Annotated in this window: 31 protein-coding genes (1 of these 31 only partly in view); 8 read left to right on the top strand and 23 right to left on the bottom strand. The window is 61.4% G+C overall.

Annotated elements, in window-relative coordinates; genetic code table 11:
* Positions 1-620 precede the first annotated feature (620 nt).
* Positions 621-1,529: a glycerophosphodiester phosphodiesterase family protein gene (locus tag PKE98_RS03810; protein ID WP_271193926.1), complete on the top strand. Its 909-nt coding sequence runs from the start codon at positions 621-623 to the stop codon at positions 1,527-1,529.
* A gap of 1,674 nt (positions 1,530-3,203) precedes the next feature.
* On the opposite strand, the gene lhpI is transcribed toward PKE98_RS03810, so the two are convergent.
* The 9 genes from lhpI to amaB form a co-directional block, all read right to left on the bottom strand.
* Entirely contained in the window at positions 3,204-4,142 is a 939-nt protein-coding gene (gene lhpI, locus PKE98_RS03805; RefSeq protein ID WP_271193925.1) for a bifunctional Delta(1)-pyrroline-2-carboxylate/Delta(1)-piperideine-2-carboxylate reductase, read from the bottom strand.
* A gap of 157 nt (positions 4,143-4,299) precedes the next feature.
* Positions 4,300-5,016: an ABC transporter ATP-binding protein gene (locus PKE98_RS03800; protein WP_271193924.1), complete on the bottom strand. Its 717-nt coding sequence runs from the start codon at positions 5,014-5,016 to the stop codon at positions 4,300-4,302.
* A complete protein-coding gene (locus PKE98_RS03795; protein WP_271193954.1) occupies positions 5,013-5,852 on the bottom strand; it encodes an ABC transporter ATP-binding protein in 840 nt (279 codons plus the stop codon). The genes PKE98_RS03800 and PKE98_RS03795 overlap by 4 nt, the downstream gene beginning before the upstream one ends.
* A gap of 32 nt (positions 5,853-5,884) precedes the next feature.
* Positions 5,885-7,165 (bottom strand): high-affinity branched-chain amino acid ABC transporter permease LivM, encoded by a 1,281-nt coding sequence (livM, locus tag PKE98_RS03790; protein WP_271193923.1) that lies wholly within the window; start codon positions 7,163-7,165, stop codon positions 5,885-5,887.
* A gap of 3 nt (positions 7,166-7,168) precedes the next feature.
* A complete protein-coding gene (locus PKE98_RS03785; RefSeq protein WP_271193922.1) occupies positions 7,169-8,083 on the bottom strand; it encodes an ABC transporter permease subunit in 915 nt (304 codons plus the stop codon).
* Between the two features lie 337 nt (positions 8,084-8,420).
* Positions 8,421-9,545: a branched-chain amino acid ABC transporter substrate-binding protein gene (locus tag PKE98_RS03780; protein WP_271193921.1), complete on the bottom strand. Its 1,125-nt coding sequence runs from the start codon at positions 9,543-9,545 to the stop codon at positions 8,421-8,423.
* Positions 9,523-10,002 (bottom strand): hypothetical protein, encoded by a 480-nt coding sequence (locus tag PKE98_RS03775; protein ID WP_271193955.1) that lies wholly within the window; start codon positions 10,000-10,002, stop codon positions 9,523-9,525. Before PKE98_RS03775 ends, PKE98_RS03780 begins: the two co-directional genes overlap by 23 nt.
* A gap of 77 nt (positions 10,003-10,079) precedes the next feature.
* Positions 10,080-11,363, bottom strand: a complete 1,284-nt coding sequence (gene amaA, locus PKE98_RS03770; protein ID WP_271193920.1) for an L-pipecolate oxidase — start codon at positions 11,361-11,363, stop codon at positions 10,080-10,082.
* Positions 11,364-11,537: 174 nt separating this feature from the next.
* On the bottom strand, positions 11,538-13,028 hold the full coding sequence (gene amaB, locus PKE98_RS03765; protein WP_309298740.1) for an L-piperidine-6-carboxylate dehydrogenase: 1,491 nt from the start codon (positions 13,026-13,028) through the stop codon (positions 11,538-11,540).
* A 138-nt stretch (positions 13,029-13,166) separates the two neighbouring features.
* Here amaB and PKE98_RS03760 point away from each other — a divergent pair, with 138 nt between their 5' ends.
* Together PKE98_RS03760 and PKE98_RS03755 are read left to right on the top strand one after the other, a co-directional pair.
* Entirely contained in the window at positions 13,167-14,054 is an 888-nt protein-coding gene (locus tag PKE98_RS03760; RefSeq protein WP_271193919.1) for a LysR family transcriptional regulator, read from the top strand.
* Between the two features lie 105 nt (positions 14,055-14,159).
* Positions 14,160-15,179: a 2-oxoadipate dioxygenase/decarboxylase family protein gene (locus PKE98_RS03755; protein ID WP_271193918.1), complete on the top strand. Its 1,020-nt coding sequence runs from the start codon at positions 14,160-14,162 to the stop codon at positions 15,177-15,179.
* 173 nt (positions 15,180-15,352) lie between these two features.
* Here PKE98_RS03755 and azu read toward each other — a convergent pair whose 3' ends face one another.
* The gene (gene azu, locus PKE98_RS03750) at positions 15,353-15,802 is read right to left on the bottom strand and encodes an azurin (protein WP_271193917.1); all 450 of its coding nucleotides are present in this window, start codon (positions 15,800-15,802) and stop codon (positions 15,353-15,355) included.
* Between the two features lie 402 nt (positions 15,803-16,204).
* On the opposite strand from azu, the gene PKE98_RS03745 reads away from it, so the two are divergent.
* Both PKE98_RS03745 and PKE98_RS03740 read left to right on the top strand, forming a co-directional pair.
* On the top strand, positions 16,205-16,783 hold the full coding sequence (locus PKE98_RS03745; protein ID WP_271193916.1) for a cytokinin riboside 5'-monophosphate phosphoribohydrolase: 579 nt from the start codon (positions 16,205-16,207) through the stop codon (positions 16,781-16,783).
* 189 nt (positions 16,784-16,972) lie between these two features.
* Positions 16,973-17,143, top strand: coding sequence for a hypothetical protein (locus tag PKE98_RS03740; protein WP_271193915.1), 171 nt, complete (start codon positions 16,973-16,975; stop codon positions 17,141-17,143).
* Positions 17,144-17,219: 76 nt separating this feature from the next.
* Here PKE98_RS03740 and PKE98_RS03735 read toward each other — a convergent pair whose 3' ends face one another.
* The 10 genes from PKE98_RS03735 to PKE98_RS03690 form a co-directional block, all read right to left on the bottom strand.
* Positions 17,220-18,335, bottom strand: a complete 1,116-nt coding sequence (locus PKE98_RS03735) for an SO2930 family diheme c-type cytochrome (protein WP_271193914.1) — start codon at positions 18,333-18,335, stop codon at positions 17,220-17,222.
* Positions 18,332-19,573, bottom strand: a complete 1,242-nt coding sequence (locus PKE98_RS03730) for a parallel beta-helix domain-containing protein (protein WP_271193913.1) — start codon at positions 19,571-19,573, stop codon at positions 18,332-18,334. The genes PKE98_RS03735 and PKE98_RS03730 overlap by 4 nt, the downstream gene beginning before the upstream one ends.
* A gap of 227 nt (positions 19,574-19,800) precedes the next feature.
* Positions 19,801-20,688: a transglutaminase family protein gene (locus PKE98_RS03725; RefSeq protein ID WP_271193912.1), complete on the bottom strand. Its 888-nt coding sequence runs from the start codon at positions 20,686-20,688 to the stop codon at positions 19,801-19,803.
* Complete coding sequence (locus PKE98_RS03720; protein WP_271193911.1) at positions 20,688-23,177, bottom strand: circularly permuted type 2 ATP-grasp protein; 2,490 nt, start codon at positions 23,175-23,177, stop codon at positions 20,688-20,690. The genes PKE98_RS03725 and PKE98_RS03720 overlap by 1 nt, the downstream gene beginning before the upstream one ends.
* 114 nt (positions 23,178-23,291) lie before the next feature.
* Complete coding sequence (locus tag PKE98_RS03715) at positions 23,292-26,588, bottom strand: transglutaminase family protein (RefSeq protein ID WP_271193910.1); 3,297 nt, start codon at positions 26,586-26,588, stop codon at positions 23,292-23,294.
* A 991-nt stretch (positions 26,589-27,579) separates the two neighbouring features.
* Complete coding sequence (locus PKE98_RS03710; RefSeq protein ID WP_271193909.1) at positions 27,580-28,908, bottom strand: LLM class flavin-dependent oxidoreductase; 1,329 nt, start codon at positions 28,906-28,908, stop codon at positions 27,580-27,582.
* A 7-nt stretch (positions 28,909-28,915) separates the two neighbouring features.
* Positions 28,916-31,243 carry a TonB-dependent receptor gene (locus PKE98_RS03705; protein ID WP_271193908.1) on the bottom strand — a complete coding sequence of 776 codons (2,328 nt, stop codon included), beginning with the start codon at positions 31,241-31,243 and terminating at the stop codon, positions 28,916-28,918.
* A 272-nt stretch (positions 31,244-31,515) separates the two neighbouring features.
* Positions 31,516-32,589 (bottom strand): AraC family transcriptional regulator, encoded by a 1,074-nt coding sequence (locus tag PKE98_RS03700; RefSeq protein ID WP_271193907.1) that lies wholly within the window; start codon positions 32,587-32,589, stop codon positions 31,516-31,518.
* Positions 32,590-32,614: 25 nt separating this feature from the next.
* Positions 32,615-33,667 (bottom strand): ABC transporter substrate-binding protein, encoded by a 1,053-nt coding sequence (locus PKE98_RS03695; RefSeq protein ID WP_271193906.1) that lies wholly within the window; start codon positions 33,665-33,667, stop codon positions 32,615-32,617.
* 268 nt (positions 33,668-33,935) lie between these two features.
* The gene (locus tag PKE98_RS03690; protein ID WP_271193905.1) at positions 33,936-36,260 is read right to left on the bottom strand and encodes a YgiQ family radical SAM protein; all 2,325 of its coding nucleotides are present in this window, start codon (positions 36,258-36,260) and stop codon (positions 33,936-33,938) included.
* A 228-nt stretch (positions 36,261-36,488) separates the two neighbouring features.
* Between PKE98_RS03690 and PKE98_RS03685 the strand changes: the two genes are divergently transcribed.
* A complete protein-coding gene (locus PKE98_RS03685; protein ID WP_271193953.1) occupies positions 36,489-38,402 on the top strand; it encodes a diguanylate cyclase in 1,914 nt (637 codons plus the stop codon).
* Between the two features lie 93 nt (positions 38,403-38,495).
* Here PKE98_RS03685 and alr read toward each other — a convergent pair whose 3' ends face one another.
* Entirely contained in the window at positions 38,496-39,572 is a 1,077-nt protein-coding gene (gene alr, locus PKE98_RS03680) for an alanine racemase (RefSeq protein WP_271193904.1), read from the bottom strand.
* A 178-nt stretch (positions 39,573-39,750) separates the two neighbouring features.
* On the opposite strand from alr, the gene PKE98_RS03675 reads away from it, so the two are divergent.
* Complete coding sequence (locus tag PKE98_RS03675) at positions 39,751-40,116, top strand: VOC family protein (RefSeq protein WP_271193903.1); 366 nt, start codon at positions 39,751-39,753, stop codon at positions 40,114-40,116.
* Between the two features lie 119 nt (positions 40,117-40,235).
* The gene (locus tag PKE98_RS03670) at positions 40,236-40,937 is read left to right on the top strand and encodes a helix-turn-helix transcriptional regulator (RefSeq protein ID WP_271193902.1); all 702 of its coding nucleotides are present in this window, start codon (positions 40,236-40,238) and stop codon (positions 40,935-40,937) included.
* A 150-nt stretch (positions 40,938-41,087) separates the two neighbouring features.
* On the opposite strand, the gene dnaB is transcribed toward PKE98_RS03670, so the two are convergent.
* Both dnaB and rplI read right to left on the bottom strand, forming a co-directional pair.
* Positions 41,088-42,485, bottom strand: coding sequence for a replicative DNA helicase (gene dnaB / locus PKE98_RS03665; RefSeq protein WP_271193901.1), 1,398 nt, complete (start codon positions 42,483-42,485; stop codon positions 41,088-41,090).
* A gap of 122 nt (positions 42,486-42,607) precedes the next feature.
* Positions 42,608-42,609: a 2-nt sliver of a 50S ribosomal protein L9 gene (rplI, locus tag PKE98_RS03660; RefSeq protein WP_108097884.1), read on the bottom strand. Its footprint extends 445 nt past the window's final position; just 2 of its 447 coding nucleotides fall inside the window; its start codon lies beyond the right edge, outside the window; the stop codon is cut by the window's right edge — 2 of its three bases fall inside, at positions 42,608-42,609.

The following is a 42,609-nucleotide window of genomic DNA, read 5'->3' as shown; positions in this document are numbered from 1 at the left end:
TCGGGGCGCATCATGGGCTGGCTCCAGAAAGAAAATCGGGAGCACAGCATCAGGTCGTACTTGGGTCATTTGAAGGTGGGGTTTATGGAGCGCTTACGCATTGGCAAGGGCTAGGTAGCGTTTAATCTCTTCGCCAGACGTCTGTTTCAGGTGCAAAAGGCGCTGAACGCTAAAACGGCGCAGCCCTGGGTACAAAACGTACAGTTTTCCACGGGCCCCGCCAGGATAGGTTCACGGCTACTAATCAACAGTTTATGCCTACCTTACCCACAGTTCCGTCCACAACTCTGTGGGATAACTTGTCCAGCGGCGTACACGAGCCTCAGCTAACCCATTGAAAAAGCTGGAAAGTTGATTGACACCCGCTGTGCGTAGGTGCGCTGCCGGAACAAGTGGCGCAATTGATCAAATGCTGTACGAATCGCGCCGGGCCCTGCTGCTCGGGGCTCTCGACCAGCCTTCCCGCCGTTATCCACAGCTCTGCCCACAGAGTTTGGGGGCAACTCTGGCAGTTGACCAACACACGCAGACTGGTCCGCAAGATTCGTCGACACTTCTCCTCTGGTCGGCATAGCTTTGGCATAGTCGCAGTACTCGACTGTTCGCTGTGGATTGCTGCCATGTTGCGTGTTGCTCGTTTTCTGTTGGCGCCTGTGTTGTTGCTTGCCATCGCGTTGGGTGTGCTGTTGCTGACCAGCAAGCCGGCGACTGCGCCCATCGCCCTTACCAGCCTGGGCAGTGCACCGCTGGTGATCGCCCACCGAGGCGGCAAGGGGCTATGGCCCGAGAACACGCTGTTTGCATTTCAGCGCGCTGCCGCGCTCGATGTGGATATGGTGGAGATGGATATACGCCGTACCCTGGATGGGCAGTTGGCGGTCATCCATGACGCCGATGTGGCCCGTACCACCAATGGCTCAGGGGCAGTGGCGCAACAGACGCTCGCGCAATTGCAGCAGTTGGACGCTGGCTATCAGTGGACGGCCGACGGTGGCGAAAGTTATCCGTATCGAAACCAGGGCATCCGTATCCCGGCGCTTGCCGAGGTATTGGCGCAGTACCCGCGTATCGCCAAATCGGTGGAGTTAAAAGACAGCAATCCGTTGGCCGCCGAGCAACTGTGCCAGATGCTCCAGGAAGCCAATCAGCTGCAGCGAGTGGTCGTGAGCAGTTTCCACGAACCCAGCTTGCAGGCCTTCCGCGAGCATTGCCCGGCGGTGGCCACCGGAGCGGGCCCAACTTCCGCCAAGTTGTGGGTGGTATTGCATTGGCTGGGGCTTGAGCGGCTGCTTTCGCCGTCCTATCAGGTGTTGGCCATTCCCGAGGAACGAGGGGCCATGAAGGTCGATGCCGCGCTTGTTCAGGATGCCCAGGCACGCGGCCTGGCCGTGCACCTGTGGACAATCAACGAGCAACCCGCCATGCGCCATCTGCTGGATATGGGCGCTCAAGGGCTGATCACCGATTACCCCGACCGCGCCCTGCAATTGCTGGGGCGCCCCACGGTTTTAGGCGCCAATCAGCCCTGATTGCTGCGACTGGCGCGGCTTTGGGCAGAAAACGTACGGTTTTTCCCAGGCCCCGCCAGTGTGGGTTCAAGCCTGGTCATCAACAGGTTATGCCGACCTTACCCACAGCTTGGTCCACAACCTTTTGGGATAACTTATCAACCGCCTCCCACGTTATCGCGCTAACCCGCTGAAAACGCTTGAATAACAGTTGACGCCGCTTGTGCATAAGTGCCCTCAAAGACGTTTTCCGACAATTGATCAATTGCTGTACGAATTGCGCCAGACCGCGCCCGGTGCGGTTCCCGGGTAGTACTCCAAGCGTTATCCACAACTCTGCCCACAGAGTTTGGGGGCAACCGCGTGCGTTCAAGTTGGCCCGCCCTGCTTCCTGGCGACCGAGGTCCCCCGCTGGCGAACATCCCTTGGCTCACACTCAATTGACGTGCCCTGCGCAGTGAAGGCGGACTCAATGCGGCGCCCTCTGCACCGAGAGCGAAAAGTTCGCGCTAACCATCCCCCAGCTTATGCCCACCTTATCCACAGATTGATGCACAGCACCTTTTGGATAACTTATAAGCCCCTAGAGAAATCGACTGCTAAGGCACTGAAAAACTTCGAATAGAGATTGACGCTAGCTGTGCATAAGTGCGGGCAAACGTATTTACTCCCAGCTGATCAATTCTTGTACGATTCTCTACACACTTAGTGCTGCGTAGCTCACGTAGAATACTCCCGCCCTTATCCACAACTATTCCCACAGACTTTGGGGGCAACTAGGCAAACTGCCTGGCAGGGTCTGCTTAACCTGAATAACTCACTGTTTTAACGCAATAAAGCTGACCTGATCAAAAAATGTGCTGTTGTCGCCAGGCCGTGTAAATAGGGGCTCCTTACTACCTTTACCCATGTTATCCACAGAACGCCCCACAGCAATTGGGGACAGTTGCAGGGTGCGCCGGTGAAAAACCTTTGATCTGCCCGCCAAAACCCTTGCTTTCGCGGACTGTTTTGCGCCGATATACACAGGCGGGAAAATACCACTGGATATATCCACAGGCCTGGTTTTTTTGCACCGGGCTACGACACATAAGCTCTGAAAGCCAGGTAAATCGCTGTTTTGCGGGTAAAAAAACAGTTGGTTAAAAAACCTACAGTTTTCCCCAGGCCTAGGTATTACGGGCTCAAAAGCACCTTTCCCCATTTTGCCCACAGAACTGTCCACAGGTTTTGGGGACAGTTTTTCCACAGCACCTGGATGTATGCAAATACGCGGCGGCGACACAAGGTTTTTCTGCACAAATCCACAGGAAAAACCGGTGCCTGGGGAAAACCCACACGGCGGTGGAAAACCCTTGTATAGCGGCCACGGATATGCCGCTGGCGCGGGTTTCCACTGATTGTTCGTTTAATGCTCAACGCGCTGCAAACCGCGTGTTTACTAGCGCTGCGCGATTCGTCCCGCGCTTATCCACAACACTACCCACAGTTGTTGGGGGCAACTTGCAGGTTTTCTCTCGCGTGCCGTTCTACAGGCCGACAACACGCGCTAAGGCGTTGTTTTACCGCTGAAATCGACGCCAATTCGGGCCCTGTACAAAAAACCGACAGAATTGCGCAGGGCCCGTGAATGGCGGCTCCTTCCTAGCTGTGCCCACGTTATCCACAGATTGCCCCACAGCTTTTGGGGACAGTTCAGTTGGTCGGCTGCTGTGCCAGCAAGGCCCTCGCGGCGATCAGGTCTTCGAGGGCGAAGCCAACCGATTTGAACAGGGTAATTTCCTGTTCATCGACGCGCTGACCGTGGCCATTGAGTAAATCTTTGAGCTCTGTGGTCAGGGCCTGCTGGTTGATAACCCCATCGGCGATGGCAAACAGCAGATCGCCGGCCTCGTGCAGCGCCCCTTCCCGGGTATCAACCACGATTCGCGCACGGCCTACGGCCGCGGAGTCGGTTTCACGCATGCTCGGCAGGAAGGCGCCGACCAGGTCCAGGTGGGTACCTGGCTGCAGCCAGGCACCCAGCACCAGCGGTTCGCGCGAAGTCGTAATGCAGGTGATGCTGTCGGCCTGCTGCACGCTCTCTTGCAAGTCGCTGCTCGCGCAGACCGGGAAGCCCTCGGCCTGCAGCTGGGCCAACAGGGGCGCGAGCTTGGCTGGGCTGCGGGCCCAGATCTCAATCTGTCGATACGGCCGCACACAACAGTGGGCTCGGACCATGTGCGCAGCCAAGGTGCCGCCCCCAACGATGAGCAAGCGCTCGGCGTCGTGGCGCACCAGATAGTCGGCCGCCAGGGCCGAAGTGCAGGCGGTGCGCCGCGCGGTCATCTCCGAGGCTTCCAGCAGCGCCAGCGGCTGACCGGTTTCGTCGTCGAACAAGGTGAAAACGGCCGCCACCGACGGCAGTTGGCGTGCGCTGTTATGGGGGAATACCGTGACGAGCTTGACGCCGATGCCCTGGCCTTTCTGCCACACGGGCATATGCAGCAGGCTGGCGTCGTGGGGCAGGTCGTGGCAACCGCGCACGGGGGATTCGCAGGCAACGGCAAGGCCAGTGCGTAACGCTTCGATGAGGGGGGCGTAGTCCAGCGCGCGAGCGACGTCGGCGTTGGTGAAAAAGCGCAGGGTGTTCATGGTGGTCGTGCTCCTGCTGCCCTCGCATGGGCGCTAAGAGCTCGAGGCTGAAGCCTCTCCTACAAAGCGTTGCAGGAGCGGCTTTAGCCGCGATGAACGCGACGCTGCATAAGGACAGTATCGAAATTCAAAGACGCGCCCCCGCAGGGGCGCGTGATCAGTGCCCGCCCAGATAGGCGTTACGCACTTCCTCGTTACCCAGCAGTTCCTGGCCGGTACCGGTCATGCGGATTTCGCCGTTGACCATCACATAACCACGGTCTGACAGGCGCAACGCGTGGTTGGCGTTCTGCTCCACCAGAAAGATGGTCATACCCGTTTTAGCAAGCTCCTTGAGGGTGGCGAAAATGTGTTTCACCACAATCGGCGCCAGCCCCAGGCTCGGCTCGTCCAGCAACAGCAGCTTGGGCCGGCTCATCAACGCCCGGGCGATGGCGAGCATTTGCTGCTCGCCGCCGGACATGGTCATGGCCCGCTGGTTACGCCGCTCCAGCAAACGCGGAAACAGCTCGAACATGCGCTGCATGTCTTCGTCCGCGTGCTTGGCGCCAATGGGGATGGTGCCCATCAGCAGGTTCTCTTCCACGCTCATGTCGGGGAACACCCGACGGCCTTCCGGCGACTGGGCGATGCCGTTGGAGGCAACGAAGTGCGAGCTCTTCTGGGTGATGTCGATGCCGTTGTAGACGATGCTGCCGCCACCGGCACGCGGCTGGCCGAAGATGGACATCAGCAGCGTGGATTTACCCGCGCCGTTGGCGCCGATCAGGCTCACCGTTTCACCTTCGTTGATGTGCAGGTTGACCTTTTTCAGGGCCTGGATCGGCCCGTAAAACACGTCGACGTCTTTGAATTCGAGGATCGGCTTGCTCATGCCACTTCCTCTTCGTCAGCGCCCAGGTAGGCGGCAATCACTTTCGGGTTGTTGCGGATTTCGTCCGGATTGCCCTCGGCGATCAGCGCGCCGTGGTCGAGCACGATAATGTGATCGGAAATGCTCATAACCATGCCCATGTCGTGTTCGATCAATAGAACGGTGATCTTGTGCTCTTCGCGCAGGCGCCGAATGATGCCGCTCAGGGCTTCGGTTTCGGCAGGGTTGAGGCCGGCGGCGGGCTCGTCGAGGCAGACGATTTCCGGGCGCGTGCACATGGCCCGGGCGATTTCCAGGCGGCGTTGCTGACCATAGGAAAGCTCACCGGCCAAGCGGTTGGCGCAGTCCACCAGATCGACCACTTCCAGCCAGTAGAAGGCAGTATCCAGGGCTTTCTCTTCAGCACGGCGGTAGCCGGGCAGATTGAGAATGCCGGCGAGCATGCTGCGGTTGACCCACATGTGTTGAGCCACCAGCAGGTTTTCCACCACCGACATTTCCTTGAACAGGCGAATGTTCTGGAAGGTACGGGCCAGGCCCGCGCGGTTAACCAGGTGGGTGCCGCCAAACATCTTGTAGAACAGGCGGCTGAAGAACTTGGGCGGTGACACGAAGTCGGTGACCTGGAAGGGTTCGCCCATGATCTTGCCCACGCTGGTGAGCTTGGCCTGGGCGTCCAGGGTGATATCGCCATCGGTGGCTTTGTAGAAACCGGTGAGGCAGTTGAACACCGTGGTCTTGCCGGCACCGTTAGGGCCGATCAGCGCCGAAATGGTGCCGCGTTGAATATTGAAGCTCACATCGTTCAGGGCCTTGATGCCGCCGAACTGCATCATCAGATGCTCAACCGAGAGAATGACGTCGTTGCTCACGGCTTCACTCCTTTGCGAATGGCGTAACCGTTGCGGCTGATACGCACCAGCCCGCGCGGACGCCAGATCATCATCAGCACCATAAGAATGCCGAACATCAATACCCGGTACTCGGCGAAGCTGCGCAGCAGCTCTGGTGCCACGGTGAGTACGAAGGCGGCGATCACCACACCCAGGGTCGACCCCAGGCCGCCGAGCACAATGATTGCGAGAATCAGCGCGGACTCGAAGAAGGTGAACGATGACGGGTCGATAAAGCCCTGCTTGGTGGCGAAGAACACACCTGCCAGGCCAGCGATGGAGGCACCGATCATAAAGGCCGAGAGTTTGACCAGCACATGGTTCAGGCCCATGGCGCGGCAGGCGATTTCGTCTTCACGCAGCGCTTCCCAGGCACGCCCGACGGGCATGTGGGTCAGGCGGTGTTTTACATAGAGCACGGCCATTACCACGATGAACAACACCACAAAGGTGAAGATCAGTTCGGCGTTGGGGTTGTAGCTCACGCCCAGCCATTCGTGAATCGGGATATGCCCTTCTTCCTTGGCGCGGCGGCCGAATTCCAGACCGAACAGGGTCGGGCCGGGAATGGGAATGCCATTGGGGCCATTGGTGAGCGACACCCAGTTGTTGAGCACCAGGCGAATGATTTCGCCAAAACCCAGGGTCACGATGGCCAGGTAGTCGCCGTGCATCCTGAGCACCGGAAAGCCCAGTAATGCCCCGGCAAACGCCGCCAGAATCATCGCCAGGGGAATCATCGCCCAGAAGCCCAGCCCCAGGTATTCAAAGCCCAGGCCCAGGCCGTAGGCGCCGATGGCGTAGAAACCGACAAAGCCCAGATCAAGCAGCCCCGCCAAGCCGACCACGATGTTCAGGCCCAGGCCCAGCAACACGTAGATCAGGCCGAGAATGACCACCGACAGCAGGTATTTGTTGGCAAAGAACGGAAAGCAGACCGCCAGCAGAATCAGCACCGGAATCACGAAGCGCAGGGCCGACTTGTGGCCGGCCGGCAGCACGTGCACGCCGCTGTCTTTGCTTTGCATGGAGTGGGCAAGTTTGCGCCCGTAGGCAGTTTGCAGGAAAAGGCTCAGGCAGAAACGCCCGGCCATCACAATGCCCACCAGAATGGCCAGGCGCTGCGGGTGAAGATCGAAGCTGTAGCCCTGCAGCACGATGCCGACGATGGGGCCGAAGACGATCAGGGAGATTAGGCCAGCGAGAACGGTGTCGATCAGGCAGCGCTTGATATCAATAGAGTTGCTTGCCGACATGGCTTACACCTTCGCCACATGGGGTTTGCCCATGAGCCCTTGCGGTCGAAAAATCAGGATCAATACCAGCAGCGAGAACGAGAACACGTCCTTGAAGTCCGAGTTCACCAAACCTGCAAACTGCGCTTCGGCCACGCCGAGAATCAGCCCGCCGAGCATGGCGCCAGGCAGCGAACCAATGCCGCCGAGCACGGCCGCGGTGAAGGCTTTGATGCCGATGATGAAGCCGGCATAGAAGTCGAAGGTGCCGTAGTTCATGGTGATCAGCATGCCGGCCAGGGCGGCCATGCAGGCGCCGATGACAAACACGTAGGAGATCACGCGGTCGGTGTTGATGCCCAGAATCGACGCCATCTTGCGGTCTTGCTGCGTGGCGCGGCACATACGGCCGAGCTTGGTGTTCTGGATGATGTAGGTAAGTACACCCATGCCCACCAGCGACACGATGATGATGAACAGCTTGGTGTAGGTCAGCTGTACGTAGCCGGTGCCCACATGAAACTTGATCACCCCTTCCAATAGGGTGGGTACGCCTTGCTGACGCGCGCCTTGGGAAACCTGCACATAGTTCTGCAGGATCAGCGACATGCCGATGGCGGAAATCAGCGGGGCCAACCGCGTGGAATTACGCAGTGGCTTGTAGGCGATACGTTCAATGGTCCAGCCGTACACACCCGTCACCACAATGGTGAAGATCAGCGTGCCGAGGATCAGGAACGGAAACGATTCGAGACCGAAAAAGGTCAGTACCGCGAGGCCGATGGCCGTGAGGTAGGCAGAGACCATATACACGTCGCCGTGGGCGAAGTTGATCATGCCGATGATGCCGTAAACCATGGTGTAACCGATGGCAATCAGCCCGTAGACCGATCCCAGGGTCAACCCGTTGATCAGTTGTTGCAGGAAAATACCGTCCATTGACGCAGTCTCGTCTGTTGGGGTCAGTGCCTTGGGGTTCGGCCTGCCGCCTCTAGTGATAGACGGGTACTGCTGAGCCAAACGTTACCCGAGGGTAACGCAGCTTTTACAACCAGCAGTCCCAGAAGCACTAATCGCCCAGGTACTGGTAAGTACATGGGCGGTTAGCCGAGCGGTGGTCTGTACGGCTGATTCGTGCGTTCAAGTTCGAGTGCCAGGCATTGCCAAACAAGGCGCCGCGACGCGTCGTAGCACCGCTACGGCAAGGAGCGGCAACCCAGTATGGCGATGCCTGGCGCCGAAATTGAATGCTCGAATCAGCCACACAGACCACGGATTACTGCTGGTGGTATTTACCTTTGTCATCCCACTCGTACATCACGTAGTCGGAGACTTTCAGGTCGCCTTTCTTGTCCCACTCTTTGGAGCCCATTACGGTTTTGACCGGGTTGGCTTTCAGCCACGCGCTGGCTTTGGCGCCGTCGGTGCCTTTGATGCCGGTGAAGGCGGCAGCGACTGCTTGCAGGGCAGCGTAGGAGTACAGGGTGTAGCCTTCTGGCTCATAGCCATTGGCGCGGAATTTCTCGATGACTGGCTTGCCGTCAGCGATGTTGCGTGGGTCGGCGCCGAAGGTCATCAGCACGCCTTTGGTGTATTGCGCACCACCGGCAGTGGTTACCAGCTCGTCGGTCACGATGCCGTCACCGGAGATGAACAGAGCAGTCGAGCCTTGTTCGCGCAGCTGACGAACCAGAGGACCGGCTTCAGCGTGCAGGCCACCGAAGTAGACCACTTCAGCACCGGCGGAACGGATTTTGGTGACCAGGGCGTTGAAGTCTTTCTCGCCACGGGTCAGGCCTTCGTACAGCACTTCCTTCACACCGCGCTTGTTGAGCTGGGCTTTGGTGGCGTCTGCCAGGCCTTGGCCGTAGGTGTCTTTGTCGTGAATGATCGCGACTTTGCTCAGCTTCAGTTTGTCGACGATGTAGTCGCCGGCCACCACGCCTTGCTGGTCGTCACGACCGCAGATACGGAACTCGCCAGACAGGCCGCGCTCGGTAACAGTCGGGTTGGTGGACGCTGGGGTAATGGAAATGATGCCGGCTTCGTCATACACCTCGGAAGCGGGAATGGTGGACGAGGAGCAGAAGTGGCCGATTACGGCGACTGCCTTGTCCGAGTCAACCAGACGGTTGGCAACGGCTACGGCCTGTTTCGGCTCGCAGGCGTCGTCGCCTTTGACCAGTTTGATTTGCTCACCGTTGATACCACCGGCAGCGTTGATATCCGCCGCGGCTTGCTCGGCGCCTTTCCACAGCTGCTCACCAAAAGCAGCGTTACCACCGGTCATTGGGCCGGCTACGCCGATAACCACGTCGGCAAAGGCTACGGAAGTCATGCTCATAGCACTGGCAACCGCGAACGCCAGAATACCTTTCTTAAAAGTTTTCTTGTGAGGCATGGAGTTTTGCTCCTGAGGGGTTATGTGAAGGCGCAGATGGTTGAGCAAGCGGCGTGCCACACATTTTTAAACCGCCAAAAAAACTTCCAATGAACCTACAGACGGTTTGGAAAGGCCCTACTTCGCAGAGGTGCAACCCAACAAAATCACAAGGTGCAACCTTTTGCGAAAATAAAGAGCAACCTAACGATCGGGCAATAGCAACCAGCCACCCCAATCGGAGCAACTCGTCGTAACTGTACTTGTCACCGAAGTGCACACCGCTGGTGCGCAAATCACTGGCACGCGCACCAATACAGGCTAGTGCAGGGATTGAGGATTGCGCGAAGGGGGTCGCATTTACGACGAAAAAGAGCCCATAGCTGTACTGGTTGGGTGCAAACCGATGGTGCGGCGGCGTAGGGCGAATATCGCCGCGGGCGATATCCGCCGATTCACGGGCTTGAATCGCGCGCACTTTGGGCGCGCACATTGGATAGAACGGCGGATATCCGCTGCGCGGATATTCGCCCTACATCCACGCGACATCGGCGTTTAGATCACGACACGTAGGCACTGCCCGGCGTGGTACAGCGAGAACCCCAACTCATACAGCCCGCTGCGCAGCCCCGGCGCGCTGATGCCGTCCATGGGCTGGAACGGCATCGGCAATGCCTCGCGCGAGCCGGTGAGCAGGTAGTTGGCAAACGCACGCCCCACGGCGGTGCCGGTGGTGACGCCCCGGCCGTTGTAACCGGTAACAGCCACCAGCCCCGGCGCCGGCTCGAACAGGCGCATCAGGTGGTCGGGGGTAAAGGCGATGGTGCCAGTCCAGGTGCTTTGCCATTGCACCTTGCCCAACTGCGGAAAGTAGAACTGCTGAATGCGATCAGCCCAGGCCCGCACGGCCCACAGCGGTTTGTTCGCCGCACTCCCCAGGCTGCCCAGTAACAGACGCCCTTCGGCATCACGACGAATGCTGCTGAGCACCTGACGGGTGTCCCACGAGCCTTCACCGCCCGGCAAAATGGCCTCGGCGGCTTCACCACTTAGCGGCACGGAGGCCACCTGGTAATAGCTGCCGGGGAAAAAGTTACGCCGCAACTCAGTCCATTCGCCTTCGGTATAGGCATTGGAGGCCAGCACCACCTTCTCTGCCGTGACCACGCCCATAGGCGTTGCCACCAGCCAATCGGTGCCCTGACGCTCCAGCCGGCTGACGGGCGAGTGGTGATAAAGCAAACCACCCAGCCCCACCACCGCCTTGGCCAACCCGCTGACATACGCCATGGGGTTGAGCGTGCCGGCGCGGCGATCAAGCAAGGCGGCATCGATACGCTTGGTGCCGGTGGCGGCATGGCAGGCGGCGCCAGTAATCATTTCCACTGGCGCACCACGGCGCACCCATTGGGCGCAGCGGCTTTGCAGGTCGGCCGTGCCGCTGGCGTTGTGGGCCATGTGCAAAGTGCCGTGGCGCTTGGCCTGGCAGTCGATTTCGTAGCGGTCGATAAGCGAAAACACCAAGGAGGGCGCATTGCCCATCTCGGCCACCAGCTTGCTGCCGACCGCCTGGCCAAGCCCGGCTTCGACGTCGTCCGGGGCAATCCACATGCCGGCATTCACCAGCCCGACATTGCGCCCGGAGCCACCGTGGCCGGTTTCATGGGCCTCAACAATCGCCACACGCTTGCCCTGCTCCAGCAAATGCAGGGCTGTGGATAAGCCGGTGAAGCCGGCGCCGATAACACAGACATCAACCTTTAGATCACCCGCCAACGCCTCGGCCTTCGGCCGCTGCGGCGTTAGCTCTTCCCACAAACACGATTGCTTCAACGGCATAACCAGACCCCACGCGAAGGAAACCCAAGCAACTGCGCAGCACCCCATTCGCCAGCAAGCTGGCTCCTACAAAAAAGCACGCCCGCCGTAGGAGCGAGCTTGCTCGCGAAGCGATCTACAACGCGTCGCGGCATTCGCCAGCAATCGGATGGCCGCCCCCTGGCTCCTACGGCATCAATCGAAGGTGATGCCCTGAGCGAGCGGCAACTCGCGCGAGTAATTGACGGTATTGGTCTGCCGACGCATATACGCGCGCCACGCATCCGAGCCCGACTCACGGCCGCCCCCGGTTTCCTTCTCGCCGCCAAAGGCGCCGCCAATTTCGGCACCGCTCGGGCCGATGTTTACGTTGGCAATGCCGCAGTCGCTGCCCACCGCCGACATAAACATCTCTGCCTCACGCACATCGGTGGTGAAGATGCAGGACGACAAGCCCTGCGGCACGTCGTTGTTAAGCTTGAGGGCATCGGCAAAGTCGCTGTAACCGAGCACATAGAGGATGGGCGCGAAGGTTTCATGGCGCACCACGGCGCTTTGCTCGGGCATCTCGACGATGGCCGGCGCGACGTAGTAGGCGTTGGGGAACTTATCTTCGAGTTGGCGCGTGCCACCGAACACAGTGCCGCCTTCCTGTTCGGCCTGGCACAGCGCCGCCTGCATGCCGTCAAAGCCTTGCTTGTCGATCAGCGGGCCGACCAGGTTGCCTTCCAGCGGATGACCAATGCGCACTTTGGCGTAAGCGGTTTTCAGGCGGCTGACGATCTCGTCTTTGACCGATTCGTGGGCAATCAGCCGGCGCAATGTGGTGCAGCGCTGGCCGGCGGTGCCGATGGCACTGAACAAAATGCCGCGCACGGCCAGATCGAGGTCGGCGCTGGGGGCCAGAATCATGGCGTTGTTACCGCCCAGCTCCAGAATGGAACGGGCGAAACGCGCCGCTACCACCGGCGCCACTTCGCGGCCCATGCGGGTACTGCCGGTGGCGCTCACCAACGCCACGCGGCTGTCCTGCACCAGCGCTTCGCCGGCTTCGCGGGCGCCGATAATCACTTGGCTCAAATTGGCCGGGGCATCGCTGAACTGCTTGGCCACGCTTTCGAACAAGGCCTGGCAGGCCAGCGCGGTCAGCGGGGTTTTCTCAGACGGCTTCCACACCACGGAGTTGCCGCACACCAGCGCCAGCGTGGTGTTCCACGCCCACACCGCCACCGGGAAGTTGAAGGCGCTGATCACGCCGACCACGCCCAGCGGGTGCCAGGTTTCACGCATATGGTGGCCGGGGCGCTCGGAGGCGATGGTCAGGCCGTAGAGCTGGCGCGAGAGGCCAACGGCGAAGTCGCAGATATCGATCATTTCCTGCACTTCACCCAGGCCTTCCTGGGTGATCTTGCCGGCTTCCCACGACACCAGCTCGCCCAGCTCGGCCTTGTTGGCGCGCAGCGCTTCGCCGAACAGGCGGATCAACTCACCGCGACGCGGTGCCGGCACCTGGCGCCAGGCTTGAAAAGCGGTTTCGGCCTTGCCGATCTGGGCCTGCACCGAAGCGGCGTCTTGCAACTGCACCGAGCCAATCTGGCTGCCATCAATGGGAGAGAAAACGCCGTGGGCGCCCTGTTGATAACTCGATGGGGCAACGCCCAGTTTATTCAGCAATGCAGCAACCATGTGTTCAGCACCTTTGACAGAACGGGGTGAATTCAATGGCAGCAGTAATAGCTGGCCGGCGGCCCGCCAACAAACGACCTTTACTCCACACATCATTCCGTTTAGTAATGCCAAACCGTCCAACGCCTGCGAATCGCCATGCTCAAGCGCCATATGCCCTCGCTCACCGCCCTGCAATGCTTTGAAGCAGTGGCCCGTCACCTGAGTTTTACCCGTGCCAGTGAAGAATTGGCGCTGACCCAGAGTGCGGTCAGCAAGCAGGTGGCGCAGCTTGAGGAGGTGGTGCAGCACCTGCTGTTTCGCCGAGTGCGACGCAGTTTGCAGCTCACCCCAGCGGGTTCGCTGTACCTGGCCGAGGTGCGCAAGATTCTTACCCAGGTGGAGATGTCCACCCACTACCTGCGCTCGTATGGCGGCGAAACCGAAGTGCTGCGTGTGGCCACCCTGCCCACCTTCGGCGCTCGCTGGCTGGTGCCGCGTTTGAAGGGCTGGCGCTTGCGGCACCCGAATATCCACCTGGATGTGTCCAACGAAGTGGAGCCGGACGAGCTGGCCCAGGGCCGCAGCGACGTGTCGTTCTACTTCGGCCAGAGTGCGCGCCCCGGCGCCGAATGCATCCGCCTGTTCGGCGAAGAAATGGTGCCGGTCTGCGCGCCGAGCGTGATGCCTGCGCAACCCTTTACCGACCCCACCGAGCTCACTGGCCTGGTACTGCTGCAGAACGCCACCCGCCCCGAGGCCTGGCATGAGTGGTTCCACAGCCAGGATCGGCACACGGAGCATAGCTACCACGGGCCGCGTTTCGACAGTTTTTACATGTGCATTCGCGCCGCCCAGGTGGGTTGCGGCGTGGCCTTGTTGCCGCGTTTTCTGGTGGAGGAGGAACTGGCCGAAGGCAAACTGGTGATTCCCTGGCAGCACAGCCTGACCAGCAACAGCGCCTACTACCTGGCCTATGCCGAACACGCCGCCGAAGTGCCGAAGGTGCGCGACTTTGTGCGCTGGATTCACGAGCAGATCGAATAAACCGCCAACAGGAATTTATGGAATGAACCTGGCAGTTTTTTTCGCTTGTACGGCGCAGCGCAGAAAGGTCTGATAACGGCTCGCATACAGTTCAGAGTTTGTGTCATGACCCGCGATGCTCATCTATTCCAACTCGTTACTGCCGCCATCGGTGAAGCCGCCGCCGAGTGGGTGTTTGCCCATGTCGCCATTCCCCAAGGCCTGAACGCGTTCGCCAACAACGAACACCAACTGCACCGCGCCTGGCTGGCCGAAGCGCTGAACCTGTGCCTGTTTTACAAGCTGGTGGAAGCGGTGCCCAATGGCCGCCTGTATGTGCAAGAACAACGTCTGGATGGGCGCCAGGTGGTGTTTGACCACGGCGCCATCCGCACCGTCGACTGGCCGGAAAACGGCGAGCTGCCGCGCGGTCGCCATGCCTTTACCCGCCTGCTGGAACCGCTGGGCTTTACCGATGTGCGCACTTATCCGCTGACCAAACTGAAGATGACCGGCTATGCCTACCGGCAAATGGACCTGCCGGCGGATATCGCCCAGTTCTTTGTGTCCGAGCTGCACCCGGGGCGCTTCAGCGAAGGCTTTCAGCAGGCCGTCACCCGCGTGTGTGAAACCAGCCGCGATCCATTGTCCGCGGCGCACCAGGCCACGCTGCGCACCCTGCGGCAAACCCGTCACTGCACCCTGGCTGCCGCGCTGGAGCTGATGCCGGCGCTGCACCAGGCCTTCGACTGCCAGCACGCCAGCGTCCAGGAAAGCGACTACCACACCTTGCTCAGCGAAAGCGCGGAAATGGCCTGGATTGCCACCGAGGGCAACCGCTTCAACCACCTCACCGACCGGGTAAGCGATCTGCAAGCAGTGGTCGACCACCAGCGCACCATCGGCCGGCCCATGAAAGACAGCATCGAAATCTCCAGCTCACGCCGAGTGATGCAAACCGCCTACAAAGCCGTGCAGGTGCAGCGCGACTTTATCGACGCCCAGGGCCAGACAGTGCAGCGCACTGTGCCAGGCTCGTTCGTGGAATTTATTCAGCGAGAAGTGGATGAGGAGACAGGGGAGTTGGACCTGCATTTCGACAGCTCGAATGCGCAGGGCATTTTCAAGATGACTGACTCGCGATAGTGCTTTTCGTAGGGCGTGCTGCGCGCACCAGGCGATTCGTGGGCAATCGCTAGCCCGAAAAGACCACCGTCATTCCCGCGCAGGCGGGAATCCAGAGTGTTGAAGGTGAAGGTGTTCGCCGACACATTCTGGGTCCCCGCCTACGCGGGGACGACGGTGCGGGGTTTGAGTCCTCAGTCGACCAAAGTAACCGCGCCTTTCATCATCGAAGAATGGCCCGGGAACGAGCAGAAGAACGAGTAATCGTCACCAGCCTTCAGCTTGCTCACATCAAAGCTCACCGAATCCTTCTCGCCAGCACCAATGATTTTGGTGTGAGCAATTACGCGGTCGTCGCCGGCTTTCAGGTAGTTGGCGTCAATGCCAGCGCCCATGCCGTCACCGGTAATGCCGGCCATGTCGGCGGTCTTGGCGATCACAAAGTTATGGCCCATGACATTCTTCGGCAGGCTGCCGCTGTGGGTCAGGTTGACGGTGAAGGTCTTGCAGCTTTTGCTGATCTTCACTTCTTTGGTATCGAAGCTCATCTGGTCGGTGGAGTCGACGGTCACCGAGCAATCGGCGGCAAACACTTGGGCACTGGCCAGGGTGAGAAGAGAAGCAACTACGAGCTTGCGAAGCATGGTGAACTCCTTGGCAGGGTGGGCCACGTGGCCCGGTTAATCTGCCGAATTTGGCGCTGACGCCGAACGGCAGGTGCGACAACAAAAAAGGGACATGCGTTTACACAGACGGTTGATAGCACATTCAGGTTCAAGCAAACGCGAGGCAAAAAGCCGCACGACTAAAGTGCTATGGCGCCCATGCACACAATCAAACAGCCGTAACGGCACGTTCTGCGTAGCCTGGCCTCTCAATCAACGAGGGCCGGACCATGATTTTTAATGACCTGTTGCGCAGCTTATTGGCCGCTTATGCGTGCGGCGCCAGCGGCAGCTGTGCGGACGAAATGCCGGGCAGCTGATACTTGGTGAGCGCCCCTACAGCCAGTACCCTAACGGTAGTTTCTGTCTGTGGAGTTAGCTATGTCGTTGCGTTCGCTTTGCGTCTTCTGTGGTGCCAGCCCCGGCGCCAACCCGGTGTACCGTGAGGCCGCCATCAACCTGGGGCGCACCCTGGCCGAGCAAGGCATCCGTCTGATCTACGGCGGTGGCGCGGTTGGTTTGATGGGCATTGTCGCTGACGCCGCTTTGGCCGCCGGCGGCGAGGTGATTGGCATTATTCCGCAGTCACTGAAAAGCGCCGAGGTTGGCCATAACGGCCTGACCCGGCTTGAAGTGGTCGACGGCATGCACGCGCGCAAAGCGCGTATGGCTGAACTCAGCGACGGCTTTATCGCCCTCCCCGGTGGCCTTGGCACGCTGGAAGAGCTGTTCGAAGTCTGGACCTGGGCCCAGCTCGGCTACCACAGCAAGCCCTTGGGCCTGCTGGAAGTGAATGGTTTCTATGCCAAGCTCAATGACTTTCTCGACCACCTGGTGCAAGAGCGCTTTGTGCGCGCACCGCACAGGGCGATGTTGCAGATCAACGAATCACCCAGTGACCTGATTGCCGCCATGGCCGAGTGGAAACCCACAGCCGCGCCCAAATGGGTCGACCGGTAGGGCGAATACGCCAACGGCGTATCCGCCGATACATCGCCATCCCTGTGAGCACGGCGGATATCCGCTGCGCGGATATTCGCCCTACATCGGCTACCCCCTCATTACCGGCTGCGCCCGAAATACCAGCGCGAAAAGAGTGGGTGCGCTTTAATCAAGGCAGTGCGCACCGATATCCAGCAGAGGATCACCATGGCCAAACCCAACTACGCCTTCGCCAAACAGCAGCGCGATTTAGCCAAGGAACAGAAGAAAGAAGAGAAACGCCTGCGCAAGCTGGCTCATGAGCAAGAGCATGGCGAGCAGGCAGAAGGTGAATCGCCGGCAGATGCTCAGGCCACCGACGACAAACCCAGCGAGTAACCGCCTTGGTAGGGTGTGCTATGCGCACCAGGCGGTCCCTCTGCGACCACCACGGTGCGCGGAGCACACCCTACGGTCAGCAGCCGCCATCCAGACTGGCAATCCACCGCGTCAACACGTCCACCCCTTCGTGGTGAACCGCTGAGCGCCCCAGCTCCGGCATCATCACACTCGGATCGGTGCTTTCGACGCGGTAGATCAGCACTGACTCATCCGGCTTGCCCGGGTGAATATCCACCAACCGATCCCCCGACCCCTTCCCCGCCGCCACCGGCTGTTTGCACAGCCCACTGTGAATGCCGGTTGCCGTGGCCAGGTTGAGCATCAGCCCGGACGTACGCGCCGGCCCTTTTGGGTTGTGGCAGTGCGCGCAGTTGGCGTCCAGATAACTGCGCGCCTGCATCTCCAGGCTTTCGCCCGGCCGTGGGTGGCCCCACAAGGCGTTCTGCGGCACGCCAGCCAGTTCTGCCGGCAACCCCTTGAGCAAGCCTTTTTGTTGCCAATGCTGCAGTTGGTTGGCGCTGCCCTCGCTGTACACCAGGTCTTTGTTCAAATGCCGCGCCTTGGGCCCCAACGGGTTGATGCCCTGGCCGTGGCTCTCTTCGTGGCAGCCAGCGCACTGATTGGCATCGGGTACTTCGTAATTCACGGCCAGGGCTTTGCCTTGGTCGTCCAAGAGGCTCAGGCTCTGGCTGTCGCCGGCCAGTTCCAGGTGGGCTTCCTGTTGTTTTTCATCCCACACGTAAGGCAGCGCCACCCAGCCGCTTTTCTGCTTGAGCAGAATGCGGGTTTCCACCAGGTGCACGCGGTCCAGCGCCAGGCCAGTGTTGGCATCGCGGTCGTCCTGGCTGTTCAGGCGTAATTGGCCTTTTTCATCCCTGGGGTAGTAAAAGGTTTTGCTCAGCACGGTGCCGACGGGGAAGTCGAAATGCTCTTCACCGTAGTTGGCAGCCTCGCCCGCCGGCATCCAAACGGTGCGCATCTTGTGCGCGTAGTCGGTGAACAGCGGCGTATTGAGGTCGTACGGCGTCACCTCGGCAACGGGCTGCAAATGCCCGCCGCCGAGTTTCAACATGCCCCACTCACTCAAGGTTTGCGGGTAGTTCTCACCCTCGGGCAAGTACAACGGTGCCGACTGCTTGGAGCACGCCGCCAGCAGCAGCGCGCCCACCAACACACCCCATCGTTTCATGCACCCTGCCCCGCTTTGGCTGAGGCCAGTTCGATGGCCGGCAGTTTCGGCAGGCTGCACTTGTGGCTGCTCATGTCGGTGCTGATGTTCTTGTAACCATTGGGGGCGTCGACGTTGATCATCCCGGCGCTGCCGTTATCCACGCAGATCGCCAGGTCGGCCGGCAGCTTGCCGTCCTTGAGCTTGTCGACGTTGACGTAGCCGTCCCAGAGAATGTCCGGCAGGCGCCCGCTCAGGCCGTACTGGCTGATGCGCAGGGCCTTGAGTTCGAGGTTGTCCGGGCTGTCGCCGCCTGGGCCAAATCGGTTGCCGTAGATGTAGATGCTTTCCGGGTAGGGGTCGAAGCCTTCGGCGGTGGAGAGGTTGGTGTATCCGGTGCTGAAGTAGCTGCTGACGATCAGGTTGGCGGTTTTATGTTCGCCGATATCGTTGTCGAAAATTTCCACCTGGTCGTTGGAGTTGATCACCACACCCGAGCCTGCCGGGACGCTGGCCACCGGCGTGCCTTTGTGGCCGAAGTTGCCCAGGTTATTGCCCTGCACCTGGTTGTGGTACACGCGGGTGGCGCGGCCCGCCTGCTGCAGGTTCGGCATGTTGAACACCAGGATGCCGCCGGTGTTGCCGGTGGCCACGTTGTCGTACACATCGGCGCCGATGGTGTTTTCGATCTCGATGCCGGCAACGTTTTTCTCCGCGCGGCTATTGCGTACCACCACGTTGCGCGACTGGCCAACATAGATGCCGGCATCCGAGGCGCCGATGGCCAAGGCGCCATCGATCAGGACGTTTTCGGTCTGTACCGGGTAGATGCCATAAGCACCGTTTTCGGTGGCCGGGCCATTGGTCCATTCGGTGCGCACGCGGCGGATGATGATGTTTTTGCCGCCCACCACTTTCAGCGAATCGCCTTTGGTGTCCTCAAAGGCCAGGTCTTCGATGGTGAAGTCCGAGGCATCCACCAGCAGGCCTTCGGCGCCGCTTTTCTGGCCTTTGAAGCTGAGCACGGTCTTGTCCATGCCGGCGCCCTTGATGGTCACGCCGCTGGCTTTGAGGCTCAGGCTACGGTCGAGCTGATAGGTGCCGGCTGGAATTTCGATGACATCCCCGGCCTTGGCTTTGATCAGCTTGGCTTGCAATTCTTTTTGGAAATCGACGTGGGTGACCGCCGGTTTCTCCGGCTCGCCGCAGGCGGCAAGCAACACGGATACGGCTAACACGGACAAGGTGGCGATACGCATGGCGGGCTCCGCTCGGTTTTTTTTATGAGTTTTTGTTTCTTACAGAGTTGGCACTATAGTTCCACATAAAACAAAAACCAAGCCCTGCGTGGTTTTTGGAACGGCTCTATTTATGAATCAGACTCCGTCATTCCCGCGCAGGCGGGAATCCAGGTTTACCGGTTCATGCCAGATTCTGGATTCCCGCCTACGCGGGAATGACGACGTGGTCCGTGGGACCGGGGAAATCAGAGGGGAATTACAGTGACCTGCACATCCGGGTCATGGCTGCCGCCACCCAGAATGACGCCACGAAGCGGCGACACATCGGAAAAATCGCGGCCGCGGGCCAGGCTGATGTGCTCCAGCGCCGGGCGCAGGTTGTTGGTGGGGTCAAAGTCCACCCAGCCCAGTTTGGGGCAGTACACCGACACCCATGCATGGGAGGCGTCGGCGCCGATCAGACGTGGCTGCCCGGGCGGTGGCTGGGTAAGCAGGTAGCCGCTGACATAGCGCGCCGCCAACCCGCGCGAGCGCAGGCAGGCGAGCATCAGGTGGGCGAAGTCCTGGCACACGCCCCGGCGACGCTCCAGCACCTCCACCAGCGGCGTCGCCACTTGCGTGGCGTCGGCGTCGAAGGTGAATTCGCGGAAGATCTTTTCCATCAACGCCTGCACACCGAGCAACAGCGGGCGGCTGGGGGGAAAGCAGCTGTCGGCATAGTCGGAGAAGGCTTTTTTCAGCCGCACGTACGGCGACTCGAAGCAGAAGCGGCAGGCGTCCAGCACCGGGTCCGGCTTGGGTTTGCCGTTGTAAGTGAGCACGCTGCGGGTGTGGTCCCAGGCCGGGGACTGGTGAAAGTCCAGCACCGGTTGCTCACGCAGTTCCACCACCAGGCGGGCATTGACCTTCAGTTCGTCGTGGGGCCGTTCGAAAGCCAGACGGGTGATGGGGTTGCCGAACACATCCTGCTCATCACGGCGGCTGGTGGGCTCGGGGCTGATCTCCAGTTCCTGCTTGAGGCAGATTTGCCAGGGGCTTGGGCGCGGCCACAAATGCGCCAGTTGCTGAGCCAGCGACACCGGGCTGTCGTAGCGGTAATGGGTGTCGTGAAGAATCTGATAGCGCACGCTCATTACACCGACACCGTCTGTTTGCTCACATCGTCCACATGGGCGAAATGGCGCAGGGCCAAACGATCGGAGGCGTGGCCTGCGGCTTCGGAAACCTGCTTGAGCAACACCACCAACCCATCGAGCACGGCGCGCAGGCTGGTGACGCCAAACAGCTGGTTTTCCAGGCTGCCCAAATCGAATGCCGCCAGACGCTCGGCCAGAATCGACAAGCCCACTTCCCGCGGCGCGGCAAAGTCTTCGTTCAGGCGACTGAGCGAACGCACCGCCAGGCGCAATTGGAAGAGCACCGCGTGGGGGTTCTGCTCGTCGAGCAGCAACAGGTCGAGCACCGGAATCAGCTGCGGCACCGCCATATAACGTGAACGGTAGGTGATACTGCTGTTGCCCAGTTCCAGCAGCCACTCCAGCCCCACCTGATCGAACACCGCCACGCCGTGGAGAAATTCGGCCAGGCTGCTGGCCAGAAATTGTAGGCGCTCGATCTGCCGGCCCACCATCAGAAAGCGCCAGCCTTCATCGCGGGTCATATCGTCCAGGGCAAACCCGGACAGCGCCGCCAAGGACATCACCAGGCGGTTGAGAAAATCCAGGAGCTCGCCAAAGTCGGGTTCTTCGGTGTCGAGAATCTGCGCGTCGTGCTGCAACTGCACCAGCGCCTGCCAGTTTTCCCGCGAAAGTTTGCCGCGCACTTGCGAGGCGGCCCACTGCAAGCGCAGCAGATTGGCCCGCAGGCTGGCCGGCCAATCCGGGCCCATCAGCGCCACCAGCAAGCGGTCATGCAAGTCGCCGGCTTCGGGCAGCAGCTTGAGGCTTTCAGCCAGCTCCACCGCCGCTTGCAACGCCAGCGGGTCATCGCCCTCGACATAGCGCGCCAGCATGATACGCAGCAGCCGCGCGCTGTCGTCGCAGCGTTCGCAGTAGCGACCGAACCAGAACAGGTTTTCCACAATGCGCGACGGCAAATAGGGGTCGCGGCGCACCAGGCCCAGGCCGCCGAGGTTCTTCGGGTTGGGCCGGGTTTCGCCGCCTTGCGCCGGTTCGCCCAGCACCCAGGTGTCCTTGCTGGCACCGCCGCGTTGCATCGACACCACTTCGGCGTCGGCCTCGGTGGCCACGCGGGTCAGCCCGCCCGGCAGAATGCGATAACCGCCCTCGCCATCGGCCACCGCATACACGCGCATGCCGATGGCGCGCGGTTGCAGCTGACCGTTTTCCGGCTGCCACACCGGCGCCTGCGACAGCTGCGCCAGCTCCTGAGCCACATACGCGTAAGGACGTTTGCGAATGCGTTTGGCCAACGCCTCGCGCTGCGTTTCGCTCAAATCCCGGCCAAATACCGGGGTAAAACTTTGCGAGGGAAATGCCGGTTTGATCAGCAACTCCGGCAGCTTTTCCAACGCCTGAGCCAGTACCGGTTCCTCGCCGCACCACCAGGTGGCAATCGAGGGCAGCAGCAGTTCTTCGCCAAACAGGTGCTCGTTGATCTTTGGCAGAAAGCCCAGCAGGCCAGGCGACTCCAGCACACCGCTGCCCAACGCATTGGCCACCAATACACGGCCCTGGCGAACGGCTTCGAGCAGCCCCGGCACGCCGAGGGCCGAGTCGGTGCGCAGCTCCAACGGGTCGCAAAAGTCGTCGTCCAGCCGGCGCATGATGGCGTGCACACGGCGCAGGCCGCTCAGGGTTTTCAGGTACACGGTGGCATCGCGCACCGTGAGGTCGCCGCCTTCGACCAGCGGATAACCGAGCTGGCGCGCCAGGTACAAATGCTCGAAATAACTTTCGTTGAAACGCCCGGGCGTAAGCAGTACCACCAGCGGCACTTCACCGTCGGTAGGCGCCTGGCGTGCGAGGGTTTCCTGCAGCGTGCGGAAAAATGCGTTGAGGTGCTGAATCTGCAAATCGCGGTACAGCTCGGGGAAGGCGCGCGACACGATCTGCCGATTTTCCAGCGCATACCCGGCACCGGACGGGGCCTGGGTACGGTCGGCGGTGACCCACCAGCGGCCATCGGGCGTGCGCGCCAGGTCCACCGCATACACATGCAGGTAGGTGCCATCAGGGGGTTCGACGCCCTGGCAGGGCCAGAGAAAGTTGTTGTGGCCAAAGATCAGCTCGGCCGGCAGAAGGCCGCCGGCAATCAGCGTTTGCGGGCCATACAAATCTCCCAGCACGGTATTGAGCAACCGGGCGCGCTGGGCAATGCCGGCGGCAATCTGCTGCCACTCATCAGCGGCCAGCAGGTTGGGCAAGAGGTCCAGCTCCCAGGGGCGGTCGGCGCCCTTGGGGTCGGCGTAAACATTGTAGGTAACGCCGTTTTCCTGAATCTGCCGGGTCAGCAAGGCCTGGCGCTGCGCCAACTGCAACACGCTGCTGCGCTGCAGTTGATCGAACAGGCGGCGCCAATGGGCGCGCAGGTTTCCCTCGCCGTCGAGCATCTCGTGGTAGGTAGCCGGTGTGCGCCGGTACAGGTCTAGCAGGTCAGGCATGTAACGCTCGGCAGACGACAGAAACAATCACAGAAAACCGCAAAAACAGCGTAGCGCAGACCACGGATATCACCCGTGGAACGCCACCTACATGGGGTGGCGCAAGGTCTTCACTCAGCGGCGGTGCAGACGTAGATCCAGGGTCATCGGCAGCTCATCGTTAATCTGCAGCTGCGGTACAGCGAGCTGGCCAGGGTTGTGCCCCAACCGAAAAAACCGCGCCATGCGCCGGCTTTCAGCTTCGTTGGCATTCACCGGCAGCGTCTCGTAATTGCGCCCGCCGGGGTGGGCGACATGATACTGGCAACCGCCCAGCGAACGCTGCATCCAGGTATCGAGCAGGTCGAAAATCAGCGGCGCATGCACACCGATGGTGGGCTGCAACGCGTTGTACGGCTGCCACGCGCGAAAGCGCACGCCGGCGACAAACTCGCCCACCCGCCCGGTGGGCTGCAACGGCACCGGCACCCCATTGCAGGTGAGCATATAGCGCTGCGGCGGCAAGCCGTTGAGCTTGACCTGCACCCGTTCAAGCGACGAGTCGACATAGCGCACCGTGCCGCCGCCACCGCCCTCCTCGCCCAACACATGCCAAGGCTCCAGCGCCTGGCGCAATTCCAGCTCGATACCGGCCACGGCGTAATCGCCAATTTTCGGGAAGCGGAATTCCAGGTGCGCATCGAACCACTCGGCGCGCAGGGGGTAACCGGCGTTGTTCAGCTCGACGATCACGTCGGCGAAGTCCTGCTCAATAAAGTGCGGCAGCAGGAAGCGGTCATGCAGTTCGGTGCCCCAGCGCGCCAACTTCGGCGGCGCATACGGCTCACGCCAGAAACGCGCCACCAGCGCGCGCAGCAGCAGTTGCTGGGTCAGGCTCATGCGCGCATGGGGTGGCATTTCAAAACCGCGCAGCTCCAGCAAACCAAGGCGGCCACTGGCGCTGTCCGGCGAATAGAGTTTGTCGATGCAGAACTCGGCGCGGTGGGTGTTGCCGGTCACGTCGATCAGCAAATTGCGCAGCAAACGGTCGACGATCCACGGCGGGCATTGCTCGCCTGGCGCCGGCATTTGCGAGAAGGCGATTTCCAGTTCGTACAGCGAGTCATTGCGCGCTTCGTCGATGCGCGGCGCCTGCGATGTCGGGCCGATAAACAGCCCGGAAAACAGGTACGACAGCGAGGGGTGATTGTGCCAATAGCTGATCAGGCTGCGCAGCAGATCGGGGCGGCGTAGAAACGGCGAGTCGGCTGGCGTGGCGCCACCGAGCACAAAATGGTTACCGCCGCCGGTGCCCGTGTGGCGGCCATCGATCATGAACTTCTCGGTGGTCAGGCGGGTTTGCCGCGCCTCCTCATAAAGAAACTCGGTGCGCTCCACCAACTGGTCCCAGCTCGACGACGGCTGCACGTTCACTTCGATCACGCCCGGGTCTGGCGTGACGCGGAAATTGCCAAGGCGCGGATCGCTGGGCGGCTCGTAACCTTCGAGCAACACCGGGCAATGCAACTCCTCGGCACACGCCTCGATCACGCTGACCAGCGCCAGGTAATCCTCAAGCTCGGCCAGCGGCGGCATAAACAGATACAGGCGCCCCTCCCGCGCCTCGGCACACAGCGCCGTGCGGGTCAGCCAGGAGGCCGACTCATCCAGCTTCGGCTCACGCTCCTCGCTCTTGGCCGGAGTTTCGCCACGCTCCACCGGCAGCCCGCGCAAGGCGTCGCTGGGCGGCAATTCGGCAAAGCTCTGGTTAGGGTCTTGCGCATGCACAAACGGAAATTCGGCCGCCTTTACCCACGGCTGCGAGGCCAGCGGCAAGCGATAGCCCATGGCCGAGTCGCCCGGCACCAGCCGGCAATGCTCGTCACGCAGGTACCAACGCCCGCTTTGCCAGGCATCGTTGGCCGCCGTGCGCGCCAGTGGCAGCACCTGACCGACCACTTTATCCAGCCCCTGAGCAAAAACTTTGCGCAGCCGTGCACGCTCCATTTCGTCGTCCAGACGCGGGTCTTCGGCGCTGACGTTTTTCGGCAACGCGCCCTCGCGCCAGAGGTAGTAGAAATTGTCTTCGTAGGCCGGAAACACGAATTCGGTGTTGAGCTGCAAACGCTCGGCAACGCTGGCCAGGAAAAGACCGGCGAGTTTGCCGTCAGCGTTGTAGCTTTCGTTTTCATCGGCAATCAGCGCCGGGTTGTGCCAGATCGGCTCACCGTCATGGCGCCAGAAACAGTTCAGCGACCAGCGCGGCAACTGCTCGCCGGGGTACCACTTGCCCTGGCCGAAATGCACCAGGCCCTTGGGTGCGTAACGCTTGCGCATGCGCTGGTAAAGTTCAGCCGAAAGCTTGCGCTTGTTGTCGCCCAGCGCATCGGTATTCCACTCGGCACCGTCGGGGTCATCGATGGACACAAACGTCGGTTCGCCGCCCATGGTCAGGCGCACGTCGCCGGAAATCAGGTCGTTATCAATCTGCCGACCGAGACGCTCGATCTCCAGCCATTGCTCATCGGTGTAAGGCTTGGTGACGCGCGGCGCTTCCCAGATGCGCTCCACCGACATCTCGTGGGTGAACTGCGCCTCGCACGGCTCAACCACGCCACTGATAGGCGCTGCCGACGACGGCTCGGGGCTGCACGCCAGCGGGATATGGCCTTCGCCGGCAAACAGCCCGGAAGTGGGGTCCAGCCCCACCCAACCGGCGCCCGGCAAATACACCTCGCACCAGGCGTGCAGGTCAGTGAAATCGACCGTGGTGCCGCTGGGGCCGTCGAGGGCTTTGACGTCGGCGGTCAGTTGAATCAGGTAGCCGGACACAAAGCGCGCGGCGAGGCCCAGGCTGCGCAGAATCTGCACCAGCAACCAGGCCGAATCGCGGCACGAGCCGGAGGCGTTGACCAGGGTTTGCTCGGGGGTTTGCACGCCCGGCTCCATGCGGATCAGGTAGCTGATGTCCTGGCTCAGGCGCTGGTTGAGGGCCACCAGAAAATCGATGGTCGGCAGCGGCTTGCGCTCGATGCTGGCGACGTAGGCGTCGAACTTCTTGGTGGGTTCAAGGGTGGCCAGGTACGGCGTCAGCTCGCGTTTTTCATCGGCCGAATAGGCGAAGGGAATTTTTTCCGCGTAGGGCTCGAGAAAGAAATCGAACGGGTTGAACACCGCCATTTCGGCGACCAGATCCACCTCGATACGCAGCTCGGTGGTTTTTTCCGGGAACACCAGACGGGCCAGGTAATTGCCCTGGGGGTCTTGTTGCCAATTGATGAAATGCTTTTCCGGCAGCACTTTCAGCGCATAGGACAGCACCCGCGTGCGGCTGTGGGCGGCCGGGCGTAAGCGCACAATCTGCGGGCCCAGATCGACCGCGCGGTCGTAGCGGTAGTGCGTTACGTGGTGCAATGCGACATGAATCGACACGGCGTGCCTCCTGCGAGCCTTGGCGGGCTATGAACCGCGCAAGACTTATGCCAGCCGGGGGCAGGCCGGTGTATTGGGCACCGGTTGCCGGGCCCCGGCACCAAAATCGCGCTGTTGGCGATGTGTGGGGCAGAGGATCGCACGTAAAGAGGGCGCTTGGTGTTTGCTTTGGAATTTGAGGAGGTCTTTATTACCAAGCGTGCTGGGCGTTTTGTTTCGGGCCTTACGCGCGAGTTTCTTTTTCCAGTCGTCGGAATGCCGCACCATAAAAAAGAAACCAAAAAATCTCGCCCCTACCTGGGCCCTACGCTGCGCTTCGGGTTCCCTCGTTGCGTCGTCGCTCCAGGGGCCGGGCTGAAGGGCCATCCATGGCCCTCATCCCTCTGCGCGGCTCCCGGCCGCTACGACCCCTTACGCAACGACTCCACTCGGCCTGGCGCTCAAGGGGCGGGTAGATCACAAGCGGTAGATCAAGATCAAAAGCCCCTCACCCCCGGCCCCTCTCCCGCAAGCGGGCGAGGGGTGACGTTTGGTCTCGATTCCGTAGGAGCCAGCTTGCTGGCGAACCCTGCAAGCGCAGGTCGCGAATCACCTTTTCCAGGGTTCGCCAGCAAGCTAGCTCCTACGAGAATCTGCCCCCTCTCCCGCGTGCGGGAGAGGGCTGGGGTGAGGGGCTTTTGATCTACCGCTTTTGATCTTGATCTACCCGCCCCTTGAGCGCAGGCCGAGTGGAGTCGTCGTGGAGGGGGTTGAGCGGCATGGATGCCGCGAGAGGCACGATGGGCCAGGGACGGCCCGTCGTGGCGTGCCCCCGGAGCGGCGATGTAACGAGGGAAGTCGGAGCGCAGCGTAGACCCAAGGTGGGGGCTAGCGTTTTTGGTTACTTTTGTCGCAATGACAAAAGTGACTCGCGCGTAAGGCACGAAACAAAAACCCCCAGCACACGCGGTAATGAATACCACCGCCCCCTCCAAAGCCAACAACAGCTGCCCTACCTGGCATACCGACTAACCGGCCGCCTCAACCCCAAATTCTCCCGCAACGTACTCCCCGAGTACTCGGTACGAAACAACCCCCGCCTCTGCAATTGCGGCACCACCAAGTCCACAAACAGCTCCAACCCATCCGGCAAAAACGGCGGCATGATGTTGAAGCCATCCGCCCCGCCCTGGGTAAACCACTCCTCCAGCAGATCGGCAATCTGCACCGGCGTGCCCACCGCCGTGTGATGCCCCCGCGCCCCGGCAATCTTCAAATACAGCTGCCGAATCGTCAGGTTCTCCCGCCGCGCCAAGTCGATAAACAGATGCTGCCGACTCTGCATCGCATTGCTCACCGGCAACTCCGGCAAGGGTCCGTCCAGGTCGTATTCCGACAAATCAAACCCACCGGCCATGCCCGCCAACAACCCAAGCCCCACACGCGACTCAACCAGGTCTTGCAGCTCGGCGTATTTATCCTCCGCCTCGCTCTGCGTGTGGCCGATCACCGGCGAAATGCCCGGCATGATTTTCAGCTGATCCGCCGTGCGCCCATACAGCGGCAACCGGCCTTTGAGGTCGGCGTAAAACGCCTGCGCATTGGCCAGGGTCTGCTGCGCGGTAAACACCACTTCGGCCGTGCGCGCAGCCAGCACTTTGCCGGGTTCGGACGAGCCGGCCTGAATCAGTACCGGGTAGCCTTGCGGCGAGCGCGGAATGTTCAGCGGGCCGCGTACCTGGTAGCGCTCGCCCTTGTGGTTGAGGGTGTGCAATTTCTCCGGGTGGAAGTACACGCCCGCGGCCTTGTCGCGTACGAAGGCGTCGTCGTCCCAGCTGTCCCACAAGCCGGTGGTCACGTCGATGAACTCTTCGGCGCGCTCATAACGGTCGTCGTGCTCGAAGTGTTTGTCGCGACCAAAATTCTGCGCCTCCTGATCCAGCGCCGAGGTCACCAGGTTCCAGCCGGCGCGGCCGCCGCTCAAGTGGTCGAGGGAGGCGAATTTGCGTGCCAGCAGGTAGGGCTCGTTGTAGCTAGTGGAGACGGTGGAAATCAGGCCGATATGTTCGGTCACCGTGGCCAGGCCCGAGAGCAGCACCAGCGGGTCGAAGACATCGCCCAACGCGGTGTATTTGCCCAGCTCGCCGTCGCCGAGCATGGCTAGGTTGTCGGCGAAGAAAATCGCGTCGAACTTGCCGCGCTCGGCGGTCTGCGCCAGGCGTTTGAAGTGGGCGAAGTTCAGCCCACCGTCGGAGTAGGCACGCGGGTGGCGCCAGGCGGCCAGGTGGTGACCGCTGCCCATCAGAAAGGCGCCGAGGGTCAGGTGTTTGGGTTGGCTCATGGGCACCTCAGAAGTCGTAGCGCAGGGTGACGCCGGCAGTGCGCGGCTGGCCCAGGGATGCGGTGTACAGGCCGTTGGAGCCGGTGCCGACCGCCAGGTAATACTCTTTGTCGAAGGCGTTTTTAACCCACAGCGAGGCGTCCAGCAGGCCGTCGCCGTAGTCCACACGCACGCCGGTGACGAAGTTGGCCAGGGCGTAGCCGTCGATCTCCGCCAGATCGGAGTTATCCAGCGTGCCTTCGGCTTCGGAGCGGTAGCTGTAGCTGCCGGCTACGTAGGGTTCGAAGCGGTCCACCAGGGGGAATTTGTATTCGGCGTTGAGGTTGCCGATCCAGCGCGAGGCGCCGGCTACGCGTTCGCCGCTGAGGTTGCAACTGGTGCCGGGCGCCTCGGCCGGGCACGGGGCGTCTTTGAAGTCCAGGTACGTCACGTCGTTGAACGAGCCGTTGGCATTGATGGTCAAGCCACGCACCGGCAACACCGAGGCCTCGAATTCAACCCCGCGCGAGCGCACGGTGCCGGCGTTGGTCAGCAGTTGATAGCCTACGGCCGAGCCAGGCGGCTGGTAGTAGGTGGTGGCTTGGTAGCCGTCTACCTGAGTCCAGAAGATGTTGGTATTGAATTGCAGGCGGTCGTTGAAAAGCTGCGTTTTGATGCCCAACTCCGCGTCGTTCGCACGCTCGGGGCCGACCAGCAGCGAGTCTGCGCCGAGCGTCGGTGCCGAGGCGATGGCCAGGTTAACCCCGCCGGATTTTTCGCCGTGGGACAGGGAGGCATAACCCAGTACGTCGTCGGTGAAGCGGTAGCTCAGGCTCAGCAAACCGGACGGTGCCGCGCTATGCAGGCCCAGACCGCCGCTGTCGTAGGCGCCGACCTGCGCATCGCGAATCGCGTTACCGTCAACCACGCCCGGAATCACCAGCGCCGTGCCGCCACCCACCGGCGCCAGACGCTCGATGCTGGCGGTTTTTTCTTCGTAGGTGCCGCGGATACCGGCGGTGAAGTCCAGGCGGTTGGTCAGGTGCCAGGTGGCCTGGCCAAACAGCGCGTAGCTTTCGGTATCCACCTTGCCGTGGCTTTCGGTGTAGATATTGTTCAGCGCGTTGAGGTTGGCGCCGATCAGGTTGAGGTCGGCCAATGGCCCCAGGTCGGTGAAGATGCGGTTGCCCAGGTCCTGCTTGAAGGCATAGGCACCCACCACGTAATCGACAGTTTCGCCCTTGGGCGAGGCCAGGCGGATTTCCTGGGAGAACTGGCGGTCATGTACTTCGTAGCCGAAGTCTTTGATTACGTTCTTTTCGGTCTGGTCGGCATCGTTCGCCGGGTTGAAGTGCCAGTAGCGGTAGGCGCTGATGGAGGTCAGCGTGTAGCCGCCGTTCAGATTCCAGTTGGCTTCAACCGAACTCGCATTCTGGTGCACGCTGACGTTCTGCCGACCGTCGATATTGCTGCGCCCGATCTTCGGGTTGGCGCCCACCAGCGTGGCGCGGTCCCAGAAGGTTTTGCCGGCGCCATACACCACGCTGCTGCCGCTGGAGGAGTTCTCTTCGTTGTACTCGTTGATCCAGCGCAGGCTGAAATCGTCGTTGGGCTTGAACAGCAATTGGCCGCGCAGGCCTTCGCGTTCGCCGCCGAGCAATTTGCGGTTGTCGTAGTCGTTGTCCAGGTAGCCATCGTCGCGGGTGCGGTAGAACGACAGCCGCCCGGCGAGGGTGTCGGTCAGCGGGCCGGAGACCGAGCCCTTGGTCTGAAAATACCCGCGCTCGCCACCGGACACTTCAAAGGTGCTTTCCGGAGTAAAGGTCGGGCCACGGGTGGTGATGTTCAGCACGCCGGCGGTGGTGTTCTTGCCGAACAAGGTGCCTTGCGGTCCGCGCAGTAATTCCAGCTGTTCGATGTCGAGCAGGTCGAACGCGGCCATGCCTGGGCGACCGAGATAAACGTTGTCCAGGTACACCCCGGCGCTGCCTTCCAGGCCGTCACTGGCCGGGTTGTTGCCGATACCGCGCACCGCCAGGCTGGAAACCCGCGCATGCACGTAGGCGACGTTCACGCTGGGCAGTGCCTGTTGCAGGTCCTGAATGCGGTAGACCTTCTGGGTTTCCAGATTGGCGCCGCTGAGCGTGGTGATGGGCGTGGGCACGTCCTGCGCCGCCTCTTCCCGACGGCGGGCGGTCACCACCACTGTTTTGAGCTTCGGCGCATCTTCGGCGCTGGTTTCACTGGCAGCGGGGGCGGCGGTTTCATCGGCCAACACCACGCCGGGCAAGGCCAGCAACACGGCCAGGGTCAACGGCTTGAGGGCCGACTGCGGCCAGTAGGGTGAACGGTTCATGCAAGCTCCTTGAAGAGAACGGCGCAGGCCCTGTGGCGGGCGCGGCATCTCGGTCTTGAGAAGCATGGTAAGGAGCGCGAACCGGCTGGGACGGGCTTTGGCGGACAAGTGATGGTCCGAAATGGACAAGGTGCTCAGGGTTTATTGTCTGACGTGGGGAGAGGCGTAGGGCGAATATCCGCACAGCGGATATCCGCCGCCTCAGGTCAGCGAAACGGCGGATATCGCCGGTGGCGATATCCGCTCTACGCCATTCCCACAAGACCGAGCGTTTAAACCGCCAACGCCAGCGGCGACATCATCGTTGGCGTCAATCGTTGGGGCGCGACCGGCACGCTGCTTTGCGTCAACTCCTCACGCCGCCACTGCCCGGGACTGCACCCGGTCCAGCGGCGAAACGCGCGGTTGAAACTGCTCGGCTCGTTGAAGCCCAGGCGGTAGCAGATTTCGTTGATGGAGCAGTGCGACTGGCGCAGGTAGGTGATTGCCAGCTGCCGGCGGCTTTCGTCGAGTAGGTCTTTGAAGCTGCTGGCGTGTTTGTGCAGGTGGCGGTGCAGGTTGCGTACGCTCATGCCCAACTCGTCGGCGACCTTGCTTTGCTGCACTTCGCCCAGCGGCAACTGACGCACAATCACGCTGCGCACGCGCTCGGGCAAATTGCTGCGGCGTTGGCGCTCCAGGTAGTCGGTCAACACGCTGTCCAGCCCTCGGGCCACTTCGCTGTTGCCGGTGCGCAGCGGCGCCTGCAACCAGGCGTTGTCGTAATCGATAGCGTTAACCGGGGCGTCGAATGTCACCGGGTAACCCAACAGTTGCACCCAGCGTTCCGGGTTGGCGGGCGTGGCTCGCGTGAGGCATACGCGCTTGATCACCGCCGCCTCACGCCAGGTTTGCTGGGCGAACTGCACGGAGCTGGCGATAAACGCCTCGGTGGCAATGCGCTCCACCACCACCCCTTCGGCCAGCCCGTACACCAGGCGTGTAACACCCGGCAGGCGGTGGATCTGCATATCCGCCGAGGTACTGATCACCGCGCAATAGCGAATCGAGCGCTCCAGCGCCTCGCTCAGGGTAAAGCTGCTTTGCATCGCAAACGACAAGCCGTGGAAATCGGTCGGATAGCCACAGCGCGCCACCCGCAAACCAAAACATTCATCGCCAGTGACGCGCAGCGTCGCCCGCCACAGCGCGCTCATATTGGCCTGGGCAATGCGCTGGTTGGCGTCGTGCAGCGTAGCCGGGTCGATACCGGCTTCACGCAGCAGCGGTGCGCTGGCAATGCCTTCGGCTTCCAGCGCGCGAACTATCACCTGAGCCCAGGTGGCGATGGTGTCGATACGGCGCATGGCAACTTCTCCCCCACCCGACGGCTTAACGCGAGGCCTGGGCGGCGCTGGCGTCCGCACCCTGCAGCGCAGCATCAAGGAAGGCCGGCTGTGCCCAGTCTTTAACCTCAAAGCCCTTGCGAATCAGCTTCTGCTTCAGGGCCACGTTGATGCCGTTTTGCAGGTTGCCGAGGAACTCCTGGTCCAGCTGCGGGTTGAAGATTTTCACAAACGACTGACTACCCGCGTCGGCGTTGAGAATGCTCGCCGGGTAGGTCGACAGTCTGGCCACCAGGTCGACATAAGCCTGTTTGTGGTCCTCGTTGCGCAGCCAGGTGACAGCCGGCTGCTGGGCTTTGAGCAAGCGCTTGACGATATCCGGGTGGGCATCGACGAAGGCGCCGGTGCCGACCAGCACCGCTTGCAGGCTGCCGGCGCCGTTGAGGTCGGCAGTGCTGATGGCCACGTCGGCCAGGCCACGGTCCTTGAGGGCGAACACACCGGGGCCGGTCCAGGTGGCGTCGATCTGCTTGGCGGCCAGCGCGGCGTTGGCGGCGTTGTAGTCGAGGTTGATGACTTTGAAATCACGCTCGGTCAGGCCTTTGCTGGCCAGCGCGGCATCGAACGACAGTTGCGTGGCGGTGCCGCGGAAAATAGCCACGCGTTTGCCTTTGAGGGTTTCCAACGACGTGATGCCAGAGCCTGGCAGCACGCCGAGGTACTGTTTGACATCGCGCGCGGTGGCGCTGAGCAGGCGGGTGTCCAGGCCATTGGCCTTGCCGACGATAGCCGGCAGGTCGCCCAGGTAGGCGAAGTCGACCTGGCCGTTGGCCAAGGCTTCGTTTACCGCTGGGCCGGCGCCTTTGAAAAAGGTCCACTGCACCTCAATGCCGTCGGCGGCAAATTCTTTTTCCAGGTCCTGACGGTCGCGCAGCACGTCCACCACCCCTGCCCCGCTTGGGGTTTTGCCGGCGCTGATATCGGGCACGGCGATACGGATTTGTTTAAGGTCGGCGGCTAATACACCACTGGCGGCCAGGGCCAGCACGACAGTCAGCGACGACGCCGCAGCGCGGCGAAACAGCGGGGAAAAGCGCATGGGGACACTCCTGCATCAAAACAAAGCGGCGAATTGCCGAAAGCGTGCGGGCAAAGTAATGGCGAGTGTTTTGAGAGGAAAATAATTAAAGCTTGGATTTTTAGTGCTTAAACGAATAAGCAGATGGGACGAGGGTTCTGCCTGGGCGATAAATTCGAGGCATAAAAAATATGCCGGGAAGGCTGGTTGTAGGGTGTGCTATGCGCACCGTTGCGGTTTTCCGGGAAACCGCTCGGTGCGCGCAGCACACCCTACAAAATCACAAACCTTAACGCGGAAACACCGGCTGACGCGCTGGCTTCTTCCCACCCTTGCCGCCTTTACCCTTGTTGCCTTTGGCCGCCTCGTGACGGGCCTTGGCATCTTCCTGGTTCTTGGCGAACGCGGCGGCCTTGGCTTGCTCGCGTTTGTCCCACGGATTGCCGCCGTCGCTGGCGCGTGGTGGCAGGCCGCTGTGCTGGGTGAGGATCTTGGTGGTGGTTTCCTTGGCGACCTTGTGGCTCCCGGCTGGCGTCGAGTTCTTGCGACGTGCGCTCTGGTAGCTGTCGGTGGCCGGCTGGTGCAGCGGGATGAGCTGGTTCTTGCCCGGCCCGATCAGGTCGCCACGGCCCATGCGCAGCAGCGCTTCACGCAGCATCGGCCAGCCCTTTGGGTCGTGGTAGCGCAGGAAGGCTTTGTGCAGGCGGCGCTGCTCTTCGCTTTTGACGATGGTCACGCCGTCGCTTTTGTAGGTGACCTTGCGCAGCGGGTTCTTGCCCGAGTGGTACATGGCGGTGGCGGTGGCCATCGGCGAGGGGTAGAAGGCCTGCACCTGGTCGGCACGGAAGCCGTTGCCTTTGAGCCAAAGAGCCAGGTTCATCATGTCTTCGTCGGTGGTGCCCGGGTGCGCGGCGATAAAGTACGGGATCAGGTACTGCTCTTTGCCCGCCTCTTTCGAGTACTTCTCGAACATGCGCTTGAACTTGTCGTAGGAGCCAATGCCCGGCTTCATCATCTGATTCAGCGGGCCTTCTTCGGTGTGCTCCGGGGCAATTTTCAGGTAGCCACCCACGTGGTGGGTGACCAGCTCTTTGACGTACTCGGGCGATTCCACGGCCAGGTCATAGCGCAGACCCGAGGCGATCAGAATCTTTTTCACGCCTGGCAGTGCGCGGGCGCTGCGGTACAGCTGAATCAGGCTGGAGTGGTCGGTGTTCAGGTTCGGGCAGATGCCGGGGAACACGCACGACGGCTTGCGGCACGCCGATTCGATTTCCGGGCTTTTGCAGGCGATGCGGTACATGTTGGCAGTCGGCCCGCCGAGGTCGGAGATCACCCCGGTAAAGCCTGGCACCTTGTCGCGGATTTCTTCGATCTCGCGAATGATCGACTCTTCCGAGCGGTTCTGGATGATGCGGCCTTCGTGCTCGGTAATGGAGCAGAAGGTGCAACCGCCAAAGCAGCCACGCATGATGTTTACCGAGAAACGGATCATGTCGTAGGCAGGAATTTTTTCCTTGCCATAGGCCGGGTGCGGAACGCGCTGATACGGCATGCCGAACACGTAGTCCATCTCGTCGGTGGTCATGGGAATGGGTGGCGGGTTGAACCACACGTCCACTTCGCCATGTTTCTGCACCAGCGCGCGGGCGTTGCCGGGGTTGGTTTCCAGGTGCAGCACGCGGTTGGCGTGGGCGTACAACACCGGGTCGTTACGCACCTTTTCCATGGACGGCAGGCGGATAACGGTTTTGTCGCGGGTCATGCGCGGGCTGGCCAGAATCTGCACGACCTTGGCTTCCTCCGGATCTTCAACCGGCCCCTTTTCCTGCTCAATGGCGCAGGCCTGGGTGTCTTGCGTATTCACGTACGGGTTGATGATCTTGTCGACCTTGCCCGGGCGGTCGATACGGGTGGAGTCCACTTCATACCAGCCTTGCGGCGTATCACGACGGATAAACGCGGTGCCGCGCACGTCGGTGATGTCTTCGATCTTGTGGCCGAAGGCCAGGCGCTGGGCCACTTCAACGATGGCGCGCTCGGCGTTGCCGTACAGCAGAATGTCGGCGCTGGCGTCGATCAGGATCGAGTTGCGCACGCGGTCTTGCCAGTAGTCGTAGTGGGCGATGCGGCGCAACGAGGCTTCGATGCCGCCGAGCACGATCGGTACGTGCTTGTAGGCTTCCTTGCAGCGCTGGCTGTATACCAGGCTTGCGCGGTCGGGGCGTTTGCCGGCCAGGCCGCCGGGGGTGTAGGCGTCGTCCGAGCGGATTTTCTTGTCGGCGGTGTAGCGGTTGATCATCGAATCCATGTTGCCGGCCGCGACGCCGAAGAACAGGTTCGGCTCGCCGAGCTTCATGAAGTCGTCTTTGGACTGCCAGTTCGGCTGGGCAATGATGCCCACGCGAAAGCCCTGGGCTTCAAGCAGCCGACCGATGATTGCCATGCCAAAAGACGGGTGATCCACATACGCGTCACCGGTCACGATGATGATGTCGCAGGAATCCCAGCCAAGCAGATCCATCTCTTCCCGGCTCATTGGCAGGAAAGGTGCAGGCCCGAAACACTCGGCCCAGTACTTTGGATAATCGAATAACGGCTTGGCTGCTTGCATGGAGTGACCGTATGGCGGTTGCATGGAAAATCGCGGGCGCGGAATATAGCACAAAAAATGTACAGAATCCGACTGTGTCAGTCAGCTACTGCCCGATGTATGACGGGAAAAGTCTCATATGATGTGTGATCACACTTCATTGGCATGGCTATACTCGACGCAGTTTTCATCGCCCGGCCGCAGCGCTTGGGTACAAGGAGTGTTGCGGTGCGGCTAACCATTCTGCGGATGTACCTGTTTGCCTTGCTGGCTGCGTGTTGCAGCCAATCGTTCGCGGCCGCGCCGGTGCTGCTGGAGCGCTCCAGCAGCGGCGCGTCGCTCAATGGGCAGATCGAGTTGCTGGAAGACGTCGGCGCCAAGTTGAATGTCGCCGATATGGCCGACCCGGCCGTGCAACAGCGCTTTATACCGGCCAACGGCAAGGCCAGCGTCGGCCAGAGCCGCAATCCGTGGTGGATCAAAGTTTCTCTGCAACGCCGCAGCTCCGCCCCGCAAAACTGGTGGCTGGAAGTGGGCTCGGTGACGCAGCTGAATATGCAGCTGTACCTGCCCGGCCCGCACACCGGCTGGACCCAGCGTCAGGGCGGCGAAGTGGTCAATTACGCCGATGGCCGCGACCACCCTTACCGCCGCACGCTGTTCAAGCTGCCGGAGCTGGGCGAAGAACCACTGACCTTCTACCTGCGCACCTACGACCCGGCGGGCAACTCGTTTCCGCTGAAGGTGTGGCAGCTGGATGACCTCAGCCAACTGGCGGCCACCGAGAACATTGGCCTGGGCGTGATCTACGGCATCATCACTGCCCTGCTGCTGTACAACCTCTTTATCTTTTTCAGCCTGCGCGACTCGGCCTACTTCTGGTACGTGCTGGCCACCGCCGGCGCCCTGCTGTTTATCGTCAGCATGACCGGCCACGGCTTCCAGTACCTGTGGCCGAACCACCCGGTGCCGGTGTGGCTGGACCGCATCGTGCTGCCGTCGCTGTGGGGACTTTTCGCTTCGCGCTTCACCCAGACGTTGATGCAAACCCGTCGCTATGTGCGCTGGGCCCATCACCTACTGAACCTGGCATGCGCGATGTACATCGTCGCCATTGTCATCGACTTTTTCGGCGACCGTGGCACGGCGGCGTGGATTATCGCGATGCTGTCGTTCACCAGCATTCCGGCGGCGCTGGGCTCAGCGTTCATACGCTGGCGGCAGCAGTATTTCCCGGCGTTTTTGTACCTGTGCGGCTACGGCCTGATTCTGGGCAGCACTGGCCTGCTGTTGATGCGCACCACCGGGGTTATTCAACCGGCAGACTGGAACGCCTATGTGTTCCCGCTGGCGGTGGCGGCCGAGTCGATTCTGTTCTCCTTCGCCCTGGCCTACCGCATTCAGACGCTCAAGCACGACCGCAGCATCGCGCTGCAACAGGCCGACCGGGAAAAGACCGCGCGCCTGTCGCAGATTCAAGCCAGCGCCGATGAGCTCAAACGCGCCGTGCAATTGCGCACCGCCGAGCTGGCCGAGGCCAATACCCAGCTGGCTGAAGCCAATCAGCAACTGCGTGAGCGCGAGCAGGCGCTGCAACATGCCGCTTTTCACGACCCGCTTACCGACCTGCCCAACCGTCGCTACCTGATCGAGCGGGTGGAAACCTCCCTGGCCGACGCCAGCCGGCGGCAGGAATCGGTGGCGTTATTGCTGGTGGACCTCGACCATTTCAAACCGATCAACGACCGCCACGGCCACGATGCCGGCGACCTGATGCTGCGCACTATCGGCCAGCGCTTGCGCGAGCATGTGCGCAGCAACGACATGGTGGCGCGGTTAGGTGGGGATGAGTTCGCCATCGTGATCAGCGGCCCGGAAGCCGAGCAGCACGCGCAGGAAATCGCCGTGCGCCTGCTGACTGAACTGGCGCGGCCGGTGCTCTACGGGGCGAATAACCTGGCCGTGACCATCAGCATCGGCGCGGCGCTGTTTCCGCAGCACGCCAAGCAGTTTGCCGGGTTGTACAAGGCCGCCGATGAAGCGCTCTACCAGGCGAAAAGCCAGGGCCGCTCGGGCTGCATCATGCGCGGCAAGGATGGCTCGCTGAGCCCGGAGCAGTGTCTGTTTCTCGACGTTTTGCAGGTGCCGACGGGATTGGTTTAGTTTGCCGACGGCAAACTCGCAGGATGGGTAGAGCGCAGCGAAACCCATCGATTCGCGTAGGCTCGCCTGGCCGGCCCCACCCATCCTACTGCTCTACGATTCGACGTACCGGCGCGGCACGCGCCCCGTCACCTTGGTCAACAACTCATAACCAATGCTGCCGCAGCGCTGGGCCAGCTCATCCACAGGCAATTGCGCGCCCCACAACTCCACGGCATCGCCCTCGCGCGCACCGGCCACGTCGGTAAGGTCGATGCTGAGCATGTCCATCGACACCCTCCCCGCCAGCGGCACGCGCTGACCGCGCACCACCACTTCGGTGCCTGGCGGCGCGTGACGGGGATAGCCGTCGGCGTAACCGCAGCTCACCGTGCCAATTAGCGACGGTCGCTGCGCGACCCAACTGGCGCCGTAACCGACGCTCTCGCCCGCCGGCACTTCGCGCAGGGCAATCACTTTCGCGGTCAGGCTCATTACCGGCCGCAGGCCAAGGTCCCTGGCGCTCAGCTCGGCAAATGGCGTGGCGCCGTAGAGCATGATGCCGGGGCGCTGCCAGTCCATATGGGCGGCCGGAATGGTCAGCAGCGCCGCGGAGTTGGCCAGGGAGCGCTGGTCGAATTCCAGGTCCAGCAGGCCAAGAAATTGCTCGACCTGCTGCTCGTTCAACTCATGCCCGCGCTCATCGGCACAGGCGAAATGGCCGAGCAGGTTCAGCTCGGCCACATTCGCCGTAGCCGCCAGACGGGCATGCCATTCGCGCAGCGCGGCGGGAGAAAAACCGAGCCGGTGCATGCCGCTGTCGAGCTTCAGCCAGATGTTCAACGGTTGCGACAGCGCTGCTGACAAAAGCGCCTGCGCCTGCGCCGGGCTGTGGACGGCCACATCCAGATTCAGCGCCGCGGCCTGCTGGTATTCCACCGCCTCGAAACAGCCTTCCAATAGCATCAATCGCCCGCTCGCATTCACTTCGCGCACGGCCTGCGCTTCTTCCAGGCAGCACACGGCAAAGCCATCGGCATCGTCGAGCGCGGCCACCACCTCACGCAGGCCATGGCCGTAAGCGTTGGCCTTGACCACGGCGAAGGCTTGCCGGCCCGGGGCGCAACGGTGGGCAACGGCGTAGTTATGGCGCAGGGCAGCCAGGTCGATGGTGGCGATTAGCGGGCGCATGGTGAACTCGACAGCGGCGAAAGGACCGGCAGTTTAGCCCAGCGCGGCGCAGAAATATCTTTGCAGGCTACTGACAGAAGGCTGTCAGTAGCCTCCTCGTAGAGTGCCCCTCAGCAGCTCGGGGTTATCCACCTTGCGGGCTGCGTTCAACTCTCTACAACGCCAAGGAATGAATGCCATGAACGCCGTGAACTGGTTTGAACTGTATGTCAGCAACTTCGACCGCGCCCACACCTTCTACCAGCGCGCCCTGGATATGGAGCTGCCGATTGTCGATGGGCCGATGTCGCGCATGGGGATTTTCCCGGGCGAAGAAAACGGCGGCGTTGGCGGTTGCATCAGCGCCATGCCCGGCATGCATCCGGGCACTGGCGGCACCCGCGTTTACCTGAACGTGGAAGGCCAGCTGGATGCCGTCCTCGACCGCGTACCGAATGCCGGTGGCACTATTTTGCAGCCGCGCACCGAGATCGCCCCGCACGGTTTCATTGCCTTGATTAAAGACAGCGAAGGCAATAGCGTGGGGCTTCACAGCGTGTCCTGACCCGGCACACGTAGAGCGAATATCCGTGCAGCGGATATCCGCCATTGGCTCCCGACACCGTAACGGCGGTATCGCCCCGGCGATATCCGCCCTACGCCGCGCAGGCCCACCGAAAAACCATGAGACGCGCCGACCGCCTGTTCCAGATTGTGCAGTTCCTGCGCAGCCGCCGCCTGACCACCGCGCAGTGGCTGGCGGAGCGCTTGCAGGTGTCGGTGCGCACCATCTACCGTGATATTCAGGATTTGTCGCTCTCCGGCGTACCGCTGGAGGGTGAAGCGGGCGTGGGCTACGTGCTGCGCCAGCCCATGGACCTGCCGCCCTTGATGTTTGAGCGCGAAGAAATCGAAGCGCTGATGATCGGCGCCAAGATGGTCAAAGCCTGGGCCGACCCGGCACTGCAACATGCCGCCGAATCGGCGCTGGCAAAAATCCACGGCGTGCTGCCGAGCGATCTGCGCAGCGAGCTCAACCGCCACAACCTCTTCGCTCCGGAATCCAATCTCTACCCTGTGCACTGGCTAGGCCAGCTAAGGCTCGCCATCCGCCAGCAGCGCAAACTGCAACTGAGCTACAAAGACGAAAAAGGCCAGAGCAGCGAGCGCTGCATCTGGCCGTTGGGGCTGTTCTTCTGGGGACAGACCTGGACGCTATGCAGCTGGTGCGAACTGCGCGGCGACTTCCGTAACTTTCGTATCGACCGGCTGGATACGCTGACCGATACCGATGAGCACTTTGCGTGTGGCGAAGGGCAGCGGCTGGAAGACTATCTGGCGCCTTACGTCGACAGCGATTTCATCGCGCCGCACTACAAGATTTGAAGAGACCTCAATTTCGACTCGCCAGATCGGTCGGAGCGCCGTCTAGGCAAGAAGCCCGGAGCGCAGGGACCGCAATGGGCTCGAGCCCATGAGGATCACGAGCACCGCGCGACGCAGCATAGACGGCGATCCGGCTGATCTGGGTCGAAATTACTCGTCGTCGTCGAAGTTATAGCTGCCAGGCGCCAGGTTCTCGAACCTTGTGTACTTACCCAAAAACGCCAATCGAATAAAACCGATCGGACCGTTCCGCTGCTTACCGATAATGATCTCGGCTACGCCTTTGTGTTCGGTCTCGGGGTGGTACACCTCGTCGCGGTACACGAACATGATCACGTCGGCGTCCTGCTCAATGGCGCCCGATTCACGCAAGTCGGAGTTCACCGGACGCTTGTTGGGACGTTGTTCGAGGGAGCGGTTGAGCTGCGACAGCGCCACTACCGGGCAGTTGAATTCCTTGGCCAGGGCTTTCAGGGACCGGGAGATTTCGGAAATCTCGTTGGTGCGGTTGTCACCGCTGGAACCAGGGATCTGCATCAGCTGCAGGTAGTCGATCATGATCAGACCGACTTCACCGTGCTCACGCACCAGACGGCGAGTACGCGCACGCATTTCCGAGGGGCTGATACCGGCAGTGTCGTCGATAAACAGCTTGCGGTCGTTAAGCAGGTTGACCGCCGAGGTCAGGCGCGGCCAGTCGTCGTCATCGAGCTGACCGGAACGCACCTTGGTCTGGTCGATACGGCCGAGGGACGACAGCATACGCATCATCAGCGATTCGCCTGGCATCTCCAGCGAGTACACCAGAATCACCTTGTCGCTGCGCAGCACGGCGTTCTCCACCAGGTTCATGGCGAAGGTGGTTTTACCCATCGACGGACGACCGGCAACAATGATCAGGTCGGAGGGCTGCAGGCCGCTGGTCTTGTCGTCGAGGTCAGTGAAACCGGTGGAGAGCCCGGTGATGCCTTCGCCGGTGTTGAACAGCTCGTCGATACGGTCGATGGCTTTGGTCAGCAGCGCATTCACGCCTACCGGGCCACCGGTTTTGGGCCGCGCTTCGGCGATCTGGAAGATCTGCCGTTCGGCTTCGTCGAGAATCTCTGAGGCTTGGCGCCCTTGCGGGTTGAAAGCGCTGTCGGCGATTTCGCTGCTGATGCCGATCAGCTGTCGCAAGGTGGCGCGCTCGCGCACGATCTGCGCATAGGCCTTGATGTTGGCCACCGACGGGGTGTTCTTCGCCAGTTCCCCGAGGTAGGCCAGGCCGCCGGTTTGCGAGGTCTGGCCTTCCTTGTCGAGCTGCTCGGACAAGGTCACCACGTCGAACGGGGAGTTGTGGTCGGCTAGCTTGGCGATGGCGCGGAAGATCAAGCGGTGGTCATGGCGATAGAAGTCGCCGTCCGACACCTGGTCCAGCACCCGCTCCCAGGCGTTGTTGTCGAGCATCAGACCACCGAGCACGGCCTGTTCGGCCTCGATGGAATGGGGCGGGACTTTTAGCGCGGCGGTTTGCAGGTCGAACTGTTCGGGATCGGAAATATCGTTCATGGCCACATGGAATCAGGAGTGCAAAACAGGGAATACAGAAAGACAAAGGGCACGATCTGCTTACGCAAATCGTGCCCGATGTTAAACCGCTCGCACACGGGGTGCCAGACGATTGGTGTTGCTT

It is taken from the genome of Pseudomonas turukhanskensis, from assembly GCF_027922365.1.
GTDB classification, from domain to species: Bacteria; Pseudomonadota; Gammaproteobacteria; order Pseudomonadales; family Pseudomonadaceae; genus Aquipseudomonas; species Aquipseudomonas turukhanskensis.
The sequence above is the reverse complement of the archived record's forward strand: the minus strand, read 5'-3'. Positions and strand labels throughout refer to the sequence as shown.

Bases quoted from the DNA above. Each gene is read 5' to 3' on its own strand.
- PKE98_RS03810 (WP_271193926.1), top strand. From the start codon at position 621: ATGTTGCGTGTTGCTCGTTTTCTGTTGGCGCCTGTGTTGTTGCTTGCC.
- lhpI (WP_271193925.1), bottom strand. From the start codon at position 4,142: ATGAACACCCTGCGCTTTTTCACCAACGCCGACGTCGCTCGCGCGCTG.
- PKE98_RS03800 (WP_271193924.1), bottom strand. From the start codon at position 5,016: ATGAGCAAGCCGATCCTCGAATTCAAAGACGTCGACGTGTTTTACGGG.
- PKE98_RS03795 (WP_271193954.1), bottom strand. From the start codon at position 5,852: ATGATGCAGTTCGGCGGCATCAAGGCCCTGAACGATGTGAGCTTCAAT.
- livM (WP_271193923.1), bottom strand. From the start codon at position 7,165: ATGTCGGCAAGCAACTCTATTGATATCAAGCGCTGCCTGATCGACACC.
- PKE98_RS03785 (WP_271193922.1), bottom strand. From the start codon at position 8,083: ATGGACGGTATTTTCCTGCAACAACTGATCAACGGGTTGACCCTGGGA.
- PKE98_RS03780 (WP_271193921.1), bottom strand. From the start codon at position 9,545: ATGCCTCACAAGAAAACTTTTAAGAAAGGTATTCTGGCGTTCGCGGTT.
- amaA (WP_271193920.1), bottom strand. From the start codon at position 11,363: ATGCCGTTGAAGCAATCGTGTTTGTGGGAAGAGCTAACGCCGCAGCGG.
- amaB (WP_309298740.1), bottom strand. From the start codon at position 13,028: ATGGTTGCTGCATTGCTGAATAAACTGGGCGTTGCCCCATCGAGTTAT.
- PKE98_RS03760 (WP_271193919.1), top strand. From the start codon at position 13,167: ATGCTCAAGCGCCATATGCCCTCGCTCACCGCCCTGCAATGCTTTGAA.
- PKE98_RS03755 (WP_271193918.1), top strand. From the start codon at position 14,160: ATGACCCGCGATGCTCATCTATTCCAACTCGTTACTGCCGCCATCGGT.
- azu (WP_271193917.1), bottom strand. From the start codon at position 15,802: ATGCTTCGCAAGCTCGTAGTTGCTTCTCTTCTCACCCTGGCCAGTGCC.
- PKE98_RS03745 (WP_271193916.1), top strand. From the start codon at position 16,205: ATGTCGTTGCGTTCGCTTTGCGTCTTCTGTGGTGCCAGCCCCGGCGCC.
- PKE98_RS03740 (WP_271193915.1), top strand. From the start codon at position 16,973: ATGGCCAAACCCAACTACGCCTTCGCCAAACAGCAGCGCGATTTAGCC.
- PKE98_RS03735 (WP_271193914.1), bottom strand. From the start codon at position 18,335: ATGAAACGATGGGGTGTGTTGGTGGGCGCGCTGCTGCTGGCGGCGTGC.
- PKE98_RS03730 (WP_271193913.1), bottom strand. From the start codon at position 19,573: ATGCGTATCGCCACCTTGTCCGTGTTAGCCGTATCCGTGTTGCTTGCC.
- PKE98_RS03725 (WP_271193912.1), bottom strand. From the start codon at position 20,688: ATGAGCGTGCGCTATCAGATTCTTCACGACACCCATTACCGCTACGAC.
- PKE98_RS03720 (WP_271193911.1), bottom strand. From the start codon at position 23,177: ATGCCTGACCTGCTAGACCTGTACCGGCGCACACCGGCTACCTACCAC.
- PKE98_RS03710 (WP_271193909.1), bottom strand. From the start codon at position 28,908: ATGAGCCAACCCAAACACCTGACCCTCGGCGCCTTTCTGATGGGCAGC.
- PKE98_RS03705 (WP_271193908.1), bottom strand. From the start codon at position 31,243: ATGAACCGTTCACCCTACTGGCCGCAGTCGGCCCTCAAGCCGTTGACC.
- PKE98_RS03700 (WP_271193907.1), bottom strand. From the start codon at position 32,589: ATGCGCCGTATCGACACCATCGCCACCTGGGCTCAGGTGATAGTTCGC.
- PKE98_RS03695 (WP_271193906.1), bottom strand. From the start codon at position 33,667: ATGCGCTTTTCCCCGCTGTTTCGCCGCGCTGCGGCGTCGTCGCTGACT.
- PKE98_RS03690 (WP_271193905.1), bottom strand. From the start codon at position 36,260: ATGCAAGCAGCCAAGCCGTTATTCGATTATCCAAAGTACTGGGCCGAG.
- PKE98_RS03685 (WP_271193953.1), top strand. From the start codon at position 36,489: ATGTACCTGTTTGCCTTGCTGGCTGCGTGTTGCAGCCAATCGTTCGCG.
- alr (WP_271193904.1), bottom strand. From the start codon at position 39,572: ATGCGCCCGCTAATCGCCACCATCGACCTGGCTGCCCTGCGCCATAAC.
- PKE98_RS03675 (WP_271193903.1), top strand. From the start codon at position 39,751: ATGAACGCCGTGAACTGGTTTGAACTGTATGTCAGCAACTTCGACCGC.
- PKE98_RS03670 (WP_271193902.1), top strand. From the start codon at position 40,236: ATGAGACGCGCCGACCGCCTGTTCCAGATTGTGCAGTTCCTGCGCAGC.
- dnaB (WP_271193901.1), bottom strand. From the start codon at position 42,485: ATGAACGATATTTCCGATCCCGAACAGTTCGACCTGCAAACCGCCGCG.